The following is a 56,337-nucleotide window of genomic DNA, read 5'->3' as shown; positions in this document are numbered from 1 at the left end:
GAGTCCTTACGCCGGGGCTGAGACAAGCACAGTCGCTGTCAGCTGTCCAGGGTAAATGGTACGCGGTAAACCGCGCCCTGGACATCCGCCATCGCCCGCGCTGGTTTACGCCCTTGCGGCGAACGGCTCTCAAACGGGTGAAGGTAACAACCAGCGGGCGCGTTCAGCAGGACCCCGCAAAACGTCAAAACCGCGGCCCCGGCAACTCAACGGGTGATGGTTTTAAAAGCAAAACAACGGATTAAGGAGATTCATCATGACAGTACGCGGCATCAACAAAGTCATCATCGTGGGTAATCTGGGCCAGGACCCGGAAGTCCGTTATATGCCCAATGGCGGCGCGGTCGCTAATCTCAGCCTCGCTACCTCTGAGTCCTGGCGCGATAAACAGACCGGAGAGATGCGCGAAAACACCGAATGGCATCGCGTGGTGCTGTTTGGCAAGCTCGCGGAAGTGGCCAGCGAGTATCTGCGCAAGGGCGCTCAGGTGTACGTCGAAGGGCAGTTACGTACCCGAAACTGGCAGGACGACAGCGGCGTAACGCGCTATGTCACTGAAATCGTGGTCGGACAGAACGGTACTATGCAGATGCTGGGCGGTCGTCGTGACGGCGGTCAGCCACAGAACACGGCTCCGCAGCAACCCGCACAACCGCAGACACCAGCCACTCCGGCACAACCTGCTGGCACTCCTGAAAAATCCCCGAAAGCGAAGGGCGGCAGAAAACCCCGTCAGACTACACCGCCGTCTCAGCAAGCCCCACAGCCGTTACCGGACGATTATCCGCCGATGGATGATGATGCCCCGTTCTGACCTGCATGATGAAAACGCCCCGCAACCAGCGGGGCAGGAAAAGGAGATGTACATGACCAGCAACGTTATACCGCCCCTTCAGTCACTGCCTGATGGCACATTCACCCGCGAGCAGGCTAAAGCGGTTGCAGCGCAGTATCAGAATGTCGCGATTGAAGACGATCAGGGGACGCACTTTCGCCTGGTGGTTCGTCAGGACGGCGAAATGGTGTGGCGGGTATGGAATTTTGAACCAGGTGGTGAGTACCTGATGAACCGTTATATCCGGGACTACGGCATCCCTAAACAGCAGTAAAAAGGTGCCCTGCCGGAGCGGTAACTCCGCAGGGCCGGACAATCATCAATATCCAGTGAGGTATCAACTATGTCAGTAACCGATGTTAAAGCAAAAGCACCCAAAAAAGCGAGCAGCAAAAAAATCACGAAAGCGCAGGAAGAAGCCCTGAAAGCCGCCCTTGAGGCCGCTGTCATCGAGTATGTTCCGCTGTCCGCGCTCGTTAAATCCCCGCTGAACGTACGCACTATCCCGTATTCCGTGGACAGCGTTCGCGGTCTGGCCGACTCCATCGAGACGCTCGGACTGCTGCAGAACCTGATTGTTCACACCCTCGCGGACGGGCAGTCCGGCGTGGCCGCAGGTGGCCGCCGATTGACTGCCCTGCAACTGCTGGCGCAGGAAGGGCGTCTCGATGCTGACCATACCGTTATGGTGAAGCGTGTTTCCGACGACATTGCCGCCCTTGCCTCCGTCGCCGAGAACGAGCAGCGCGCCGCCATGCATCCCGCCGAGCAGATTGCAGGTTTCCGTACGCTGGCAGGGCAGGGCAAAACCTCCGCGCAGATTGGCGATGCACTCGGTTTCGGCTCCCGTCACGTGCAGCGCATGCTGAAGCTGGCAAACCTCGCGCCGTCCCTCATGGAGAAGCTCGCCCAGGACGAACTGACCGTTGAGCAGTGTCAGGCGCTCTGTCTCGAGGACGATCCTGCCCGTCAGGTCGAGGTATTCGAAAACGTGAAGGCCAGCTGGTCGAGCGCGCCCGCACACCTGATTAAACGCGCCATTACCGAAACCGAGATGCGCACCGACAACGCCAAATTTCGTTTTATCGGGCGCGATGCCTACGAGGCAGCAGGCGGTTACGTCCGTGAAGATCTGTTCAGCCAGGACGAGGGCGACGGTACGGCTGACAGTGTGCTGGTTGAGCGTCTGGTGCAGGAAAAGCTTGAGCGTATCGCGCAGGACATTCAGCAGCGTGAGGGCTGGGCATGGGGTCGCGGACGCGCAGCCCGCATCTGGTACCACGGCGAAGACGGTAAGGAGTTCGTGCAGCCTGTTGAACCCGATCCGGTGTACACCCCTGAGCAGCAGCAGCGTCTTGATGCGCTGCGGGAGCAGTACGATACATATGACAGTGTTTGTGACGAGTCAGATGCGATTGAAGCGGACATCCGCGCTATTCAGGAGGCGGCAGAAGCCAGCGCGTGGACTGACGATATGAAGTCAGGTGCGGGAGTGATGGTCAGCCTGTACGAAGGGCAGGTGTACGTGCAGCGCGGAGTACGCCTGAAAGCGGATATGCCGGAAGGAACCGAAACCAGCAGCGTAACGGTGCCATTCACCTCACGCCAGCCCGACGCCGCAGAGGGGATCAGCGTCCCGCTGCTCACGAAAATGACCTCCGAGCGTACGCTGGCAGTCCAGGCGGCGCTGATGCAGCAGCCCGAAAAAGCGGTGGCGCTGATGGTCTGGCGCATGTGTACCTGCGTCTTTTCCGGCTGTCTGACCACGACGCACCCGTTCCGAATCAGCCTGACTGTTTCCCACAGCAGTCTGACGGAGAACGCCCCGTCCGGTAAGGATGGCGCAGCGTTTAACATCCTGATGACCGAACAGGCAAGGCTGAAAGCCCTGCTGCCGGAAGGGTGGGAGAAGGACTTCACCACCTTCTTTGCCCTTGACGGCGGGGTGTTGATGTCGCTGATGGCCTTCTGCACGGCCTGTTCCGTTGACGGGGTACAGACCCGCGATATGGGGCACACCTCGCGCAGTACCCTCGATACGGTCGAGGCGGCAATCGGCTTCCACCTGCGCGACTGGTGGCAGCCGACGAAGGACAACTACTTCGGTAGCCTTAAACATCCGCAGATTGTGGCCTCCCTGAAAGAGGCGGGGCTGACGGGCGCGGCGGGTGACGCGGAGAAGATGAAGAAGGGCGATGCAGCAGGGCATGCGGAGCACTTTATGCAGCACACCCGCTGGGTTCCGGCATGGCTGAAAGGACCGGAGCCAGCGGGTAAGACCGATGCTGACGACGCTATTTCAGATACCGACAGTACTGGCAACGACACCACCAACACGGCACACGCCGCCTGATAACGGAGAGCCGCCCTGCGGGGCGGCAATAAGGAGATATCCATGCGCACTATTCTGACCCCCGATGTACTGAAAACGATGTCCTGTGATGAGTTTGAGGACTGGCGGGACAGCGGCGAAGACTTCCGCCGCGAACTGACCCACGCCGTCATGCGTGACCTGTCCTGCCCTGAACACTGGGATGTGAACGGCGAGTACCGCAGCGAGTTCGGCGGCTTCTTCCCCGTGCAGGTCCGCTTTACGCCCCCGCACGGCAACTACCATATTGCTGTGTGCAGTCCAGGTGCCATCAGTCCGGTGTGGATGGTGGTGTTCGTTCCCGCCAGCGGTCGCCCGTTTTCTGTTATCAGCACCCTGCCTGCATATTCGCCGGAGGCTATTTCTCATACTCTCAGTCTGACAGCGAGCCTCGATGCCGATGGCTACAGTCAGGCCAGCATTATCAGTGTCCTGGCGATGGAGGGTGCACAATGATCCCGACGAGTATGTCACTGGTACCCCTGAGTCATGAGCGTCGTGCTGCAATGCAGGCCATCGCAGAAGTGGAGAAGAAATATGAGCGTGGCGTTCATATTGCTGAGTTTGCCTACGCCCATGCCTTCTTCCGCATCCTGAACGGTAGCAAACGTGTCACCGTAAAAGATATCGGCTGGTTTTCTCCGGGGATGACAGCACAGAACCTGCGGGGGAAAAAGCAGGACTGGCTGGCAGCGATTGATCGGCTGATTGAAAGCCGTGGCGCATGTTGCTGGTTACCCCTGTCGGTGTCGGACGGCTGGCGACTGTTCCCGGAAACGAAGTTTCAGACGTCAGAGCGCCGGCGCAGGCAAAGTGAACTGAGCGCCGAAAAATACACCCGCCAGCGCCGAAAAGAGGCGTGCCAGCGCGAAACAGCGTATCAGGCGCTGGCGGGGCAGGCGGAGATCGAGCTGGCTTTTCATACCCCGGAGACGGTCAGCAGCTGGAGCGCACGCTGGTCGGGTACTGAACTGCGCCAGTACGACCTGGAGGAAATGTTCTGGCGCTGGAGTGAGCGTTTCCCGTCACTTGAGCCAATGGAGCGCTGGATGATGACGAACCAGCCTTTCTGGACCGTCATGGTTGAATCGGCGGCGCTGGCAAGTGAGAGTTCTGAAGCTGTCCGTCAACTGGAGCGCTGGATGGTACCGAACAAGCTGACAATACGGGAGCGGGTATGAAGTGGCGTTACTCGCTGCGCTGGAAGCTGGCGCATAAACCGTGCCCTGGTCCGTATGAACTGGCATGTGAGGTGGTGGAAGCGGGGGCGTCAGCGCCCGCATCCGTTATGTCCCTGTGGGTTCCGGGTGCAGGTTATGCCGTCTGCGTGGATTTTCTCTGTGACACACCGATTCGCCGCTGGAGCGATGAACGTAAGGCGGCAACCCGCAGGCGTAATCTTGAAAAACGTATTAACCGGGCTGCCCCGCTTTTTGCCGATGAACTTATTGAGCGGGAACTGACGGCGCGACCGGATTATTTTCGGGGAAAGTCGCCTCACTGAGTCTGATATTATATCCTGCCAGAATACGTTTGGCAGGGTGCTTAAAAAGGATAATTTAGACATGAGATTCTGGATACTGATCGCGCTGTTAAATGGCCTGTTTACGCTGGTTATACATTATGCGGCACCGGAGATGTTTGAAAGCACGGCGTACTATGCCGGGATGGCAATCTGTTCCCTGATTGCGCTGGTTATCACCTGGCGCGATCCGCCAGGTATGCTGGACAACGTGATCTTGTTTCTCCTTAAGTGGGGAATTGTGGCTTCAGGTCTGGGGTTTTTTATCTGGGGTATCGGATACAAGCTGGAATTCTGGGGAGATCATAACCCCGATGAAATTTTCAGCAGCTCATTGGACACCATCTTGCCGAATCTGGCGCTGCTGTGCGGTGCTATGATTCTGTTCAGTGGCTGGATGTTCTGGAGGCGAAGATAACCAAGAATAACAGTCTCTGAATTTTGACATACCTGGCGGAATTACGATGTCTATTGAAAATATGTGTGCGGAGGAACTGGAACATCAGCGTCGAAAGGGATTTATTGCTCGTCGTGCATTGTCTGAATCGGTCATCGCAGACCTGATTATACCGAATGGCTGGCATGCCGCCGCTGAATATCAGCAGGAGTTCGGCGGGCTGTATCCCGTGCAGGTCAGGTTCTGGCCTTCCCATGGGCGTTTTAGCCTGGTGCTTTGTAGCCCTGGTGCGGTGAGTTCACACTGGAAAATGTTGCTCATTTCTGGAAGTGCACAACGAGTGGAGCTACTGCGTCAGTTCCAGAAATATTGTTTCACGCAAATCAGCAATGTTCTTATCAGGACTAACCAGCTTGACCGGGACGGCTACATTTTTGACGGGATAGCCGGAAGCTTCAGGACATAAAGGTATTATTCAGTCGCTTCTCTACTGACAGAGAAGCGACTTTTCAACGATAGAAAATACTGGTCAGATAGACCCTATCGTTTATAACGGTCGTCTTAAGTTTCTTTATTATTGTTTCATTCTGAGCTAAAGATACGTGTTCATTGTTGAGAGAATAAATGTGTTTTTCTCCATTTCTGGTGCATAACATATTAGCTTCGTTGTTGGTCGTTTGTATCATGCAGGGTGAACTAACAATTTGTCCACGAATGGAAATAGTTCCGTTTATTTGTGCTGATGTGCTCAAGGGCATTGCGGCGCAAACTAAGACCCATAACCACGCTTCTTTTTTAACCTTTTTCATCATAGATTCAAACATGGGCTGAACCCCCATCTGGTAGATAGTCATTGAATTTAATCGATGTTATTCAATGTGTTGTGTGTTTCAATGAATTTATCGTACCTCCGTATCGCTATTTTTGATTTATATCATCCGCCCCGATAAATTCAGGGGCTTTTTTTCGAAACACGATTCCCTTTGATTTGAGTCAATAACAGCGTATGTATGCGGAAGCTGAACTTTGAATTTGAATGTAAGCAAGGCAAAAAATATCATGAGGAACATCGTCAGAAAAAGAGTTGTCGAGATGGCAATTAGAATGAAATTTTAGAACGGGTGACATATGTATATTCGTCTGTGCATAGACGAATAGCGATCCGGACTTTACGAATGAAATTTATCGGCATTTGCCGGATATACCTGGGCAGACAAGGTGAGGAAAGGTATAATGGCTTCGGCGCTTGAGGCTTTTTGCCTCATGATGTTCCGGTGGTTTGTACCAGTGTTGTGAGGCAGAAAGAAGAAAGCCCCGAGTAATTTTTTCAAATTAACCCGAGGCTCATCTACATGCTAGACACATCTAGATTAGCCGCTTACCCGCCGAAAGGCAAGGAGAAGAAGGCTATGAAGCTACCACGCAGTCCCCTTATCTGGTGCGTACTGATAGTGTGTTTAACACTACTGGCATTCACCTTCCTGACACGGAAATCGCTCTGCGAAATCCGGTACCGGGACGGAGACAGGGAGGTGGCGGCTTTCATGGCCTACGAATCCGGTAAGTAGCAACCTGTAAGGCGGGGGTAACCCCGCCTTTTCAGAGCTTCGTATGTTGTCGAACCATTGCCACAAGCGCTTTTAGAAGGGCTTCCCTGTTCGCAGGGAGGCCCTTTTCCCTGTCTGGCCTGGCATGAACAACCTGCTGCAGGGCGCCCAGCTGGAAGGGCGGGGGAGAGGCGCTCAGCGCCTCCAATCCTCCACTCTGAATTGCTTCTCTGAGCACCAGATTACATCCCATTTCCTTCCTGCCATTTTTCCAGTTTTCGTCATTTTCGTACCACTTTTCCGCTTAGCTATACCGCTTTCCTCCTGATTTGCGCTGTTTCAAACCAGAAAGGCGACTAACCCGGCCACCTTCGGCTCCCCGTCGCGCAAGCGCGCCAGGTCGTCAGGCCACACTCCGCCGGGCAGCTGCTCACGCACCCGCCAGGCTCCGCCGAACCCCTCCGGGTTTCGGGCTATTCGCTAGTGTCCGATGGAGAAGGTCAACCCCCCACGCTTGCTGCGGCCGTTCCGGCCACGCCGCTTTCACCGCAGTTGCGATAAACCCGCACCTGCTCATTTGACCGGACCGCGATTCGCCTGCGGCGATTCACGTTCCGGGGTGTGTGCATTCTCCCGCCCTCCGGTGAACCACCTCCCGGATGGTTCCCTGCGGAGGGCGTATTCGTAGCACCAGCGCCAGCCGCCCCAACAGGGGTGAAATGCACGTCGCCAGAAACTTTTTGCAGGCAAAAACTTTCCGTCGCCGCCCCTGTCGTTTCGTCCGTCGCCGTTGCTCCTCGGCCCTTGCCGCAACGAACTCACCGGGAGATGGAAACATCACCAGAACAGGAGAAAACCAGAATGCACACACAAAACGTCAAAACCGCCGCTGCCGAATCTTCCGGAAGATGGGGTACAGACCCAAAAGCCCGACTGGCCTGTGTTATTGCTGAGCAAAAAGCATATCTCTCGCGGTTGCGGGGCGTCTGGGAGTTGCAACTCTCAGAGGACGAAGAAGCAGAGCAGGTATTCGGCATCCTGTATGCCATGAGCGAAAACGTTCACAAAGAGGGGGTACTCAACTGGCGCTCCGTGACACCGCTTGTCTCGTTTCATGTTGTCCAGCCGTGGTTACAGGCGAAAGCCTGTGTGATCCGTGGCTACGGTGATACGGGTGTGGCTGCGTGGGAGTATGCGAGTAAGCACCTGAAAGACAGTATGAATTTTGCGGTGGCGATGCTCGATGTAGAAACCTGCTGACCAGAACAACCCACGGCGGCAGTGAATGCCGCCATTTACCCCAAAAGAAGGAGATAACCATGCACTTAAATCTGACCGAATCCAGCGCTGACCGCGGTATTTACACGACCAGTGAGGCCGAACGCGCGTACTGGCTGAGCCGCGAAAAGTCATTTCTGACCGCGCCCGTCGAAATCGACGTGCACGCTTTTCATGATGCGCTGGGCCTGATGTACCCGATGAACTGGCGCAGCAGTGAGAACGGCGAGTGTGAAACCTTCATGCTGGCGGAAATGGTCTGCGGCAATGTGACCGAAATCTACGCGCGGATCGGTATCCGTTATTACCGGATGCGTGACTACAGCAACCTTGACCACGCGGAGATTCTGGCACGCGTTAAGGAGGAAATTCAGAGCCAGAAATGAAAAAGGCAGACTTTCGTCTGCCATATCCCGCCGGATTCTCAGCGTCGAAACTACGAATCCGGCCTCAACTAAAAGGAAACATGTATGAATCATTTCAGTAGAGCGTCGATTGTTACACCTACCGCCCTGTATGTCCAGATGCTTGAGGCGGAAAACTCACCTGTTAGAAAACAGGTGCGTATTAAACGCAGTGATATCGACCGTGACGAAATCAGCGCCGAAATGCGGGCGCTGGGCCGTCACATAGCGCACTGCCTGAAGAAGGGGCGCGCCGTTCGTATTCCAGCCATGCGCGGGAGTGAATGGGGGCAGGTTTTACGCACGCTCGAACTGAAGCGGGCATTTAACTGATAACTGAGCCGCTCCTTACGGGGCGGCATTTAAGGAGGAACTATGTCTCAACTCAGTTTTGCCAGCTTCTTTGATCAGGCGAGAGAAGCCGCACCAGTAACACCCGCTAAACCCGTATTGCCCACCGTGAATGCGCAGCCGATACCGCACCGGATGATGACAATCGACCAGGCCCGGCGCCAGTTTATCAGCGTGTTCAGGGATACCGCCCGCAGCCTGCGCCGCTGGGAGGTGTTCAGCGACTTTATCACGCTGGCCGCCAGCGAGCTGGATATGGCGCGGATAAGAACGCCGGAGAATATTGAGCACAGCCGTGAAATCTGCGCGAAGTACAGCGAGAGCGATATCAGCAACCTGCATACGCTCTTCTGCCTGATGGTCTGCGCACTGGAGGCCAAATTCCACGACTTCCTCGGCGCGATCTTCATGGAGCTTGAGCTTGGCGACGACCGGAATGGACAGTATTTCACGCCGTATCACGTCCAGTCACTGCTGGCGAGGCTGCTGATGCCGGACGTCGACGAAACGATACGCCGTGAGGGATTCGTGACCGTCAGCGATCCGGCAAGCGGTGCGGCGGGAATGATTGTGGCGTATGCGGAATATCTGCTGGAGGCGGGCTATAACCCGTCTGAACATATGTTCGGAAGCTGCATCGATATTGATCCTGTTGCGGCCGATATGGCGTTTATTCAGCTTTCCCTGCTGGGTATTCCTGCCGAGGTGGTCACGGGCAATACGCTGACTATGCAGTTAAACAGGGTGCGGTATACGCCTGTGTACTACATCAACAACTTTGGTAAGCGGCTGGACGATCAGCGCCGTATCAGTGCCATGCGCGAATTTTTGCGCTGTATAAATGACACAGCATAGCTATCCAGAAGGGCAGGGGGGCCACCCTGCCTATGGCCCTAAAAGCCGCGCGCCTGTGGCGCAGAATAAGCAGGCTGCGCTGACGCGCTGGCTACTTTATTCCGGCGCGAGTGTTTCCTGTGTAATCGGTCTTTGACTGTTGTATCCTGTTGTTCCTTCCTGTCGTATCGCTTTCCTTGATAATTATGCTGTTTTCTCTGTTTCAAACCAAAAAGGCTACTAACCCGGCCACCTTCGGCTCCCCGTCGCGCAAGCGCGCCAGGTCGTCAGGCCACACTCCGCCAGGCAGCTGCTGACGCACCCGCCAGGCTCCGCCGAACCCCTACGGGTTTCGGGCTATTCGCTAGTGTCCGATGGAGAACGTCAAAGGCATGCTTGCAGCGACCGTCCCGGTCGAGCCGCATTAACCGTGCCGGCAAAGAACCGGCACTACAGAGACGCCACGTCTTACCGACGTGGCGAAGAGGTTCGCCCTCATCAACTCAGGAATGCCATCTTTCAGTGAGTACCCGTCGGTCGGGTTGGCGTAGCACCGCCGGGTCGTCTAACAAGGGGTATATGAACTGCGACAAAAACTTTTCCGGAGGAAAGCTTTTTGTCTCCGCCCCTTTGTTATCCTCCCTTCGACGGAGCTACTTTACCCTTGCCGCCAGGAACTCACCGAAAGATGGATAAACTTCCAGAGGTGGATACGTTCAGGGCGGCCCCCGAAAGATCAAGGTCAACACCGCCACCAAAAATCTTCCAAAAGATGGGAAAACTGAACAAAGATGGCTTCATATGCGGTTACGCCCTTAGTGTCGAACTGCTCATTATGTGAACTTCATCACGTTTGTGTTATTTTCCAGGTAGTCCAGAACCCTGTGGGTGTAACGTTGAGTCTGCAATATTAGCTCAGACTTTTGTGCCCCCGAAAAATATCGCTGCACCTTGTTAACACTGTCCTTTTTGGCTCACTGACGCTTTATGCAATAAAATTTAAGCTGAACGCCCTCAATTCCCATGATCAGATATGCCTATTAGCTTTAGTCATTGACCTTTTTTCCTGGCTGCTATTTATACGAAATTTGACTTAGGGAGAGTAGAGGTAGATTTCTGCAAAGAAACGCCGAAGTGAATGTCACCTGTTAGTCTGCAAAACGTCGCAAGATGATTCCGAATGTAGGTATTAACATGGATTCGTAGCCTGTGGAGGATGTCTGCAACCGGATAGTATTTTAAAAAGTTGTAGTAACTTTCCCCCTGGTGGGAGATACCCATCCTTACGTTCATCGACAATTCGATTCAAAATTGTGTGTTTGATTTGAAAGACATCTTGGAATGATTACCTGATTTGAACATGAAACGCTCTGATGAAATTTTAAATTCAGCGCCCAAATGCCAATGGGAAGTCATATGTCTTAGTAAATGTCTACATAACTCGATTTTTTCAATGTGTGCCATTTTTGTCAAAATCTCGTTTAGTCTGTCGATAAGACTTACGCCGTAATACCAGTTCAATCCATATTAGCTTTAACATTTGGATTTTAATCCAGATTGGTATGTTAGTTACGGTTGATATCCCGATAGAAACAGACTCTCTTAATGAGACTCTGTTTCTATCGGGTTGCGTTTCGCTCTCGCTTACGATTCTCTTTGATAGCTTTATACGTTGCCTCGATTTTAGTTGCATAGCTGTATCGCCTTAACGCCTGCGTATCTGACTGTTTGAATCCAGCATTATATGCTCCGACTGCCTGCCAATTTGTCCCCCACTTTTTAAACGCGATGGCAAGATAATAAGCTCCGGTGTAAATATTCATGCATGGATCTTCCAGAAGTTGCTGCGGCGTAATTCCATAACGCGCGAGTTCATTGAAATGTTGCGAATCAACCTGCATGAGTCCTGAGCCGAAACCGGATACCGGATTGTAACCCTTTACGTTTACCCGGAAGTTTGACTCATTCCAGGATATCGCACGCAACAGGTCAGGATCTATTTTGTAATCTCTTCCTGCAAGTTCAAAACAGTCAGCTGCATGCAGCGAACCTGAAAAAAAGAAAGCCATTAGAATGGCTGCTATCCGTTTCATATCTTTCTCCGAAAGTCAGTGCCGGAAATACGTTAACCCATCCCATGCCTAGACTCAACTAATATGCACTCCTCACCACCAAAAGCACCACACCCCACGCAAAATTAAAATTTTGCTGATTGGCCTTTCAAATCACTAACTTACATCTTTATAATTCCACTCAGTTCCATAATGGAATTATTTATGAGTCGTAAGTGAATCGGATAGAGTCGTTGATGAATCCATGACGAATCCGTAGAGGCTATTTTTTTAATAACATCAAGTTGCATACCCCATGAATCTATATTAGATTCGTCATTGCATGCATAACGATTTGCGAAGGGATTCGCTTAATTCCCCTTGGCGTGTCGTCAAAATTTCCAAAAAAAATAGATGTTAAATAAACATGTTTATGAGAGGATTTATTAAGGAACGTTATGGCTAAGATTCAGGTGTACATAAACGATAATGTTGCAGAGAAAATTAATGCTATTGCAGAGCAAAGACGTGCTGAAGGTGCTAAGGAAAAAGATGTCAGCTATTCCAGTATTGCATCGATGTTGCTCGAACTTGGACTGCGAGTTTATGAAGCTCAGATGGAAAGAAAGTCATCGTCTTTTAATCAGATGCATTTCAACAAAACTTTACTAGAAAACGTTTTAAAAACACAGCTAATATCTAGCAAGTTGTTGGGAATGGTTTCACTAAGCCCTCATCTGGAGGGAAATGATATATTTGTGTTTAAAGAGATGGTTGCTACTATACGAGAAGATACTGAAGAAATCATATCCCATTTCTTTCCTAAGGAAGATGATGAGGATATGGAAGAATAAATGCATGAAAGGTCATCTTTTGGCATGACAAGCAGCTTAAATATTGTTATATTTTATTCGTGCTTAAATAAAATTTGATAGTCAGTAATTTAATTACTGATTCGCTGGTACACAGGGATAAGGCCCCTGTGTACCAGCTACCCACTAAACCTACCAAGGAGGTTATATGAGTGCGCGTGATCTTATGCGTTATTCAGATTTGAGTCAATCACCACAAATCCATTCCTGTTTTGAGATCTTCTCACAAATGGAAGTTCCTGTATGTATAAGGAATTCCCATGGTGAGTTTGTTTTCTCCAACTCTCTTTTTTCTGAATACATAAAGGGAAGTGAGTACGAAGCTTCCTTCTGGTTTGGAAAGCTACCGTTTGAGCTTCAGTGTGCCATTCTTAATAAAGAGCTTGATGCACAGGCTAACCCACAAATGACCGTTATAAAGAGCGTAATCATCGATGATACTTTTCATTGGTATATACTCTTTCAGGTAATAAAATCTGAGTCTGAGTCATTCATTGTCTGGTCTTTTGTCAAAGATCTTGTTTTTAGCGGGGGAAGTCTTAGGTCTATCGAAAATACTAAGTTAAAGATAAAAGACTCACTTAATCCGGCCCTGGTTTTGGAGCCGGGTGTGTACAAAACATTTTGTCTCTATTTTTCCGGATTTAGCCATGAGTTTATAGCTAAACTTCTAGGTGTTGGGGTTGGAACTTCCAAGAATAGGATCTCAAAGTCATACTCCTTAATGGGTATCTATGGCCGGGATTCAATGATTATTTATTTGCAGTCTAATTCCTACTTACATGGTATTCAGATGTATGCTTTCGAACTGATTAATGCTCAATTTAGTAAAAGTAATAATATTCCAAATATATATAAAGCTTGATGTTGCGTTAATGTTAAAAAATGAGTGACCTTTAGAGGCTGCTCTCGGACCCCTCCTAGATTGTATTATGTCTAAACACAAATACATGAAAGGGGGGGATATGAAGAGATATAGCAGTTCCCCGGCTCTGGGAAATACAGTCCGGGTAAGACTTGATTCCGAAACAGAAGCTCTTTTAAGTGCTGCTGTTGCCAGAAGTGGGAGGAGTCGTGGCTTTGAGGTTTTTTTCAGAATTAAAGATCATCTGAATCGTTTCCCTATGTTCAGAGTGATGGATAACCCCGACTTTCAACGAGAAGTCTATGTGACAGTCAGGTTTGATGATGATACCAACCTGAAATTAATTAATGCCAAAAATCGTACCGGGTGGTGTAAGACGTATGAAGTCAGAGAAAGACTTCATGATCACTTGACCAAATTTCCCGATTTTTACAACGCAGAGATGGTGGAGGTGATACCCAATAACTTTGACTAAATGATGTTGGTTTTAATGGTATCTGACAAGACATTAAAGGATTAAAAAAATGACTGAAATTAGTGTTGTTAACTCAGTTGAACCATGTTCACTGAAGAAAAAATTCAGTAAAACGGGTTTGCTGAAAGCTGTTAAGTATGCATTACCTATTGCGGCAATTGCTGTGTTTTTCCCTGAAACGGTTCTGGCCTCGACTACGGGTAAAGATTTGATGTCCAGCGGCGATGCAACCGTTAAAGGAACATTTGGTAAAGATTCAAGCGTGGTTAAGTGGGTTATTCTTGCCGAAGTCCTGGTAGGGGCCGTGATGTATATGACGACCAAGAACCTCAAGTTCCTGGCGGGCTTTGCGATCTTGTCCGTATTCGTCACGGTAGGTATGTCTGTCGCAGGATACTAATAACCAGCGACAGCTGTTCAGAGCCACTTCCGACTATTAAATTCCGGTTTAATTCTGAATGCCCTTCACGAGCATTCACGGGAGGGCTTTGCCTGTAATCCGGCTGGCAGGTATTTCCATACTGCCAGCTGTACCGGAGACGGAACATATATGGCAGATGAATCTCTCAAAAAATATCGCTTTCCCGAAACCCTGACGAATCAGAGTCGCTGGTTTGGCCTTCCTGTGGATGAACTTATTCCGGCCATTATCTGCCTGGGGTGGGGATTCTGGACCCAGCATTATATTCCCGGAATCATCGCTGCCGTACTGGCCTATCTCGGAATTAAAAAGCTCAAGAAAGGGCGGGGCAGTTCATGGCTGCGGGATCTGGTCTACTGGTATATGCCCACCTCACTGCTGAGGGGGATTTTTCATGATGTGCCCGACTCATGCTACCGCCAGTGGATTAAATAGACAGGAATAATCAGATGGAACACGGAGCACGATTAAGTACACAGCGGGTTATTGCCATCGGCTTTATTGCCATGGGGGTGGTTATTCTGGGAAGCATCACCACCAATGTTATTCAGGCCGTCAACAACTACCGCCTTCAGAATGAGCAGAAGTCTATCGTCACACCAATGCTTTTCAACGCGCCGTTTGCCGTGTCGCAGAACCAGGCAGATGCCTCCTACCTGCAACAGATGGCCCTGTCGCTTATCGCCCTTCGCCTCAATGTCACCCCGGAGACCGTTGATGCCTCTCATGAGCAGTTGCTGACCTATGTCAAACCCGCAGCGCAGAACGAGCTGAAAATCCGGCTTGCTGAGGATGCGAAGCGCATTAAGGACAACAACGTTAACTCGTCTTTCTATATGACCAGCGTGAAGGTTTATCCGGCAAGCAGCCGCGTGGACGTGCGCGGCCAGCTGAAGACCTGGATAGGCGACTCGAAACCGTATCCCGAGCTGAAACAGTACGTTCTCAAGTTCGAGCGTGAGGACGGCATCAGCTGGCTCAGTCACTTCGGAGAAATCACCGATGAACAAAAATAGTCGCCGTGCGCTGCTGGCGTTGCTGATGCTCGCTTCCGGTCAGACGGTCGCCGCACCTGCTGCGCTTTCTGCCACGATTGTCCCGTTGACGAACGGCGGACAGGCCAGCATCGCGGTCAGCAATACCGACCCGAACCTTTTTACGGTCGCAGGTGACCGCGTGACGGCCCTGACCAGCCTCGACGGTGAGCTGACACGCCAGGAACAGACGGCAAGCGGGGGAGTGATTGTCAGCACCCTCAACAAAAAGCCCTTCACGTTCATTCTGGAAACCGAACGCGGCCTCAACTTCTCGGTACAGGCCGTGCCACGTGCGGGCGCGGGGCGAACCATCCAGCTGGTCAGCGAGCTGTCCGGCACGGGCGAAGCGGCGCGCACCTGGGAAGAGTCTTCCCCCTACGAGGCCACGCTGGTTTCCCTGAGCCAGCATCTGCTGGGCGGGCAGCTTCCGTCCGGCTGGCAGGCCATTCCCGTCACACATGAAGCCCTCACCGCTCCCGCCGGACTATCTGCAGTCCCGGAGCGCGTCTGGGTGGGCAACCACCTTAAGGTGGTGCGCTATCGCGTTACCAACAATACCGGTATGGCCCGCAACATCGCGGAAAGCGACTTCTGGCAGAGCGGCATTCGCGGCGTGCTGTTCGGTGAAGCCTCGCGTCAGCTGATGGCGGGTGGTGCCCTGCAGGTCTTCATTATCAGTAGCGGAGGTGCGGCTGATGGCCAGCATTAACTCAGTGGTGAAGCGCAAGCAGTTTATCTGGCTGGGTATTGTGCTGGCGACCGTAGGCGTGGTGGGCGGCGGCGGCTGGTATCTGGCGGATGCACGCTACGAGGGCAGCAGCGATGTGGCAGCCGCCGACGAGCCTGCGCCCGATATGACCGGCGTGGTTGACAGCACCTTTGACCAGAAGGTGCAGCAGCATGCCACGACCGAAATGCAGGCTACCGCCTCCGAGATGCAGAAGCAGTATGCCGAAATGCGACGCGAGCTTGAGCTGCTCAGCAAGGGGCAGGCAGGCTACCAGCACCAGATTGACAAGCTTAACCAGGACAACGCGGCGCTTTCCGCTCAGGTCAGCGCGCTGGGGGCGAAACCAGTCACCGCATCGGGTGAGCCGGCCCCGCAGCCGCCAACGCCTGCGCCGGGGCCTGAAGGTGAGCCGCAGCCAACCGGTTTCCCGACGCAGACGGGGGCAGTCCCGCCGCCGACCGCGTTTTATCCGGGTAACGGCGCCACGCCGCCGGCGCAAATACAGTACCAGTCCATCCCCGTACCCAACCAGCTGCGCCGGCAGTCTTTTGCCCGCAGCGACGAGAGCAAAGGTCCGTCCCTGCCGTACATCCCGTCGGGCAGCTTCGCCAAATCGATGCTGATTGAGGGGGCTGACGCCAATGCCTCCGTAACCGGTAACGAGTCCACGGTGCCGATGCAACTGCGCATCACGGGCAGGGTGGAAATGCCCAACAGCAATAGCTACGACCTCACCGGCTGCTTTATCGGGCTTGAGGCCTGGGGCGACGTGTCCAGCGAACGCGCCATCGTACGCACCCGCAACATCAGCTGCCTGAAGCACGGCGTCACCATCGACCAGCCTATAGCCGGACACGTGAGCTTCCGGGGAAAGAACGGCATCAAAGGCGAGGTGGTGATGCGAAACGGCAAAATCCTCGGCTGGGCCTGGGGGGCGGGTTTTATTGACGGCATCGGTCAGGGCGTGCAGTCCGCGTCTCAGCCTTCGGTCGGACTCGGTGCCACGGCATCACTCGGCGCGGGTGACGTGATGAAGATGGGGATTGGCGGCGGAGCCTCCAAAGCCGCTCAGACCCTCAGCGACTACTACATCAAACGCGCAGAGCAGTATCACCCCGTCATCCCGATTGGGGCGGGTAACGAAGTGACCGTTGTCTTTCAGGACGGTTTTCAGCTCAAAACCATTGAAGAGCTGGCGCACGAGAATGACAAAAGCAAAGCGGAGGACAACGACCGCAGTCCGGTTCTGCCACCGTCAGTCCCGCAGGGCGGCATGAACGGGTTCAGTACCGATCAGATGCTCAACCAGTTGGGCAAGCTTAACCAGAGCCAGTTTATGCCGAAGGCCGACTCACAATAACCCCACGTAAAGGAACCGCAAATGAACAAGACAGTGCCTGTTGCGCTCACGCTGGCCAGTCTCCTGACGCTGTCGGGATGTGCCGGTACAACGAGCGATTTTGAGTGTAACGCGACGACATCCGATACCTGCATGACCATCGAGCAGGCCAATGAGAAAGCTAAACGACTGGAGGAGGCCAGCGCGGTAAAGCCGGGTGCGACATCGCTGCCGCGCCTGGCTGAGGGTAATTTCCGGACTCGTTCCGTGCAGCCCCTTACGCTGCCGGCTGAATCGGTGCATACCGTCGCATCCAGAAATACACCCCTGACGGGCGCACCGGCACTCCCCCGCCCGCAGCCGCACTCAGCCTCACGGGCACCGCTCTCCACGGTCACGCCGGTTATTGCGCCGCCGCCAGGGCGCGAGTCCATCGTGGACCCGAGGCCGCTTCGCGTCGGTGAAAAGACGGCCGGGCTGTGGATCGCGCCCTATATCGATACGCAGGACGTTTATCACCAGCCGACGCGGGTGTTTTTTGTTGTGAAACCCTCAGCGTGGGGAACCCCGCGCGTTAACTGAATCCTGAACCGCCACCGCGTGTGGCGTCCATTTTAACAATCTGTCGTTATCACGCGTACCCTGAAACGTGAAAAGGGATGGGCGGTAGCGTGTCCGGACAGTGTGAGCAGGGAGCGTTGATGGCAGACGAACTCGATCTCCTGCAGGAGCAGGACGAATTGCTGAACCAGCTTCATATACAGGCCGCGAGGCAGCGATCCTGCCTGGAGGGCAAAAGCCGCAACCGGTGCGAATGCTGTGGCAATCGCATCCCCCTCAGGCGGCAGCAGGCTATCCCGGGCGTACGTACCTGTACGGAATGCCAGCGGGTTCTGGAAATACAACAAAAACAGTATTTGAGGTGAACGATGACGCAGTCAAAAAAATCAGGGAATTTCATGGTAGTAGGAAAGACAGGAGAAGGTAAAACGGAATCTATGGCGCAGATGGTTCGCATTTTTATGGCTCAGTCTGACGTCAGCCAGATCAAAGATCAGTATGACAATGAAGACGGTAAAAAGCGGATACAAGCCATCTTTGATAACTGCAGCACCAGGATTACGCTGAATCCCGGAGGCAACCGTGAGTAATCCACTGGATACCGTGACCCGCACGGTCAACTCGCTGCTGACGGCGCTGAAGATGCCCGATGCGTCCTCTGAGGCGAACGATGTCCTCGGGCAGATGCGCTTCCCGCAGTTCAGCCGCGTGCTGCCGTACCGCGACTACGATGCGGAAACCGGCCTCTTCATGAACGAGAAGACGATGGGCTTTATGCTTGAGGCGCAGCCCATCAACGGCGCTAACGAAACGATCGTGTCGTCGCTGGAAAACCTGATGCGCACCAAGCTGCCCCGCGAGGTGCCGGTGGCCGTTCACCTGGTGTCCAGCCATCTGGTCGGTCAGGATATCGAGTATGGCCTGCGCGAGCTTTCCTGGACGGGGGAAAAGGCCGATACGTTCAACGCCATCACCCGCGCCTACTATCTCAGGGCCGCAGAAGAAGGGTTCCCGCTACCCGATCACCTCAACCTGCCGCTGACCCTGCGTAACTACCGTGTGTACATCTCCTGCTGCGTCCCCCGTAAGCGCGGAAGTAAGGCCAGCGTGATGGAAATGGAAAACCAGGTCAAAATCATCCGCGCCTCGCTGCAGGGGGCGCAGATAGCCACCCGCAGCGTGGATGCGGATGCCTTTATCCGCATTGCGGGCGAAATGATTAACCACAACCCGGATGCGCTATATCCCACCGAACGGGAACTGGACCCGCTCAAGGATCTGAACTACCAGTGCGTGGACGATACCTTTGATCTGAAGGTGAAGGCCGACTACATGACGCTGGGGCTGCGCGGTAACGGTCGCAACAGCACCGCGCGCATCATGAACTTTCAGCTGACCAAAAATCCGGAGCTGGCCTTCCTCTGGAATACGGCCGACAACTACAGCAACCTTCTCAACCCGGAACTGTCCGTTTCGTGTCCGTTTATCCTGACGCTGGTCCTTAGCGTGGAAGACCAGGTGAAGGCGCAGAACGAGGCCAACCTGAAGTTCATGGATCTTGAGAAGAAGTCCAAGACCAGCTACGCCAAGTTCTTCCCGGGCGTGGCGCAGGAGGCAAAAGAGTGGGGCGATCTGCGCCAGCGCCTGTCGTCCGGGCAGTCCTCGCTGGTGAGCTATTTTCTGAACATGACCCTCTTCTGCCGCGATGACCAGGAAACTGCGCTGAAGGTCGAGCAGGACGTGCTGAACAGCTTCCGTAAAAATGGCTTCGAGCTGATTTCCCCACGCTTTAACCATATGCGCAATTTTCTCGTGAATCTGCCGTTTATGGCGGGCGGCGGCCTCTTTAAGCAGCTGCGCGAGTCTGGCGTGCTGCAGCGCGCCGAAAGCTTTAATGTCGCCAATCTGATGCCGGTGGTGGCGGACAGCCCGCTGGCCACTTCCGGCCTGCTGGCGCCGACCTACCGCAACCAGCTGGCGTTTATCGACCTGTTCAGCCGCGGCATGGGTAACACCAACTTTAATATGGCGGTGTGCGGCACCTCCGGCGCGGGGAAAACCGGGCTTATCCAGCCCCTGATACGCAGCGTCATCGACTCCGGCGGCTTCGCCGTGGTGTTCGACATGGGCGACGGCTATAAGTCACTTTGCGAGAACATGGGCGGTGTCTACCTCGACGGCGAGACGCTGAAGTTTAACCCGTTCGCTAACGTCACCGACGATACCATCGATGAGATGGCAGAACGCCTGCGGGACCAGCTGTCCGTGATGGCCAGCCCCAACGGCAACCTGGACGAGGTGCACGAAGGTCTGCTGCTCAAGGCGGTGAAGGCCACCTGGCTTACGAAGAAAAACCAGGCGCGAATTGACGACGTGGTGGGCTACCTGGTGATGGCCCGCGACAGCGAGGAGTACAGCGGATCGCCGACCATCCGCAGTCGCCTCGATGAGATGGTGGTGTTGCTGACTCAGTACACCCGCGACGGGGTGTACGGCAGCTACTTCAACTCCGACGAACCGTCCCTGAAGGATGAAGCCCGGATGGTGGTGCTTGAACTCGGCGGACTGGAGGACAGGCCGTCCCTTCTGGTGGCGGTAATGTTCTCGCTCATTCTCTACATTGAGAACCGCATGTACCGTACGCCGCGCAGCCTGAAGAAGCTCAACGTGATAGATGAAGGCTGGCGCCTGCTGGACTTCAAAAATAACAAGGTCGGGGCGTTTATCGAGAAGGGCTACCGTACCGCCCGCCGCCATACCGGTTCGTACATCACCATTACGCAGAACATCGTCGATTTTGACTCAGAAACGGCCTCCAGCGCCGCCCGCGCGGCATGGGGTAACTCGTCCTACAAAATTATCCTCAAGCAGTCGGCTAAAGAGTTCGCCAAGTACAACCAGCTGTACCCGGACCAGTATTCGCAGCTGCAACGCGACATGATTAAGGGGTTTGGCAGCGCGAAGGACAACTGGTTCAGCAGCTTTATGCTGTCGGTTGAACACCTGACGTCCTGGCACCGCCTGTTCGTCGATCCACTCAGTCGGGCAATGTACTCCTCGGACGGTCCGGACTTTGAGTTTCTGCAGCAGCGACGCCGGGAGGGGCTGAGTATTCACGAAGCCGTCTGGGAGCTGGCGTGGAAAAAATCCGGGCCGGAAATGGCCGCGCTGGAGCGCTGGCTTCACGAGCACGAAGGGAAGACCATCTCATGAAAAAAAACGTACTCATTAACGCCGCGCTGATTGCCGGCACGCTGGCTGCGGGCGCAGGCGTCAGCTGGCTGGTCTGCCAGCTTAACCGTCCTGTGGTTGTGGCCTTCAACATGAAATCCACAGTGGATGCCTTCTTTGACAGCGCCGGTCGCCGTTCGCTGGACGAGGCGCAGACAAAAGCTCTCTCAGACCGCTTTAACGCGTCACTGGAGGCCAGCCTCAGAGACTGGCAGGTCCGCCATCGTGCCCTCATCCTTGTCGCGCCTGCCGTGGTGCAGGGGGCGCCGGATATTACCCGGGAGATCCAGAACGACGTGGCCCGCAGGATGAAGGAGGAACCCTGAAGGCGATATTTGCCCTGGGCCTGATACTGCTGAGTCGCAGTGTGATGGCCACTGATTTGGGAACATGGGGCGATCTCTGGCCGGTTGATGAACCGGATATGCTGACAGTTATTGAAACCCGCCTGCAGGCGTTACAGCAGTCCGGCGAGATGGACAAAAAGATGGCGGAATTTAAGGAGCGTGTGGTACGCAACAGCCAGCGTCCTCCACCGGTTGACGGTATCAGGCAGGCCACCCGTTATGAGCGGCGCTGGTTTGATCCGAGTGTCAGGGTGGATAAGGATCTGGCGGACCATCAGGGGAGGATATTTGCCCGGTCGGGGCAGGTATTCAATCCATTGGAAATAGTGCCGTTTAACGAGACTCTTTACTTCATTAATGCCGACGACCCGGATCAGATTACCTGGGTACAACGACAGAAACCGGACACATTAATATCCCGCATCATCTTAGTCCGGGGCGATATTCCCGAAACATCCGACAAGCTGGACCGCCGGATTTTCTTTGACCAGAACGGTGCACTGACAACTCGTTTTGGTATCAGCGCGGTACCGGCCCGCGTTACTGCAGCGCCCAGCGGGCTACGCCTTCAGGTTGAAATCATTCCAGCGTCAATGACGCAATATGACAGTCGGGGGGCACAGTGAGACGCGCTCTTTTATTGATTTTCGGTCTATTAATGCTCGGCATGGGCCAGGCGGCACGGGCTTCCGATGTGGCCTGTGAAGGCCGTTTTGTTAACCCTGTTACGGATATCTGCTGGCGTTGTATGTTTCCGCTGTCACTGGGTAGTTCGCAGGTCACCGGCGGTGACTTGCCGGATACCGCAAATCCATCGAGTCCGGTTCAGATTTGCCCAATGCCCCCGCCGATATTTCAGCGCATCGGTCTGGCCATTGGCTATTGGGAACCGATGGCCATGACGGATGTCACTCGCTCACCTGGCTGCATGGTGAATTTGGGCGGATTCTCCATCAATCTCGGCAAGATGGGGATGGGCACCGCGAAGAAGGATGATAAGCAGGTCAACGGCGCGTTTTATCACGTCCACTGGTACAAATATCCGCTGACCTACTGGCTCAATATCATCACTTCTCTCGGCTGTCTTCAGGGAGGTGATATGGATATTGCTTACCTCTCAGAGATTGATCCCACCTGGGGTGACAGCGAGCTAACGTCAATCCTGAACCCGGAAGCGGTTATTTTTGCCAATCCAATAGCACAGGGTGCCTGCGCGGCAGATGCCATTGCCAGCGCAGCGGGTAAACCGATTGATGCATTGTTCTGGTGTGCCGGCTCTCAGGGTTCAATGTATCCCTTCAACGGCTGGGTGAGTAACGAGTCCAGTCCGCTCCAGTCTTCTGTTCTGGTCAGTGAGCGTATGGCATTCAAGCTGCATCGGCAGGGACAAATTCTGGAGAGCGTTGGGGCCGACGTGGCGGTCTGCTACGAATATCCGTCGCCTATCATGCCCAAAGAACGCTGGCGATATCAGATGGTGAATATGTTCCCGGATGTTGCCCAGTGCCATCCGCTGGGGCGAACGGTGATGCGCTGGGAGACCGGGCGAAATCCACCATCCACCCGAAAAAACTTTGGCTACGTAATGTGGCGCAAACGTAACTGCGTCTATCTCTGAGGATATACACATGCTTACCCGACTAACTGTGGCACTGCTGGCATGCACTGCCAGCGCTACGGTGCTGGCTGATGAGGATGCGGCTAATCAGGCTTTTATCCGTCAACAGGAATCGTTCAGCCATCAACTGAGACAGCAAGACAATGCCCCATTGCGTCAGATGCTTGAGCAGCAGGTTCGCCAGAACCCCCTCTCCGATGACGATACGCGTTTTATTGGCGAGCTGAAAAAAAAACAGCAGGGGGCGAACCAGGAAAAACCAGATTATGGTGCGCTCTATTTTGTTTCTTTTTCAATCCCGCCATCAGGTCTGAAACGGATGCTGGCTGAGGCCAGAACATTCAGCATTCCGGCCACGCTGCGTGGCATGGTAAAGAATGATATGGCTACAACCGCCAACGCCGTTACGGCGCTGGTTAAAGACGGCACGACAACAGGCATCTCCATTGACCCGACACGTTTTCGCGAGTTCAGCATTAGCAGCGTGCCGACCCTGGTGGTGTATTGCGCGTCAGGGCATGACGTTGTTCGCGGCAACATACATTTGAAGCAGGCACTGAAGAAAGTCGTAGAAAAAGGTGAATGCCGGGAACAGGCGCAGCAGTTGCTTCAGGCGGGAGAGTCAAAATGAGAGGGATGACACTAATATCATTCATGCTGGCTGGTATGACGGTTCTTAACAGTTTGTCTGTCCGGGCTGACGCAGATGCACAATACAAAGCAGGATCGGATTACGCGCATCAGATTAAGGGGCAGGGAGAGAGTAGCCTGAAGAATTTCAACCCGACCGCCACACTTCCTGGTTACACGGCATCGCCAACGGAGAAAAAATACTACGGTGGGGTGACCGCCAGCGGAGATGGTGCGCTGAAGGCCGATGGAACGCAGACCTGGACGACGAACGAAGCAACCAGGGCGGTCACCGATTCCTTCATTAATAACCCTAAAGAGACCATTTCTCCTGACGCACCGTTCGTACAGGCCAGTAAAGACGTGCAATCCCGCGCGGATACTATCATTGGAAAGACCGGTCAAACGCAATGCTCTGCGCAGAATATTAATCGCAGTGAGTTCACTAACTATACCTGTGAGCGCGACCTTCTGGTTGAGCAGGCCTGTACCAGGACCGCCAGTATCACCGGTGACTGGAAGGAAACCACTGAGAATAAAACCTACACCGTTACTTCATTTAATTTTAGTCGCTCCGGCAAGCAGATCGTCTTTAGCTTCACAGCCCCGCAGGAAGGGCTGATCCTCAGTGGGAGCCTGACAATAAAAGCGGGCTATGCATTTCTGAATTCAAAAATGAACCTGCTTAATACAACTTTTAACTCCAGTCTGCTGACCGGTCAGTCAAATACGGTTTCTTTGTCAGGTGCGGCTGGAATGCGATTATCAGAAGGCCAGTTCCTGTCAGGAACAAGCTGTAGCGGAAATGGCAGCTGTATCGGAACGGTTGATGATCATATCTATAACAGCTTCCTGAACGGCAGTTCCACTATGACGCTGAAGTTGTATATGCAGGTGAAAAGCCGGGTATGGATACCGAGAGTGGAATGGGGTGAATCCTGCCCGTTTAGCAAAAGCGAAGGTACGCTCAAGAAAACTGAGTGTATTGAACCGGGCAGTACTAAGACTGTCGTGGTTGAGGGCAAGTCCTACCAGGTTACCCAGGCATGCTGGAAGTACAAAGACACATATATGACCCAGTCTGCTGACAATGGCACATGCAAAACCTACATGAACAATCCGGCCTGTACGCTTGCCTCACGCACCTGCGCCTTTACTGCAGAAGACGGCAGCGGCTGCCTGCATGAATACGCGACGTACTCCTGTGAAACTCGTACTTCCGGCCAGGTGATGATATGTGGCGGTGACACTTTCTGCCTGGATGGCGATTGTGAACGCGCGCAGAACGGTAAAAATAATGACTTTGCGCCAGTAGTATCGGCACTCGCAGCTCTCGCCGCTGCCGGCAAAGATGTTGCCGAATTAAACGCGGCCAATGTGCGTGCCTTTACAGGCAGTGCGAAGTTCTGCAAGAAGTTTGCGGCCGGCTTTAGCAATTGCTGCAAGGACTCTGGCTGGGGACAGGATGTGGGGCTGGCGAGCTGCAGCACTGAAGAGAAAGCGTTGGGTAAGGCGAAAGAGAAAAAACTGACCGTCAGCGTTGGAGAGTTCTGCTCGAAAAAAGTGCTGGGTGTTTGCCTCGAGAAGAAACGCGGGTATTGCCAGTTCGACTCTAAACTGGCGCAGATAGTCCAGCAGCAGGGGCGTAACGGACAGTTGCACATAGGTTTCGGAAAGGCCAAGAGCCCTGATTGCCGTGGCATAACGCAAACAGAACTGCAGCAAATCAAGTTCGATAAACTGGATTTCACCAACTTCTATGAAGATCTACAGAATAATCAGAACATCCCGGATAACAACGCCCTGACTCAGCGTATCCGTGAGCAGATCGCTGCCCAGCTGAAGAGTCAGTAAGGAGACGGCATGAAAAGGATTATTTCTTTACTCAGCTCGTTACTGGTTCTGAGTCTGAGTGTTCAGGCAAAAGACGCGGGCTGGCAGTGGTACAACGAACCCATGAAGAAGCCGAACGATGAGCAGGTGGCTTCGCCTTCGGCCCCGGCTGTCGCACAGCCCGACATTATGGATAAGCTTGCCATGCTGCAGCAGGCTACTAAACGCGCAATGTACGAAGCCATCCTTTATCCAGGCGTGGAAAATTTCACCCGTTATTTCAGGTTGCAAAACTACTGGACGCAGCAGGCCGGGCTGTTCTCAATGAGTGCTAAAAAAGCGATGCTTGCTCACCCGGAGCTGGACTACAACCTGCAGCACAGCCACTACAACGGCACCGTTCGTAACCAACTGGCGGCGGACTTTGCCGACCAGCGCCGCGCCATTGAAACGCTGGCTCAGCACTATGGCGTGATGTTCTTCTACCGCGGACAGGACCCGATCGACGGCCAGCTGGTTCAGGTCATTAAAAACTTCCGCGAAACGTATCACCTCAGCGTCATTCCGGTCTCCGTGGACGGTATCGTGAATCCACTTCTGCCGGATACCCGAATGGACGGTGGACAGGCCAGCCGGCTGGGTATTCGTTACTTCCCGGCGCTGATGCTGGCCGACCCTAAAAGCGGGGCGGTCAAACCCGTCTCGTATGGCTTTATCAGCCAGGATGACCTGGCGAAGCAGTTCCTCAACGTTTCCACTGATTTTGCCCCCAACTTTTAATACAGGGAGAGTTCGCATGCGTAAATTCCGTTTTCGCCTGCCTGAGTTCGACGTGCCCGGATTATGGGTGCTGAGCCTCGGGATATGGTTTCACATTGTTTCCCGCCTGGTCCGGCGCGAGCCGGAGATGGCCATTCTGCTGTCGCAGATAATCGGCATATCGATGGCGCTCTGGGGGGGCTACCGCATCATCAACCGCTGGATTGATGCCGCCCGTAAGGCCGAAAAGGCCCGTGATGCCGGAGGATGCCGACATGAACCTTAGACATACCGTGTTTATCGTGGTGCTCATGACCCTCAGCCTGGCCACACAGGCTTCTACAATGGACGAGATCAAATCGTTATGGCACCCACAGGGGGCGCGAGCGTCGGGATCTCTGCCATCATCCCCGGAAGGCCCTGAAGCCAGGCCACTTCCGGAGAAGCAGCCGGTCTGGTACCGCCTCAGCAACGGCCGCCAGGTCAATCTGGCCGACTGGAAGGTCGTGCTGTTTATGCAGGGACACTGCCCGTACTGCCACCAGTTTGATCCGGTCCTGAAGTCGCTGTCGGCACGGGTGGGTTTTGGGGTGATGGCCTACACCATCGACGGTCAGGGGGATGCGTCCTTTCCCGATGCGCTGCCTGCGCCGCCGGAGGTGATGAAAACCTTTTTCCCCAACCTGCCCGTGGCCACGCCAACCACCTTTCTAGTCAACGTAAACACCCTTGAAGCCCTGCCCCTGCTGCAGGGCGCGACCGACGAACAGGGCTTTATGGCCCGCATGGATACGGTCCTTCAGATGCGCGGAGTGAAATGATGATAAACCTGTTCAGACACCGCAGGCTTCTGGGCTGCATGCTTCTCGTCTGTTCAACAACCGTTAGTGCGGACGTGAACAGTGACATGAACACCTTCTTTAATAAGCTGGGCTTTGACTCTAATACCAGCCAACCACAGGTCTGGCAGGGGCAGGCCGCTGGCTACGCCACGGGCGGATCGCTATATGCCCGTACGCAGGTGAAAACCGTCCAGCTTGTCTCCATGACGCTGCCCGACATCAACGCCGGCTGCGGCGGCATCGATGCCTATCTGGGCTCCTTCAGTTTTATTAACAGCGAGCAGCTGCAGCGTTTCGCCAAGCAGATTATGTCCAATGCGGCAGGATACTTCTTCGATCTGGCGCTGCAGACCACGGTACCGGAAATCAAGACCGCAAAAGACTTCCTGCAGAAGATGGCCAGCGACATTAACAGCATGAACCTCAGTTCCTGCCAGGCGGCGCAGGGGATTGTCGGCGGTCTGTTTCCGCGCACCCAGGTCTCCCAGCAGAAGGTCTGCCAGGACATTGCCGGCGAGAGCAACATGTTTGCGGACTGGGCTGCATCCCGCCAGGGCTGCACGGTGGGAGGAAGTATGGATAAGGTCCGTGATAAGGCCAGTGATAAGGATAAAGAGCGCATTACGAAGAATATCAATGTCATCTGGAATGCGCTCGGCAAGAACCGCATGTTTGACGGGAATAAAGAGCTTAAGGAGTTCATCATGACCCTGACCGGAACAATGGTCTTTGATGAGAAGGGTAATATAACCCCGCTTCCGGCAAGAACGACCGATCGCGACCTTATTCGGGCCATGATGGAGGGGGGGACTGCACGGGTGTATCACTGTAATGACAGCGATAAATGTCTGAAGGTGATCGCCGATGCTAATGTCACGATAAGCCAGAAAAATGCACTGAAAAATCAGATCAAAGACATTCTCTCCAGCATTCAGAACAAAGCCGTTGCCGATCTGAAGTTAACCGAGAAAGAGAAGGGATTTATCACAAGTACTACCATCCCGGTTTTCAAGTACCTGGTTGATCCACAGATGCTGGGGGTTTCTAACAGCCTCGTTTATCAGCTAACCGATTACATCGGCTACGACATTCTGCTCCAGTACATCCAGGAGCTGGTCCAGCAGGCCCGTGCAATGGTGGCAACGGGAAACTATGACCAGGCGGTTATCGACAGCATCAATAATAACCTCAACGAAGCCACGCGGCAGATAGCCTCCTTCCAGGCACAGGTGCAGGTACAGCAGGATGCGCTTCTGGTTGTTGACCGGCAGATGAGCTACATGCGCCAGCAGGTCTCGGCACGCATGCTGCAGCGCTACCAGAACAACTATCACTTCGGGGGGGCGCGCTGATGCAGGAAATCTATGTCATCGCGGGCGGCGACTGGCTGACGCAGACGTTGAATGCGATCGTCACGTTCATGTCGACGGAGAACTGGGTTGTTATTCGGCGTATTGCGACGGCTTTCTCTGTGCTGGTTGTGGCCATTTCGTGGATACGACGTCACAACATTATGGATATGCTGGGCTGGGCAGGCGTCATTGTGCTGATGTCGCTGCTGGTCAGTGTTCGCACCTCCGTACAAATAATCGATATCAGTAATCAGACAAAGGTCTATAAAGTCGATAACGTGCCCGTCGGGCTGGCACTGCCTGCATCGCTGACCACCAAAATCGGATATGCCCTTGTTCAGGGGTATGAAATGGTCTTTTCACAGCCCGACAGCATCACCTACAGCAAAACCGGCATGATATTTGGGGCGAATCTGGTTTCACGCAGTACGGACTTTTTATCACAGAACCCAGAGATAACGACGATATTCACGGACTATGTGCAGAACTGCGTGATGGGCGATATTTTCCTGAATGGAAAATATACCATGGAAGAGCTGATGAACAGCGCAGACCCGTATACGCTAATTTTCTCAAAGCCGAGTCCGCTGAGGGGGATATTCAACAACAATAATCAGTTTTTAACCTGTGAAGAAGCCGCTGCGGTAATTAAGCCAAAGCTTGCCCTGGATACTCAGACCGGAGGAAAAACCTGGAGTTACTACGTGCGTCAGCTTTTTGGCGGACGTCCGAATCCTGACATTTTGTTCAGCCAGATGATCGGGGACAGCTATAACTATTTCTATGGAGCCGGTCAGAGCGCCGCGTCGATTGTCCGTCAGAATGTGACGATGAACGCTTTGCGAAATGGCATCATGAGCTATGCAGCCCGCAACGGTGACACCTCAAGCCTGCTGAATATCGCCACTACGTCATCAATGGAGAAGCAGCGGCTGGCGCATGCGACGGTCGGTCAGGTGGCATTACGCTCACTACCTATGTCTCAGACGTTGATTGTCGGTCTGACCATCGGAATATTCCCCCTGATGGTGCTGGGCGGGATGTTTAATGCCGTTACCCTTAATGTGCTGAAGGGGTACGTGCTGGCTATCATGTGGGTGCAGAGCTGGCCGCTGCTTTACGCCATCCTCAACAGCTGCATGACCTTCTATGCGAAGGCAAACGGTTCACCAGTGGTTCTCTCGGAGTTGTCGCAGGTGCAGATAAAATACTCAGACCTCGCTACCACGGCAGGCTATCTGTCCATGCTAATCCCCCCGCTTGCATGGGGAATGCTGAAGGGGCTGGGGGCGGGGTTCTCAAATCTCTACAGCCACCTTGCCTCTTCCGCTATCAGCCCTGCAGCCACTGCAGCCTCTGGTGCTGTTGATGGTAACTACTCCTACGCCAACATGCAGACCGAGAACGTGAGCGGCAACAGCTGGAACACCAACAGTTCGACCATGTTCGGACAGATGAGTCAGCAACTGGGTAATGGTGCGACGTCCACACAGATGCGTGACGGCAGTACGGTGACAGACTCCACTCAGGCCACGAGTAAGCTGCCCGTGAGTATTAATTTTGCCCGTCAACTGGCCTCAGCGCAGCAGGAGATGGCTCGCGAGGCCCAGACGCAGTCCCAGAGCGCGATGCAGAGCTTTAGTAGCAGTATGTCAAGCACGTGGCAGACTCTCAGCCAGTTTGGTACTAACCGGGGGAGCAGCGACTCGATGACGCAGGGGGCCGACAGCACGATGAGCGCGCAGGACTCCATGATGGCCAGCAAGATGCGCACTGCGGTGGAGAGCTATGCGAAGGCGCATAACATCAGTAATGATCAGGCGACTCAGGAACTGGCTTCACGTAGTTCTCGCGCTTCCGCTGGTCTTTATGGTGATGCAAGTGCACATGGTGGTATAGGGATTAAGGCTTTCGGTACAGGTGGTGGAGTTAGTTTCAGGGCAGGTGCTAAAGCCAGCGTCGACTTTGATGATTTAGACTCTCATCAGGCAAGCAGCAGCTCGCGAGCGAGCCAGGATGCGCGTCATGATATTGATGCAAAATCCACCAAAGACTTCAAGGAGGCCAGCGATTACTTTACCAGCCGCAAGATAAATGAATCAGGCAGTCATACGGATAACAACGCCGCATCACGTGCGGACCAGTTGTCTGCATCACTGAGTTCTGCAAAACAAAGCCTTGAACAGTACTCGACCAGCCAGGCACGCAGCAAGGAATATGCTGAAATGGCATCCCGAACCGAAACCATGAGCGGGCAGATTAACGAAGATCTCAACCAGCAGTTTGCCCAATACGTTCGTAAACAGGCACCGCATGATGCCGATTCTTTGCTGACGGATACGGGTTCACCAGAGGTTGCAGCGAAACGAAGAGAACTGGCATGGTCATTTGTACAAAGTCAGGTTCAGCCTTCGGTGGATAATGCGTATTCGGATGCGAAAGACGGGCTGGGGCAAAGTATGGAAAATGTGTCAGCCGGAGGCGGGCGTCAGGAGGTGTTATCTGACCATGCGGCGCATAAGGCTTCCATTGAAAGTGCAACGTCAGACGCAGGTATTAAAGGGAATGTGAAAGGCTCGGTAGACGGCATGATGACTGAGACGCGAAATAATATCTCAGGAACACAAAGTGAAATAAAGGGAGCTTCAGCGTCCGTCGATAATCAGTATTCAGCACTGGAGCGTCATCACCAGTCAGAAGCAAATAATCAGGGAACTATGTACAATAGCGAGAAAGCATCACAAAACGCTATTCCGGGAGCTGACAGTTCTGAAGAACTTCTGGAAAAAGCAAAGAAACTGGAGAATAATCGTAAGAAATGACTAGGGAGATTATCGGATATGAAAGAGCTGATGCGAATTATGTGGGTTCTGCTTATACAGTATATCGCCTGCTCGCTTGCAGGGTGGGCAACATCCTTCACGCTCCTGATACTTGCGTTGTTAATTATGTGGGAAAGTATATTTGCATGGATAAATTATCGAGTTCGCAAGCAGAAGTCTTTGCATAGTCAGAAAGATGTTTCACCGGTAATGTACATGGTTCTTTCGGTACCCGCACTCTGTTTTCCTATGTTGGCACTACTGATATTTTTCGGGCTCTCGATCTACAGGGTCTGTGTAATAAGTGGTGTAACTGTTGGAGATGAATCTCTAAAAGATCAGTTTTATTTTGACCGTGCGTTTCAAAGTGATCCATTTCCTTATGAATCAGAACTACACGATTCTACGGGAGCTGGATTGAATCCAGCTACAGGATTGCCAATGTGCGGGCTAGTTGATACTTCTGGTAATTTTTATGGGTGTTCATCTGAATCATACAGACGCTCGGACAGTTAGATACCCTTACTTATATTAGATTATGGGCAATCGCCAAGCTATGAATGGATATAATAAACAAAGGAAATAACGTTAATGAAAAAGATGATTATGGTGACCGCTGGTCAGTTCCACGCTGGCCCTTTCAGGGTGCGATGAGCACAGCAATTAAGAAACGTAACCTTGAGGTCAAACGCAGATGAGCGAAAAGGTCTGGCTTGAACCATCAAGCGAGCGTACCGTTTTTCTGCAGATCAAAAACACGTCTGATAAAGACATGAGCGGTCTCCAGTCTAAAGCGAACAAAGTTAATCTGAAATTCTCCGAAGCCCAGCAGTGTTAGAAGAACAGTTGGCGAAATCAATATCAAATATTCTGTAATGCCAGTGTTCTTTCATACCTCTTAAAAAGCAATTGTTTTATAGAGATTACTACGGCATCTGAGCTTTAATAATGAAACCTTTAAAGGCCACTCAATTTATTTGTGAGGTCTTGAACAGTTGTCGGTGTAACCGGGTTGTTTTATTATCATTAATTATTTTGAATGATATGTTTAGTGTTAATTTTACTCCCGTAAGAAAAATTCAAGTAGTAAATTGGAGGTGCGTGCTTTTATCATAAAGTAAATTATTTCAGACAAGGTATCGTTATTCTTAATTGTTAAAGGCCCGACATCTGCGCCAACAGATGCCGGGGTGTGCAACGCCTCATTCATCGCGCCAACGATGAATGAGGTACATCAACCACAAACAAATACGTCAGGAACATAAATGAAAGTAGCCAAATCTATTCTAACCCCATTAGCCTTTGTCGCAATGATCAATACATTTACCTGTGCTGCATATGCTGCTGGTATCGCAAGTGGGAATAGTGCTACGGCCGGTGATTATGGTATTGCAACGGGTGACCACGCAACAGCAGGACAATATGGTGTGGCCAACGGGGCGTACGCTAAAGCTGATAACTACGGTATCGCAACCGGATCTGGCGCTTCAGCAGGCCTTATTGGCATTGCCACTGGCTCAAATTCTAAAGCTGGAGACTACGGTATAGCCACAGGCCTGAATGCAAATGCAGACAAATATGGCATTTCAAGTGGATATGCCGCAAATGCTGCTACTTACGGTGTTGCAAGCGGATATGCAGCATATGCCGGAGATAGCGGGGTTGCGATGGGGACACAAGCGACTGCAGGGGTTGGAGCACAGGCCGTTGGCTCCCGCGCTGTTGCTGATGATTATGGTGTTGCCAGTGGATCGAGTGCTAACGCTGGCTTACGTGGGGTAGCCATCGGCGTTTCCTCCATAGCTGGCGAGTATGGTACAGCTATTGGTTCAAATGCTAATGTCAACGGCCGGTTCAGTAGCGCACTTGGCGCCAATAGCTTAGCAAATGCTGATTACAGTACAGCAGTAGGAGGGGGCAGAGCGCAGGCCGAAAATAGTGTTGCAATCGGGAACAACGCAACCGCAGCTAAAGCCAATAGCGTTGCGATAGGTTCAGGTTCAGTAGCTGACCGTGAGAACACGGTATCAATTGGAGATATCGGTAGTGAACGTCAACTTACAAACGTCGCGGCGGGTACGGCAGACACTGATGCAGTAAATGTCGCACAGCTGAATCAAAAGGCGACAGATACACTGAATGCCGCTAACACCTATACCGATCAGAGAGCAAAGGAGACGCTGGATTCTGCAAATAACTACACTGACAAGAAGTCGCAAGACACACTGGCTTCAGCAAATGCCTATACGGATAAGCAGATTTCAAGTGCCTCTGATGTTGCCATCAAAGAGGCTAACACCTATACCGACAAGAAAGCTGGCGAGGCACTCACTTCTGCCAACCAGTTTGCCCGGAATGCTGCTGATACAGCTGAGAAGAACGCAAATCAGTTTACCCGCACGGAGATAGCCACTGCCTCCAGCGCAACGCTGGACAAAGCCAACACATACACTGAAACCCGCGCGCGTGAGACGCTTTCGTCTGCTAACAGCTATACCAATAATAAATTTTCGGCACTTTCAGACTCGGTGAACAGTCGCTTTAAGCACCTCAGCAAGCGTATGACCCGCATGGAAAACAAACTCAATGCGGGTGTTGCCGGTGTCACTGCAATCGCGAGCATTCCTTATGTTGCCGAAAACAATTTTTCTTACGGCGTTGGGCTGGGGAATTACCAGAACGGCAACGCATTAGCAGCGGGGATGCAGTACAAAACCTCCCCCAATACTAACGTTCGTCTTAATGTGTCCTGGGATTCTTCAAGCAATTCCGCACTGGGTGTTGGTTTGGCTGGAGGATGGTAGTAGGGGGCTGAAGCGGGCGTCAATACAGCTTTCTCTTTTCTACATTATGGGTATGACCATGAATAAAACTATTGAGACGTCATACGCAAACAACCTGAGTGTGCTTATTCATATCGAAAGTGAGCTGGTCAGAGCAACCAGCTGGTTGCGGGCGCTGGGTTCGCTTCCTGAGGACCATAGCCAGGACACCATCGCGTACTGGGCAGGATATCGATTCACATTCCTGAATATAGCGTTCGAGGAATACCATCCCCTCCATCTAAGGGAGGTGTGTGCATCCATTCGGACCCTGGCCGTTAGTATCAACGAATCAGACTGGCATGAAGGTTGCCGACAGGCTGAATTTGAACTTGAAACTTTCAATTGCGCCTGAAAAAACTGACGCGTCCGGGAGTCATCCCGGACTTATCCAACCTGAAAATAGCCATAAATAAATTTATCGCTTTTTTCAGGTTATCGAATAGGAACAGGCTTTAGTAATCGCCGCCACTTTCTCTGCATAACTTCCTCGCTTAATACGGGATTATCAATATGAGTTTTAATGCTAAAGATATGACTCAAGGGGGTCAGATCGCGAACATGCGCATCCGTATGTTCAGCCAGATCGCTAACATCATATTGTACTGTCTGGTTATTCTCTTCGGCATCATTGTCGCGATTACGCTGTCGGTTAAACTGACCTGGCAGACGTTCGTGAACGGCATGGTTTATTACTGGTGTCAGACGCTGGCCCCCATGCGCGAGATGTTTAAATCACAGCCTGTCTATACCATCCGTTATTACGGCCAAGAGCTGAAGTACAACGCGCAGCAAATACTGCAGGACAAATATATCCAGTGGTGCGCCGATCAGGTCTGGACGGCCTTTATTCTTGCCGCCATCATTGCGGCCGTGGTCTGCGTTATTACCTTCTTTGTCACCACCTGGATTCTGGGCCATCAGGGTAAACAGCAGAGTGAGGACGAGATAACGGGGGGGCGCCAGCTGACTGACGACCCGAAAGCGGTGGCGAAAATGCTCAGACGCGACGGTCTCGCATCCGACATCAAAATCGGTGAGCTGCCGCTTATTAAGGACTCGGAGATCCAGAACTTCTGTCTGCACGGCACAGTCGGGGCCGGTAAATCAGAAGTTATCCGCCGCCTGATGAACTATGCCCGCCAGCGTGGCGACATGGTCATCGTGTATGACCGTTCCTGTGAGTTCGTCAAAAGCTACTATGATCCGGCCACGGATAAAATCCTTAACCCGCTGGATGCGCGCTGCGCCGCATGGGACCTGTGGAGGGAGTGCCTGACACAGCCTGACTTCGACAACGTGTCCAACACACTTATTCCTATGGGCACGAAGGAAGATCCCTTCTGGCAGGGTTCGGGGCGTACCATCTTTGCCGAAGCCGCTTATCTGATGCGCAACGATAAGGACCGAAGCTACAGCAAGCTGGTCGACACCCTGCTTTCCATCAAGATTGAGAAGCTGCGCTCGTACCTGAAAAACTCCCCGGCGGCGAACCTGGTGGAAGAGAAAATAGAGAAAACGGCCATCTCCATCCGCGCCGTGCTGACCAACTACGTCAAGGCCATCCGTTACCTGCAGGGTATCGAAAATAACGGCGAGTCATTCACCATACGCGACTGGATGCGCGGCGTTCGTGAGGATGGCAAAAATGGCTGGCTGTTTATCTCCTCCAATGCTGATACCCATGCTTCCCTCAAGCCAGTTATATCCATGTGGCTGTCCATCGCCATTCGCGGGCTGCTGGCGATGGGTGAAAACCGTAACCGTCGCGTGTGGATCTTCGCCGACGAGCTGCCGACCCTGCACAAGCTGCCGGACCTGGTTGAGATCCTGCCGGAGGCACGTAAGTTTGGCGGCTGCTACGTCATTGGCATCCAGTCCTACGCCCAGCTGGAAGATATTTACGGGCAGAAACCGGCGGAAACGCTGTTCGACGTGCTGAACACCCGTGCCTTTTTCCGCTCGCCGTCGCGCAATATCGCGGAGTTCGCCGCCGGTGAAATCGGTGAGAAAGAAATCCTTAAAGCATCCGAGCAGTATTCCTATGGTGTGGACCCGGTACGCGACGGTACCTCGGTCGGCAAGGACATGGAGCGCATCACCCTGGTGAGTTACTCCGACGTCCAGACGTTACCGGATCTCTCCTGCTACGTCACGCTTCCCGGCCCCTATCCTGCCGTGAAGATGGCGCTGAAGTATCAGCAGCGTCCAAAGGTGGCACCGGAATTCATTCCGCGCACCATCGACGGGAAAGCGGAGGAACGCCTGAATGCCGCGTTGGCTGCACGTGAACATGAATCCCGCAGCATCGCCATGCTCTTTGAACCTGATGCAGACGTTATCGCGCCAGAGGGCGGTGCGGAGAATGCTGGCCAGCCACAGCAGCCACAGCAGCCACAGCAGCCACAGCAGCCACAGCAGCCACAGCAGCCACAGCAGCCACAGCAGCCACAGCAGCCACAGCAGCCACAGCAGCCACAGCAGCCAAAGCAGCCGGCACCCTGCGCCGCAGACACCGTATCTGCTTCGGCATCCGTAGCGGGTGCCGCCGGCACCGGCGGGGTGGAGCCTGAGCTGAAGACAAAGGCGGAAGAGGCTGAGCAGCTGCCGCCCGGCATCAGTGAAAGCGGTGAAGTGGTGGATATGGCGGCATGGGAAGCGTGGCAGGCGGAGCAGGATGAACTGTCTCCTCAGAAGAGGCAGCGTCGTGAAGAAGTGAATATCAATGTTCACCGGGAGCCTGAAAAGGATCTTGAGCCGGGAGGATACATCTGATGATGAGCATTGGATCGGTAAAATCCGCCGGCAGCGCGGGCAATTATTACACCGACAAGGACAACTACTACGTTATCGGCAGTATGGGCGAGCGCTGGGCGGGTGAAGGCGCTAAGGCGCTGGGGCTCAGCGGCGGGGTGGACCAGAAGGTCTTTACGAAGGTTCTGGAGGGACGCCTGCCGGACGGCAGCGACCTCAGCCGGACTCAGGACGGGGCGAACAAACACCGTCCGGGCTACGACTTCACCTTCTCTGCGCCCAAAAGTGTCTCCGTGATGGCCATGCTCGGTGGCGATAAGCGTCTGATTGAGGCCCACAACCGCGCGGTGGAGACCGCCATTAAGCAGATAGAGGCGATGGCCTCCACGCGGGTTATGACGGAGGGCAGGAGCGAGACGCAACTGACCGGCAACCTGGTGATGGCGCTGTTTAACCACGATACCAGCCGCGACCAGGAGCCGCAGCTGCATACTCACGCCGTGGTGGCTAATGCCACTCAGCATGGCGATGAGTGGCGCACGCTCAGCAGCGACAAAGTGGGTAAAACCGGGTTTATTGAGAATATCTACGCGAACCAGATTGCCTTTGGCCGCCTGTATCGTGCCGCGCTGAAGGATGACGTCGCGGCGATGGGCTATGAGACTGAGACGGTCGGCAAACACGGCATGTGGGAGCTGAAGGGCGTACCGACGGAGCCGTATTCCAGCCGCAGCAGGACCATCAGCGAGGCGGTCGGGGATGACGCGTCCCTGAAGTCCCGCGACGTGGCGGCGCTCGACACCCGCCAGTCGAAGCAGAAGGTTCACCCCGAGCAGCGCATGACCGAGTGGATGCAGACCCTGAAAGCGACGGGGTTTGACATCCAGGCCTACCGCGAGGCGGCGGACCAGCGGGTTATGCAGGGAAATATTCCCGTTACAGCGCCTGAAGCCATTGATATTAACAGCAGCGTCGGGCAGTCCATAGCGATGCTGAGCGACCGGCGTGCTCGATTCACCTATTCCGAACTGCTGGCCACCACCCTCGGGCAGCTGCCCGCGAGGCCGGGCATGGTGGAGATGGCGCGTGACGGCATCGATGCAGCGATAAAAAATGAGCAGCTCATCCCGCTGGATAAAGAGAAGGGGCTGTTTACCTCGAACATCCACGTGCTGGATGAGCTGTCGGTGTCTGCCATGACCCGCGATTTACAGCGGGCGGGGCAGGCCGACATTTTTCCGGATAAAAGCGTGCCCCGCAGCCGGTCATACAGCGATGCCGTGAGTGTCCTGGCCCAGGACCGTCCGCCGGTGGCGATCATTTCCGGTCAGGGCGGGGCGGCCGGCCAGCGTGAGCGCGTGGCGGAACTGACGATGATGGCGCGTGAACAGGGGCGTGACGTGCAGATTATCGCCGCCGACAGGCGTTCGCGCAGCGCCCTTATGCAGGATGAGCGCCTCAGTGGCGAGCATATCACCGACAGGCGTGGGCTGACGGAGGGCATGACCTTTACGCCCGGCAGCACGCTGATTGTGGACCAGGGTGAGAAGCTGACCCTGAAAGAAACGCTGACGCTGCTCGATGGCGCGCTGCGCCATAACGTCCAGCTGCTGATAGCCGACAGCGGCCAGCGCACCGGGACCGGCAGCGCCCTGACCGTCATGAAAGAAGCTGGAGTGAACACGCTCGCGTGGCAGGGCGGAGAGAAGACGCAGGTTTCGGTTATCAGCGAGCCTGACCGGCGGCAGCGGTATGACCGCCTGGCCGCTGACTTTGCCCGAAGCGTCCGCGCAGGTGAACACAGCGTGGTGCAGGTCACCGGACCGCGCGAGCAGGCCGTACTGACAGGCACTGTCCGCGAGGCGCTTAAGGCGGAAAAGGTGCTGGGCGAGCGGGAGGTCAGTATCACCACACTGGAGCCGGTCTGGCTAGACAGCCGCCATCAGCAGGTGCGCGACCACTACCGGGAGGGGATGGTCATGGAGCGCTGGAATGCCGAAGAGCGTAGCCGGGAACGCTTTGTCATTGACCGCGTGACGGGCCGCAACAACAGCCTGACGCTGCGTAATGCGCAGGGTGAGACGCGGGTGACCCGCCTGTCTGAACTCAACAGCAGCTGGTCGCTGTACCGCACCGGCACGCTTCAGGTGGCCGAAGGCGACCGCCTGGCGGTGCTGGGCCAGGCGCAGGGGACGCGGCTGAAGGGGGGGGATACGGTGACCGTTAAGGCCCTCGGTGAGGCGGGGATCGTCGTCAGCCTGCCCGGGCGTAAGACGGACGTGGTCCTGCCCGCCGGTGACAGTCCGTTTACCGCCGCGAAGGTGGGTCAGGGCTGGGTGGAGTCGCCGGGCCGCTCGGTGAGCGACAGCGCCACGGTTTTTGCCTCGCTGTCGCAGCGCGAGCTGGATAACACCACACTGAACAAACTGGCGCTAAGCGGCCGGGCGGTACGGCTTTATTCCGCGCAGACGGCGCAGAAAACGACGAAGAAGCTGTCGCGTCAGTCTGCCTGGAGCGTCGTGTCTGAACAGATTAAGAATGCGGCGGGGCATGACAGGCTCGATGATGCCCTGGCGCACCAGAAAGCCGGGCTGCACACGCCGGAGCAGCAGGCCATTCATCTGGCTATTCCGGTGCTGGAGGGGAACGGCCTGGCGTTCACGAAGCCGCAGCTGATGGCCGCCGCGAAAGAATTTGAGCAGGACAGCCTGAGCCTGCAGGCCATCGAAAAAGAGGCGGACCGGCAAATACGCAGCGGCGCCCTGCTGTCGGTGCCGGTATCGACGGGAAACGGCCTGCAGCTGCTGGTCTCACGCCAGTCGTACAATGCGGAGAAAAGTATCCTTCGCCACGTTCTGGAGGGAAAGGAGGCCGTCACCCCGCTGATGGATAAGGTTCCGGACGCGCAGCTGGCGGGGCTGACCGACGGGCAGCGGAACGCCACGCGCATGATACTGGAATCCCCCGACCGTTTTACCCTGGTGCAGGGCTACGCGGGCGTGGGTAAGACCACCCAGTTCCGGGCGGTCATGTCGGCCATCGGGACGCTGCCGGAACGGGAGCAGCCGCGGGTTATCGGCGTGGCTCCCACCCACAGGGCGGTGAGCGAGATGCGCGACGCGGGCGTATCCGAAACGCAGACGCTGGCGGCCTTTATTCACGACACGCAGCAGCAGCTGCGCGGCGGCGAACGACCGGACTTCAGCAACGTGCTGTTTCTCGTGGATGAAAGCTCGATGGTCGGTAACGCCGACATGGCGAAGGCGTACAGCCTGATTGCCGGGGGCGGGGGGCGCGCGGTCTCCAGCGGCGATACTGACCAGCTGCAGTCCATTGCCCCGGGCCAGCCCTTCCGCCTGCTGCAGAAGCGCAGTGCCATCGACGTGGCGGTGATGCAGGAGATTGTCCGCCAGACGCCGGAACTAAAACCTGCCGTCTACAGCCTGATTAACCGTGATATTGGCAGCGCCCTGACAACCATTGATAGCGTGGCGCCGGCACAGGTGCCGCGCAGGGCGGATGCCTGGCAGCCGGACAGCTCCGTCATGGAGTTCAGCCGCGAACGGGAGGAGGCCATCGCGAAAGCCGTGGCGGCTGGCGACCTGATGCCCGGCGGTCAGCCCGCGACGCTGCTGGAGGCCATCGTGAAGGACTACACGGGGCGCACGCCAGAGGCGCAGGCGCAGACCATCGTTATCACCGCCCTGAACGCCGACCGCCGCCAGGTGAACGCCATGATTCATGATGCCCGTCAGGATGCCGGCGAGGTGGGCGAAAAAGAGGTCACGCTGCCGGTCCTTACGCCAGCCAATATCCGCGACGGCGAGCTGCGGCGCATGGCAACGTGGGAGGCATCCCGCGACAGCCTGGTCCTGCTGGACAGCACGTATTACAGCATTGTGGCGCTGGACGGGGAAGCGCACCTGGTGACGCTCAAAGATACGCAGGGCAACACCCGCAGCCTGTCGCCCGCGCAGGCTGCGACAGAGGGCGTCACGCTCTACCGTCAGGACACCATCACCGTGTCGGAAGGCGACCGGATGCGCTTTTCGAAAAGCGACAACGAGCGGGGCTTCGTGGCCAACAGCGTCTGGTCGGTCAGCGAGATAAAAGGTGACAGTGTCACTCTGTCGAATGGAAAACAAACCCGTACGCTCACGCCGTCAGCGGAGCAGGCAGAGCAGCACATCGACCTGGCCTATGCCGTCACCGTTGAAGGCTCACAGGGGGCGAGCGAACCCTTCTCCATCTCCCTGCAGGGCACGGACGGCGGACGTAAGCGGATGGTGAGCTTCGAGTCAGCCTACGTAGCGCTGAGCCGCATGAAGCAGCACGCGCAGGTCTATACCGACAACCGGGATAAGTGGGTGGCCGCGATGGAAAAATCGCAGGCGAAAAGTACGGCGCATGACATTCTCGAACCTCGCGGCGACCGCGCCGTCACGAATGCCGCCCGCCTGACGGCGACGGCAAAAGCGCTGGGTGAGGTGCCTGCCGGTCGCGCTGCGCTGCGCCAGGCCGGGCTGCAGCCCGAAGGCTCAATGGCGAAATTTATCTCGCCGGGGCGTAAATACCCGCAGCCGCACGTGGCGCTACCCGCTTTTGACCGCAACGGCAGGCAGGCGGGCGTCTGGCTGAGCACTCTGACCTCCGGAGACGGGCAGCTTAAGGGACTCGGTGGCGACGGTCGTGTGATGGGCAACGGGGACGCGGCGTTTGCGGGCCTGCAGGTCAGCCGTAACGGCGAGTCGCTGCTGGCGAGGGATATGGAAGAGGGCGTGCGGCTCGCGCGGGAGAATCCGCAGAGCGGCGTGGTGGTACGGCTCGCAGGTGAGGCGAGACCGTGGAACCCCGGCGCCATTACCGGCGGTCGGGTCTGGGCCGACAGCCTGCCCGACAGCACCGGTACGCAGCCCGCAGAAACGGTGCCGCCGGAGGTGCTGGCACAGCAGGCCCGGGAGGCTGAGGTGCAGCGGGAGCTGGATAAGCGTGCTGAAGAGGCGGTCCGTGAGATGGCCCGCAGCGGCGACGGGCCGGCCGGAGGGGCTGACGTCGCCGTCCGGGATGTGGTGCGGGATATGGATCGGATAAAAGAAACGCCGGCATCTCCCCTCACGCTGCCGGATACGCCGGAAGAACGCCGCCGGGATGAGGCGGTGTCTCAGGTGGTGCGCGAGAACGTGCAGCGGGACCGCCTGCAGCAGATGGAGCGCGAGACGGTGCGCGACCTTGAGCGTGAAAAGACCCTGGGAGGCGACTGATATGCGTGCTGAAAACCATCCGCTGTTCCCTCTTGTGGTGGTGGCCGACTGCTGGCTGCAGCGGCTGGTTATCTGGACGCCCGGGCAGACCGACCTTATCAAAACCGTGGCGCTGCTCCTGATGGTGGCCGACCACATCAGCATGCTGTGCGGACTGGATAATGACTGGCTGCGTCTTGCCGGTCGGGGAGCGTTTCCGCTCTTTGGCCTGGTCTGGGCCATGAACCTCGCCCGCCATCCGCAGATTCAGCAGCGCGCACTGAACCGGCTCTGGATATGGGCGGGCGTGGCGCAGGGCGGCTGGATACTGGCCGGGCTTCGTCCGGACCTGGGCAATATCCTGTTTGCCTTTGCGGTCAGCGGACAGGCACTGGCGCTGATGCAGCGGCACGGGCCGCGCACGTGGCCGCTCTCCCTGATGCTGGTTCTGGCCTGGCTGCCGTTTTCAGAGGGAAGCTATGGACTGGCGGGGGTAGTCATGCTGATGCTGGCCTGCGGCGTCTGTATGACGGCCCGGCGCACCACGCGCACGGGACTTGCGCTGTGTCTGGCGCTGGCCATACTCGCGCTCAACGTCGCGGACAGCGCCGCCTTTGCCATTGCGGGTCTGGTAATACCCGGCGTTCCCCTGACGGTGCTGAGCCGGACCTGTTACCGTGTGCCACGGTTCTGGCCACGCGAATTTTTCCCGCTGTTCTACGCGGTGCACCTGGCCGTCATCGGACTGATGGTGATGTGATATCTGCCGTGTCAGAATAAGATCAGTCAGGGGAATACACGTGAAACAGATTTATCCGGAGGCAGGATGAAAGAGCAGGGGCGTCCCACGCTGACGCTGCGTCGTAAGACGGGGCCAGAAGGTCAGCGTGCCGTAAACAACAGTGAACCGGACGTTGCGGGACCGGTCCGGGTCACGCGTAAAAAGACCGTGGTGGTGAACACGACGCCTGCCTGGAAGGTCAGGAAGCAGGCGGAGGAAGAGAGCGCGAAAAAAGCGCAGGCGGACGAGAAGGCTGCCCGAAAAGCCGAAAAAGCGCGGCTGTGGGCAGAGCGCCAGGCGCAGGAGCGGGAGGCCATGCGGGCGGCCAGGCGCAAACCTGCACCGGAACCGGTTTACCGGAAGGTCATGCCGCTTGCGGACGCGTTCGCGCTCCTGGAGGGTTGCTGGCCGGCCCTGATGACGGACGGCCAGCCGCAACTCCTGGCGCTCAACATCCGGGAGGCAATGGTCAATGACATTCGCCGTCGCGGGCTGGAGATTTCCGTGAAGACGCTGAAACGCTGCCTTGCCGCAGTCACCCGCTCGGATGCATATCTGGGCGCCATGACGGTGGGCGCGTGGCGTAAAAACCTTGCCGGTGAACCGGTCGCAGCGGTGAGTGCTGAGGAGGCGGCGTATGCTGTGGAGCGAATGGCTCAGGAGCACGCCAAACAAATGCGCAGGGCGGTCAGAAACGTCGCCACGCGTGCACGGAACGAACTGATAACAACCGAAAAGAGAAAAACACAGGATGAACATGAATAAAACCCTTTCAGTCATGCTTGCCGCAGGTTTTCTGGTTTCCGGCATGGTGGGGGCAGCAGAGAAAACTGCCGCTGCCTTTACCCCGGAGCAGGAAGCCCGCATTGGTGAAATCGCGAAAGACTACCTGCTGGCCCATCCGGAGGTGCTGGTTGAGGTCAGCCAGAAGCTGCAGGCTCAACAGCAGGAGAAGCAGCAGCAGGCAATGACGGCCGCCGTGGTTCAGAATCAGGCGGCGTTGCTGAACGATAAAGGCACGCCGTCATATGGGCCGGCCGACGCAAAAGTCACTGTCGTCGAGTTTTTCGATTACCAGTGCATCTACTGTGCCCGCCTGGCGCCGGAGCTGGAGAAGGTAATAAAAGCAAACCCGAACGTGCGCTTTGTGTTCAAGGAATTCCCGATATTTGGCCAGCGCTGGCCGGCGTCGCTCAGTGCGGCGAAAACCGGGCTCCAGGTCTGGAAGCAGAAGGGGGCCGATGCTTACCTTAACTATCACAACGCGATTTACGCCACTGGCCACAACGAGGGCAAGCTGACCGATGCTGATATCAGCGCGGCCGCAAAAGCCGTGAAGTTCGATGCGAAGACAGCCCCTGACGTTCAGGGGACCCTGGATGACATAAACACACTCGCGCAGCAGCTGGGCTTCAGCGGTACCCCGGCCCTGGTGGTTCTCCCGTCAACCGGCGCCAGCGCTGATAATGTGACGGTGATCCCTGGATACACCAGCGCGGAGGCACTGCAGCAGGCCATCAGTCATGCTGCCGGTGATACCAAAAAATAATCAGGCGTCCGCCACCTGATACCGCTAAAAGAGACTGACGCCTTCGCCGTGCTCAGTTGTCCAACCCCGGAGAAGGGCAAAAGCAAGTTTTCCCCGTCTCCGGCGTTTCTGGTTAACACATCCGAACAGTATTTCTGAGGTTATTTAATGCGTAAGTTCACCTTTCGCCAGCTGGCCGTGTCCAGTCTGGTATGCCTTTCGCTGAGCTGTATTCAGCCCGCAGCAGCAGATCCCTCCATTCAGGTCGGCTTTTCACCTGAAGGCAGCGCGTTGCATCTGGTCCTTAAGACGATTGAGTCAGCACAGCAGGAAATTCGGCTGATGGGCTACTCATTTACGTCTCCGGAGGTGGTTAGCGCGCTTGTCAGGGCAAAACAACGGGGTGTGGACGTAAGAATAGTGCTCGATGAAAAGGGTAACCGGAGTAAATCCAGCCAGGCGGCGATGAACATCGTGGTAAACGCGGGAATTCCGCTGCGCACCAACGGTCGATACGCCATCATGCATGACAAAGTTATTATTGTTGATAATCATACAGTTGAGGCTGGTAGCTTTAACTACACTCGCTCTGCTGCATCGAGGAATAGCGAGAACGTGCTGGTTATTAATGAGGTGCCGGAAGTGGCACAAACCTACCTTCAGCACTGGCAGTCGCGCTGGGACGGAGGAACTGAGTGGCATTCCTCATACTAATCAGCATCGTCATTTGATCCGCAATCTACATCCATTCAGGTGTGCCATGCGCCAACATGGCTCACACTTACGCGTAAAGTTAAGTCGCTGATTTCAGATATCTGTAGTATCCTCTGCAAACGATCCTTGTTTGATCCTTGAGGAGGCAGAGATGTCGCAAGCTGAAAATGCAGTGACTTCCTCATCGAAACGTGCTTATAGAAAAGGTAATCCGATGACTGCTTCTGAGAAGCAGTTAGCGGCTGTAGCTCGAAAGCGGATTACACACAAAGAAGTGAAAGTCTTTATCCGTAACCCTCTTAAAGATCGCATGATTGCGCTGTGTGATCAGGAAGGGATAACTCAGGCACAGTTCATTGAAAAACTCATCGAGCGAGAACTGAATGAGCATGGACTGCTGAAGTAAAGACTTTACTTTTTGATGTTCAGTGCTAGATTACTGATCGCGTAAAGAATTTTGGCTGGCCACGCCGTAAGGTGGCAGGGAACTGGTTCTGCTGAGGTGTCTACCCGGAGCCAGAAAAGCAAAAACCCCGATAATCTCATCCATTCTTGGCGGGACGGTAAGATTAACGGGGCCTACTTAAACTGTATAGAAGCTGTTGCTCTATGCAGGGAGTATAGTTTTATGCTCAGAAAAGTTCAACACCTGTTTCTGTGCCATTTGCTCCTCCCGTGCAACATAAGTGCGGGAAGGTGTGACTGACGCTCAGACCCTGTTCTCACATTATCGTCAGGTAAAAAATCCTTTCCCTAAATTCGTAGCGCCGAAGAAAAAAGGCAGCGATGAAGAGAAAGCGACTCTGCCGTTCTGTCGTAAGCTGATGGCGAAAGCCGAAGGCTTCACGTCCCGTTTTGATTTTTCCGTCCATGTGGCGTTCGTTCGCTCGCTGGGCAAGCGTCATCGCATGCCGCCATTGTTGCGCCGTCGAGCCATCGATGCGCTACTTCAGGGGCTGTGCTTCCACTACGACCCGCTGGCCAACCGTGTACAGCGCTCTATTACCAACCTGGCTATTGAGTGCGGCCTGGCCACAGAGTCAAAAAGTGGCAATCTGTCCATCACCCGCGCCACCCGGGCACTGAAGTTTATGGCGGAGCTGGGGCTGATTACCTACCAGACCGAGTATGATCCGCAGATTGGCTGCAACATCCCGACCGATATCACCTTTACGCCGGCACTGTTCTATGCGCTCGACGTCTCTGACGTTGCTGTTGTGGCCGCACGCCGCAGCCGCGTCGAATGGGAAAATCAGCAGCGTAAGAAGCAGAACCTGAAGCCACTGGAGATGGACGAGCTGATAGCGAAGGCCTGGCGATTTGTGCGCGAACGGTTCCGCAACTACCAGTCCGAGCGTAAGCAACATGGCCTGAAACGTGCCCGCGCCCGCCGTGACGCAACCAGAACCCGTAAGGACATTGTGACCCTGGTGAAACAGCAGTTGACGCGGGAATACGCCAGCGGGCGATTCACCGGCGGACTTGATGCCATGAAGCGGGAGCTGGAGCGCCGCGTGAAAGAGCGCATGCTGATGTCGCGTGGTAACAACTACACGCGGCTGGCCACAGTCCCCATATAACCTACCTGACTGAAAAATCCGGCTGGCGCCGGAGGATTTCGCACGTCTGTAGTCCCCCGTTGACGGTTTTCTGCACGAAATGACGACAGTCCTTCCTGACATTCACCCCATTTCTCCATCTGAATGGCCAGAAATTGCATCAGAGTGGCCACATCTGGTTGCCAGATTCAGTTATCCACAAATAACTGCAAGGGAACTTTCTATAAAGCTACAACCGTTATGCTTACAGAGCGCCAGCCGACCAGATTTCAAAGTGCGTGGTTTCCTTTAAAAACCTGCTCTGTACTTCTTTTAAATATCTTTTATTTAATTCATATAAATATAGAACCTATTCGTCGCCTGACCTGTGGACAGGCTCCTGAAAATGCCCGCCCTTGCAGCGGACTACGTCCGCGCTGGTTCGGAAAGAAACAGCAGATGTACCTCCCGCCACTACGCGGCGGGCATCAGTCAGAAACAGATAGTTACAACATCCAAAATATTCACTCAAAGACGTGAACTGTGCATACCTGAGCCATAACAGCTGTCCCCACCACTGAAAAGCGAGGCCGCCCCGGCCCAAAGGGCCGGAACTACATCGCTTTTAATGATGGATGTTGTAACTAGAATTCTGAGTGGCTGTAAGTGGTGTCGCTGGAGGTTTTGAGTACACGCCCGTAAGCGGCCCTACCGGCCCGCTAACGCGGAGATACGCCCCGACTACGGCTTCGCCTTGTCGTGACCACTCCGACGGCGCACAAAAGCTTCTGTATCGCTTTCAGCGGGTTTTGGTCTTGCAGGGGGAAGGGATGGATTGGTGGAACCTGTCAACAATGTAACCGGCTCCGCCGGGCTACGGCGCCATTCACTCACAGAGCCATATTCAACACCTGCTGGCGCCTCCATGACGGGCGGGTACTTCTGAGCAGAGAACGGATAAGCTCCGATGCGTGGATGGTGCCCAGTTTCAGGGAACCGGATGCCCGCATCATTTCATCCCAGTGGTTTTCAATCCTGGTTAACTCCACGCATCCTCTTGCCAGTTCATCTAGTGCGCCGTAATGGGCGTTTTTGTCGATCCGCCAGAATACGGCTTCACCGGCATCAGCCAGCCGGGGAGAAAACTGATATCCCAGCAGCCAGAACAGGCCAAAAATGATGTCACTGGCACCGGCCGTGTCTGTCATAATTTCGACCGGATTCAGCCCTGTCTGCTGTTCCAGAAGACCTTCCAGCACAAAAATGGAGTCGCGTAATGTGCCGGGAATGACAATACCGTGGAACCCGGTGTACTGATCTGAAATGAAGTTGGGGTCGTCTCAGAAAACGGAAAATAAAGCACGCTAAGCGTGCGTGGAGGCTGGCACCCAGCGGTACAGCGTCGGAATGGACACGCCGAGGTTCTTGGCCACGTCCTTGGGCGGCACCCCGCTGGCCAGCAGCTTCTTGGCCGACTCGATCTTGCTGTCGGTCATCTTCGGCTTGCGGCCGCCTTTGCGGCCGAGCTGCTTGGCGACTTCCAGCCCGGCGCGGGTGCGCTCGACGGTCAGCTCGCGCTCCATTTCGGCAAGGCTCGCCATGACGTGGAAGAAGAACCGCCCGGATGGTGTGCCGGTGTCGATGGAGTCGGTGAGGCTCCTGAACTGGACACCGTGCTTGTGCAGATCGCCGACCAGATCGACCAGTTGCTTGACCGACCGGCCCAGCCGGTCGAGCTTCCAGACGACCAAAGTATCGCCTTCGCGCAGCATTTCGAGCGTCTTGGCCAAGCCAGGCCGGTCTGCCCGCGTGCCACTCACCTTGTCCTCGAAGACCTTTTTACATCCGGCCTTGCTCAAGGCTTCGCGTTGCAGCTCCAGGTTCTGATCCTGCGTCGAGACGCGCGCATAGCCAATCAACATGGCTTGTCTCGCGCCCGGTCGATGCGTTCCTGCATCGCCTGCATCACTTCTTCGTGGGTGTACGATCTGGCGTTGGCGTCGGTGGCTTGCCGCAGGGCTTCCTCAACCTCGCGCGTCATCCGCTCGTAATCCTCCGGCCACAGCGCTTGCTCCATGCGCAGCGACGCCTGACCCAGCAGGTGCAGCAGGCTGAACAGCCGCATGTCGTTGGTGGCGACGATGCGCTCCCGAATCTGCTCCTGAATAGCTTCGCTAGCCCGATGCGCTTGTGGTGTGGCAGTCCCCTCGTAGTCAGCGGGGAATTCCGCTTCCTCGGCAATCCTTGCCCAGGCGCTGGCCAGCGCCTCGATGGTTGACGTGCTCATTTCCGCCGCTCCTGTGCTCTTTGGCGAATCAACCGGCCAAGGGGCCTCGACGCGAAAACCAGCAGCATCACGCCTATCGGATACCAGGTCGAGAAGACCACCAAGGCATCGAAGGCTGGCCGTCCGGTGTTGGTAGGCAGTACGGCGGTCACAGCCATCAACCCGCCGACCGTCCAGATGATGCGCCACACGTAGGGCATCACGCGGGGCACGTAGCCGTCATCGAAAGCGGTCTGGTAGTAGCGGCGCAGGCCGCGCTCGGCAAGCGCCTGGCGCTGCCGCTCCGACAGCGCATCCGTCCGGCCATACCAGCGCCGGAATGGTGGACAGCGCAGCAGCAAAGGGGTGAAGAGGATCATCACCGCCACGATCGCGACACCCCACGCCATGACGGCGCCGGCATCGGGCCGCTTGGCGTTCTCGATCACGGGCGCGAAGACGCCCGGAGCACCGATCATCCAGAACAGCGCAATGTGCTGATGGAAGGAGAGCTTCATTTGCTCATCCACTTGCGCAGCAGGCGCTTTTTCAGGGAGGCGCGTTCTTGCGGGTTGCGTCCCTTGTGATTGGCGATGCGATCCGCCGTGGCGGCCTGGCGCTTGACGGGCCAGTAGGAGCGGCCATCCTTGCCCATCGACCAGACGCTGCTGGCCTGGTTTTCCAGCAGGGGCAGATGGGCGCTCAGGGCTTCGGGCGACGCGCTGGTCAGCGCCGTGCGCTCACGGGTGCGCCAGCGCTGATGCCAGAGCTTCTTGTCCTCGCGCTCGCTGCCGCAGGTCGTGTGCCCGACGATGGGTGTTTTGCGGCGGCTGCGGCTCATAACGTAGTGGTCTCCAAGAACATTCAGGACTGATCCCAGGCGTCGATGGTCAAGACCTGATCGGCAGGACAGGCGGCTACGCGGTCGGGAACTGGATGGTGTTCAGTCTCATGCCGACCCCATTCGATTGATCGCGTCGCTTGCGGCACGCTGCGACGCAAGGAGGTTTGCGACCTGGTTTAGCAGCCGTGTCCGCTGCATGTCTGTTACCTATCTCCCCGACCGCTCATTGGACCAACTCCAGAGATTGGGCTCTATCGCTCAGCCAATACGAAACCGGCATTGGCTGATGCCACAACCGAGACTAACACAAATGGCTCGGTACCTGTATTTCGCGCCCCGTGCACTTGGCCCGGTCTTGCCACGGCTATCTCACCTTCCCTGAGGGCACGAACAATCCCATTGCCCTGAAAGTAATCAGCCATTCCCGACAAAACAGTCCACGTGTCTTGGCCGTGAGGATGAATGTGAGCCGCAATTTCCTGCCCGGGATGGACATGCCAAACCACGATAATTGAGTCTCGGGTTTCAAGCACAACGGAACGAATAGGCTCGCCTTCGGACGGCTGAACATACTCGGCTACAGAAAATATTCTCGATTCAACAGTCATCGGAGATCCCTCTTTCACAGTTGTCGTTACGGTCTTCATCGTCGGCATCCTGACGCACGGCGGGCAATTGCTGGAGCAACGCCGGCAGCCATTCCTGTACCGTCTCCCACACCACATCGAGGTTGATGTCGAAATAGCCGTGAGCCATGCGATTACGCATATTGCGCATGCTGCGCCACGGCACGTCGGCATGCGCCTGGGTGAACTCGACGTAGCCATCCATCACCTTTGTGGCCGCCTCGCCGATGACGATCAGGCTCATGATGACGGCCTGCTGGGTGCGCTTGTCGGCCAAGAAGTCGTCCTTGGCCATCCCTTCCACGAAGCTGCGCGCATCGGTTGCGGCCTGCTGAATGTGGTCGAGGTAATCGGGCAGGCGGTTCTCGCTCATATCGGTTGCGCCTCCGCGAGCACCTTGGCCCGGAACTTCGGCGGCAGGTCGCCGGGAGTCAGCAGATCGACGTCAACGCCGAGCAGCGATTTCAGTTCTTCTTCCAAATCGCCCAAGTCCAACAACGTGGCACCGGGCAGCGCATCGACCAACAGGTCGAGGTCGCTGCCATCCCGGTCGGTGCCATGCAGCACCGAGCCGAAGACGCGCGGGTTCGCGGCGCGAAAGCGGCCTACCGCTTCACGCACTGCGCTTCGCTTCATGTCAAGCACAACAGACGGTCGCATGCGCATCCTTTCTTATCGAAACTCGTTGAGATGATATGCAATCAAGAATAGAATTTCAAGAACTATTTTCGAGAATCGCAATGCCTTGATTCCCGTGCCGCGCCGGTTGCCTTGGCGGGCTTGTCACAAACCTACGTTTTCAAGAAGAAGGAAACCGCATGCCCCGCCGTTCGATCCTCTCCGCCGCCGAGCGCGAAAGCCTGCTGGCGTTGCCGGACACCAAGGATGAGTTGATCCGTCACTACACGTTCAGCGAAAGCGACCTCTCCATCATCCGGCAGCGGCGCGGCCCGGCCAATCGGCTGGGCTTCGCGGTGCAGCTCTGCTACCTGCGCTTTCCCGGCGTCATCCTTGGCGCTGATGAGCCACCGTTCCCGCCATTGCTGAGACTGGTCGCCAACCAGCTCAAGGTCGGCATCGAAAGCTGGGACGAGTACGGGCAGCGTGAGCAGACCCGACGCGAGCACCTGGTCGAGCTGCAAACGGTGTTCGGCTTCCAGCCGTTCACGATTGGCCACTACCGGCAGGCTGTCCAGTTGCTGACCGAGCTGGCCATGCAAACCGACAAGGGCATCGTGCTGGCCAGAGCCTTGATCGAGCACCTGCGGCGGCAGTCGGTCATTGTGCCCGCCCTCAACGCCGTCGAGCGGGCGAGCGCCGAAGCGATTACCCGCGCCAACCGGCGTCTCTACGACGCCTTGGCTGAGCCGCTGACGGACGTGCATCGCCGTCGCCTCGACGATCTGCTCAAGCGCCGCGACAACGGCAAGACGACGTGGCTGGCCTGGCTGCGGCAATCCCCGGTCAAACCGAACTCGCGGCACATGCTGGAACACATCGAACGCCTCAAGGCGTGGCAGGCGCTCGACCTGCCCTCCGGCATCGAGCGGCTGGTTCACCAGAACCGGCTGCTCAAGATCGCCCGCGAGGGCGGCCAGATGACGCCCGCCGACCTGGCGAAGTTCGAGCCGCAGCGGCGTTACGCGACCCTGGTGGCGCTCGCCATCGAGGGCATGGCCACCGTCACCGACGAAATCATCGACCTGCATGACCGCATCCTGGGCAAGCTGTTCAATGCCGCCAAGAACAAGCATCAGCAGCAGTTCCAGGCATCCGGCAAGGCGATCAATGCCAAGGTGCGGCTGTTCGGGCGCATCGGCCAGGCGCTGATCGAGGCCAAGCAAGCGGGCCGCGATCCGTTCGCCGCCATCGAGGCCGTCATGTCCTGGGATGCTTTCGCCGAGAGCGTCACCGAAGCGCAGCGGCTCGCGCAACCCGAGGACTTCGATTTCCTGCACCGCATCGGCGAGAGCTACGCCACGCTGCGCCGCTACGCGCCGGAATTTCTCGACGTGCTCAAGTTGCGGGCCGCGCCCGCCGCCAAGGACGTACTCGACGCCATCGAGGTGCTGCGCAGCATGAACAGCGACAACGCCCGCAAGGTGCCCACCGACGCGCCGACCGAGTTCATCAAGCCGCGCTGGCAGAAGCTGGTGATGACCGACACCGGCATCGACCGGCGCTACTACGAACTGTGCGCGCTGTCGGAGCTGAAGAACGCGCTGCGCTCCGGCGACATCTGGGTGCAAGGCTCGCGCCAGTTCAAGGACTTCGAGGACTACCTGGTGCCGCCCGCGAAATTCGCCAGCCTCAAGCAGGCCAGCGAATTGCCGCTGGCCGTGGCCACCGATTGCGACCAGTACCTGCATGACCGGCTGACGCTGCTGGAAACGCAGCTCGCCACCGTCAACCGCATGGCGCTGGCCAACGAGCTGCCGGACGCCATCATCACGGAGTCGGGCCTGAAGATCACGCCGCTCGATGCGGCGGTGCCCGATACCGCACAGGCCCTGATCGACCAGACGGCGATGATCCTACCGCACGTCAAGATCACCGAATTGCTGCTGGAGGTAGACGAATGGACGGGCTTCACCCGGCACTTCGCCCACCTGAAGTCAGGCGACCTGGCCAAGGACAAAAACCTGTTGCTGACCACGATCCTCGCCGACGCGATCAACCTGGGCCTGACCAAGATGGCGGAATCGTGCCCCGGCACGACCTACGCCAAGCTGGCCTGGCTGCAAGCCTGGCACATCCGCGACGAAACCTACGGGGCGGCACTGGCCGAGCTGGTCAACGCGCAGTTCCGACATCCCTTCGCCGAGCATTGGGGCGACGGCACCACGTCATCGTCGGACGGCCAGAACTTCCGCACCGGCAGCAAGGCCGAGAGCACCGGCCACATCAATCCGAAATACGGCAGCAGCCCAGGGCGGACGTTCTACACCCATATCTCCGACCAGTACGCGCCGTTCCACACCAAGGTCGTGAACGTCGGCGTGCGCGACTCGACCTACGTGCTCGACGGCCTGCTGTATCACGAATCCGACCTGCGGATCGAGGAGCACTACACCGACACGGCAGGGTTCACGGACCACGTCTTCGCGTTGATGCACCTGCTGGGCTTCCGCTTCGCCCCGCGCATTCGTGACCTGGGCGACACCAAGCTCTACATCCCGAAGGGCGATGCCACCTACGAGGCGTTGAAACCGATGATCGGCGGCACGCTCAACATCAAGCACGTCCGCGCCCATTGGGATGAAATCCTGCGGATGGCCACCTCGATCAAGCAGGGCACGGCGACGGCCTCGCTGATGCTCAGGAAGCTTGGCAGCTACCCGCGCCAGAACGGCCTGGCCGTCGCCCTGCGTGAGCTGGGACGCATCGAGCGCACACTGTTCATCCTGGACTGGCTGCAAAGCGTCGAGCTGCGCCGCCGCGTGCATGCCGGGCTGAACAAAGGCGAGGCGCGCAACGCGCTGGCCCGCGCCGTGTTCTTCAACCGCCTGGGGGAAATCCGCGACCGCAGCTTCGAGCAGCAGCGCTACCGGGCCAGCGGCCTCAACCTGGTGACGGCGGCCATCGTGCTATGGAACACGGTCTATCTGGAGCGGGCCGCGAACGCCTTGCGTGGCCACGGTCAAGCCGTCGATGACGGCCTGTTGCAGTACCTGTCGCCGCTCGGCTGGGAGCACATCAACCTGACCGGCGATTACCTCTGGCGCAGCAGCGCCAAGATCGGCGCGGGCAAGTTCAGGCCGCTACGGCCGCTGCAACCGGCTTAGCGTGCTTTATTTTCCGTTTTCTGAGACGACCCCAAGTTGTACCAGGTGATGCCACGCCCTGAACCAAAATATTTTTTGTTCGGTCCGGCGTTGAGCGTTTTCACCGGCGTGACAAAGCGCATGCCGTCAGCTGAAGCCACCTCGCCACCGCCCCAGTGGCCGGCAAGCTCCAGCGTGGACTGAAAATCAACCAGCCGGGCATTGGCGCTGACCAGTGTTTCTGCCCGGAGGTAATTCTGTTTCACCCAGCTGAGCCGGTGGCGGGTCAGTGCCGGTATATTGTGTTTTATCAGTGGCTCATGCCCGATATTACAGGCCTCGGCCAGCAGAACGGCACACAGGCTGACGTGAAGATCCTTTGCTCTGGCTTCTGATTCACTGACGTGCGTAAACTCACGGGTAAAACCGGTTCTGGCGTCGATTTCGAGCAGCAGTTCGGTTAAATCCACGGGCGGGAGAAGCTGTTTCACCCGGCTGCTCAGCTGTGTCAGCGCAGGCGGCTCATCGAGTTTTTCCAGGCTGCTGACAGTCAGGGAAGGATACTTACCGTTATGACAGATGCTCACGGCATCATTACAGTCAAAGCGACGCGATACCGTTTTCCAGGTCTCATCCAGTTGCGCTGCCAGCTGTTGTACCGCTTTTCTGCCGTCAGTGGGGTGTCCCAGCGCACGACAGACGGCCACACGCTGAGCCTGCCATTCCCTGCCCTGAAGCAGCTTCCGGCGCGGATCGCCCCAGCGGTCGCTGTTTTCCAGCCAGATATCACGACGACGCAGTGCATCCTGAAGACGTTCCAGCAGGCACAGTGAGTAGCCGGCGCGTTGTATACGGGGTCCGCTTGGAAAACGGAAATTATCCCACGCTAAGACTGTTTTTTGTACAAAGCGGTATCGACTGTACGTAATGAGCGGTATTTTCCGGATCCCAGCTTAAGATTATTACGCCAGACGTAATCTCCACTCAGATTGATATGTTCCCAGCCCAGGGGAGAAAGATGAGAGACCAGTTGCTCATTTATCGGGATACCCTTTCGTTTTAGTGACTCAATAGCTCTTTCTATATATACCGTGTTCCACAACGTGATCGCTGCTGTCAGTAATGTCAGCCCGCTGGCGCGATAACTCTGATTCTCCAGCCCACGATCCCTTATTTCACCCAGACGGTGCAAAAAGACCGCTCGCGCAAGGGCATTACGGGCCTCACCCTTATTCAGCCCCGCCTGCACGCGTCGGCGCAGACCGGGATCACGGAACCAGTCCAGCATAAATAGTGTCCGTTCGATGCGGCCAATCTCTCTCAGCGCTTTGGCAAGTCCATTCTGTTTTGGGTAACTGGCTAACTTTTTCATCATCAGTGATGCGGTGACTGTCCCCTGCTTAATCGAGGTTGCCAGGCGCAATACCTCATCCCAGTGCGACTCAATGTCTTTGATATTCAGGCAGGTTGTTGATATGACAGACTGAAGCCCCGGATAGCGCTCGGCCTTTCCATGAATAAACAGCCGCTTGTCATGAAGATCACGGATCCTTGGCGCAAAAGCGAATCCCAGCAGGTGCATCAGGGCGAAAACATGTTCAGTGAAGCCTGCGGTATCGGTGTAATGCTCGGTAATTTCCAGATCGCTTTCATGGTACAGCAGGCCATCAAGCACGTGGGTTGAGTCGCGCACCCGGCTGATCACTTTGGCGTAGAACGGGCTGTATTGGTCTGAGATATGCGTATAAATCTGCACGCCCGGCTCCTGACCATATTTAAGATTGACCTGACCGGCATAACGTCCGTGACTGCCTACCCGAAAGTTCTGCCCGTCTGACGACGATGTTGTCCCGTCGCCCCAGAATGCGGCCAGAGGCCGCTCTTTCTGTGCGTTGACCAGCTCGGCCAGTGCCGCTGAATAAGTTTCATCCCTGATGTACCATGCCTGAATACCTTCGAGTGACGATCTTGTGGCCCCAGGGCAGGATTCCGCCATTTTTGTCAGCCCAAGGTTGATGCCGTCAGCCAGAATGGTGGTCAGCAACAGTCTTCCGTCTTTTGGTCTGACGTTATTATTTTTGAGGTGCGCGAAGTGACGCGTAAATCCCGTCCAGCTATCAACTTCTTCCAGTATCT

General features: G+C 55.7%; 56 protein-coding genes and 4 pseudogenes. 49 read left to right on the top strand and 11 right to left on the bottom strand.

Annotated elements, in window-relative coordinates:
• Nucleotides 1–256: 256 nt before the first annotated feature.
• The 14 genes and pseudogenes from ACOXYR_RS00300 (at nt 257) to ACOXYR_RS00235 (ending at nt 9,560) form a co-directional block, all read left to right on the top strand.
• Nucleotides 257–814 carry a single-stranded DNA-binding protein gene (locus tag ACOXYR_RS00300; RefSeq protein WP_350437392.1) on the top strand — a complete coding sequence of 186 codons (558 nt, stop codon included), beginning with the start codon at nt 257–259 and terminating at the stop codon, nt 812–814.
• 52 nt (nt 815–866) lie between these two features.
• Complete coding sequence (locus ACOXYR_RS00295) at nt 867–1,109, top strand: DUF905 domain-containing protein (protein WP_350437391.1); 243 nt, start codon at nt 867–869, stop codon at nt 1,107–1,109.
• A 69-nt stretch (nt 1,110–1,178) separates the two neighbouring features.
• A complete protein-coding gene (locus tag ACOXYR_RS00290; RefSeq protein ID WP_415728461.1) occupies nt 1,179–3,188 on the top strand; it encodes a ParB/RepB/Spo0J family partition protein in 2,010 nt (669 codons plus the stop codon).
• A gap of 42 nt (nt 3,189–3,230) precedes the next feature.
• Nucleotides 3,231–3,662 (top strand): conjugation system SOS inhibitor PsiB, encoded by a 432-nt coding sequence (gene psiB / locus ACOXYR_RS00285; protein ID WP_415728460.1) that lies wholly within the window; start codon nt 3,231–3,233, stop codon nt 3,660–3,662.
• Entirely contained in the window at nt 3,659–4,387 is a 729-nt protein-coding gene (locus tag ACOXYR_RS00280) for a plasmid SOS inhibition protein A (protein WP_415728459.1), read from the top strand. Before psiB (ACOXYR_RS00285) ends, ACOXYR_RS00280 begins: the two co-directional genes overlap by 4 nt.
• Entirely contained in the window at nt 4,384–4,710 is a 327-nt protein-coding gene (locus ACOXYR_RS00275; protein WP_415728458.1) for a theronine dehydrogenase, read from the top strand. The genes ACOXYR_RS00280 and ACOXYR_RS00275 overlap by 4 nt, the downstream gene beginning before the upstream one ends.
• Before the next feature lie 61 nt (nt 4,711–4,771).
• Nucleotides 4,772–5,146: a hypothetical protein gene (locus ACOXYR_RS00270; protein ID WP_415728457.1), complete on the top strand. Its 375-nt coding sequence runs from the start codon at nt 4,772–4,774 to the stop codon at nt 5,144–5,146.
• A gap of 46 nt (nt 5,147–5,192) precedes the next feature.
• A complete protein-coding gene (gene psiB, locus ACOXYR_RS00265) occupies nt 5,193–5,591 on the top strand; it encodes a conjugation system SOS inhibitor PsiB (protein ID WP_415728456.1) in 399 nt (132 codons plus the stop codon).
• Nucleotides 5,592–6,494: 903 nt separating this feature from the next.
• Nucleotides 6,495–6,626: pseudogene (locus ACOXYR_RS00260) on the top strand (DUF5431 family protein); the annotation flags it as partial.
• Complete coding sequence (locus ACOXYR_RS00255; RefSeq protein ID WP_275541184.1) at nt 6,571–6,693, top strand: type I toxin-antitoxin system Hok/Gef family toxin; 123 nt, start codon at nt 6,571–6,573, stop codon at nt 6,691–6,693. The pseudogene ACOXYR_RS00260 and the gene ACOXYR_RS00255, both read left to right, overlap by 56 nt.
• Nucleotides 6,694–7,533: 840 nt before the next feature.
• Complete coding sequence (locus ACOXYR_RS00250; protein WP_315713202.1) at nt 7,534–7,932, top strand: ammonia monooxygenase; 399 nt, start codon at nt 7,534–7,536, stop codon at nt 7,930–7,932.
• Between the two features lie 59 nt (nt 7,933–7,991).
• Nucleotides 7,992–8,336, top strand: coding sequence for a hypothetical protein (locus ACOXYR_RS00245; protein WP_315713200.1), 345 nt, complete (start codon nt 7,992–7,994; stop codon nt 8,334–8,336).
• Between the two features lie 138 nt (nt 8,337–8,474).
• A complete protein-coding gene (locus ACOXYR_RS00240; RefSeq protein ID WP_350437438.1) occupies nt 8,475–8,687 on the top strand; it encodes a hypothetical protein in 213 nt (70 codons plus the stop codon).
• Nucleotides 8,688–8,729: 42 nt separating this feature from the next.
• On the top strand, nt 8,730–9,560 hold the full coding sequence (locus tag ACOXYR_RS00235; protein ID WP_350437437.1) for an N-6 DNA methylase: 831 nt from the start codon (nt 8,730–8,732) through the stop codon (nt 9,558–9,560).
• 1,598 nt (nt 9,561–11,158) lie between these two features.
• On the opposite strand, the gene ACOXYR_RS00230 is transcribed toward ACOXYR_RS00235, so the two are convergent.
• The gene (locus tag ACOXYR_RS00230; RefSeq protein WP_415728455.1) at nt 11,159–11,632 is read right to left on the bottom strand and encodes a transglycosylase SLT domain-containing protein; all 474 of its coding nucleotides are present in this window, start codon (nt 11,630–11,632) and stop codon (nt 11,159–11,161) included.
• A gap of 416 nt (nt 11,633–12,048) precedes the next feature.
• Between ACOXYR_RS00230 and traM the strand changes: the two genes are divergently transcribed.
• The 34 genes and pseudogenes from traM to repA all read left to right on the top strand — a co-directional run bounded on the left by traM (nt 12,049) and on the right by repA (nt 46,743).
• Nucleotides 12,049–12,444 carry a conjugal transfer relaxosome DNA-binding protein TraM gene (traM, locus tag ACOXYR_RS00225; protein WP_421356537.1) on the top strand — a complete coding sequence of 132 codons (396 nt, stop codon included), beginning with the start codon at nt 12,049–12,051 and terminating at the stop codon, nt 12,442–12,444.
• A gap of 166 nt (nt 12,445–12,610) precedes the next feature.
• Nucleotides 12,611–13,327: a hypothetical protein gene (locus ACOXYR_RS00220; RefSeq protein ID WP_415728454.1), complete on the top strand. Its 717-nt coding sequence runs from the start codon at nt 12,611–12,613 to the stop codon at nt 13,325–13,327.
• A gap of 100 nt (nt 13,328–13,427) precedes the next feature.
• Nucleotides 13,428–13,802 carry a TraY domain-containing protein gene (locus tag ACOXYR_RS00215; RefSeq protein ID WP_350437405.1) on the top strand — a complete coding sequence of 125 codons (375 nt, stop codon included), beginning with the start codon at nt 13,428–13,430 and terminating at the stop codon, nt 13,800–13,802.
• A gap of 49 nt (nt 13,803–13,851) precedes the next feature.
• Nucleotides 13,852–14,202: a type IV conjugative transfer system pilin TraA gene (gene traA, locus ACOXYR_RS00210; protein WP_350437406.1), complete on the top strand. Its 351-nt coding sequence runs from the start codon at nt 13,852–13,854 to the stop codon at nt 14,200–14,202.
• 150 nt (nt 14,203–14,352) lie between these two features.
• Nucleotides 14,353–14,658 carry a type IV conjugative transfer system protein TraL gene (gene traL / locus ACOXYR_RS00205; protein ID WP_045911931.1) on the top strand — a complete coding sequence of 102 codons (306 nt, stop codon included), beginning with the start codon at nt 14,353–14,355 and terminating at the stop codon, nt 14,656–14,658.
• A gap of 14 nt (nt 14,659–14,672) precedes the next feature.
• Entirely contained in the window at nt 14,673–15,239 is a 567-nt protein-coding gene (gene traE / locus ACOXYR_RS00200; protein ID WP_415728453.1) for a type IV conjugative transfer system protein TraE, read from the top strand.
• The gene (gene traK, locus ACOXYR_RS00195) at nt 15,226–15,969 is read left to right on the top strand and encodes a type-F conjugative transfer system secretin TraK (RefSeq protein WP_415728452.1); all 744 of its coding nucleotides are present in this window, start codon (nt 15,226–15,228) and stop codon (nt 15,967–15,969) included. The genes traE and traK overlap by 14 nt, the downstream gene beginning before the upstream one ends.
• Nucleotides 15,956–17,350 (top strand): F-type conjugal transfer pilus assembly protein TraB, encoded by a 1,395-nt coding sequence (gene traB, locus ACOXYR_RS00190; protein ID WP_415728451.1) that lies wholly within the window; start codon nt 15,956–15,958, stop codon nt 17,348–17,350. Before traK ends, traB begins: the two co-directional genes overlap by 14 nt.
• A gap of 21 nt (nt 17,351–17,371) precedes the next feature.
• Nucleotides 17,372–17,911, top strand: a complete 540-nt coding sequence (gene traV / locus ACOXYR_RS00185; RefSeq protein WP_415728450.1) for a type IV conjugative transfer system lipoprotein TraV — start codon at nt 17,372–17,374, stop codon at nt 17,909–17,911.
• Between the two features lie 119 nt (nt 17,912–18,030).
• Complete coding sequence (locus ACOXYR_RS00180; protein ID WP_415728449.1) at nt 18,031–18,255, top strand: TraR/DksA C4-type zinc finger protein; 225 nt, start codon at nt 18,031–18,033, stop codon at nt 18,253–18,255.
• A gap of 3 nt (nt 18,256–18,258) precedes the next feature.
• Nucleotides 18,259–18,480, top strand: a complete 222-nt coding sequence (locus tag ACOXYR_RS00175) for a hypothetical protein (protein WP_350437485.1) — start codon at nt 18,259–18,261, stop codon at nt 18,478–18,480.
• Nucleotides 18,473–21,103, top strand: coding sequence for a type IV secretion system protein TraC (gene traC / locus ACOXYR_RS00170; protein ID WP_421356536.1), 2,631 nt, complete (start codon nt 18,473–18,475; stop codon nt 21,101–21,103). The genes ACOXYR_RS00175 and traC overlap by 8 nt, the downstream gene beginning before the upstream one ends.
• On the top strand, nt 21,100–21,447 hold the full coding sequence (gene trbI, locus ACOXYR_RS00165) for a type-F conjugative transfer system protein TrbI (protein ID WP_350437397.1): 348 nt from the start codon (nt 21,100–21,102) through the stop codon (nt 21,445–21,447). Before traC ends, trbI begins: the two co-directional genes overlap by 4 nt.
• Nucleotides 21,444–22,094 carry a type-F conjugative transfer system protein TraW gene (gene traW, locus ACOXYR_RS00160; RefSeq protein ID WP_350437399.1) on the top strand — a complete coding sequence of 217 codons (651 nt, stop codon included), beginning with the start codon at nt 21,444–21,446 and terminating at the stop codon, nt 22,092–22,094. The genes trbI and traW overlap by 4 nt, the downstream gene beginning before the upstream one ends.
• A 32-nt stretch (nt 22,095–22,126) precedes the next feature.
• Entirely contained in the window at nt 22,127–23,086 is a 960-nt protein-coding gene (gene traU, locus ACOXYR_RS00155) for a conjugal transfer pilus assembly protein TraU (protein ID WP_415728488.1), read from the top strand.
• Between the two features lie 10 nt (nt 23,087–23,096).
• Nucleotides 23,097–23,717, top strand: a complete 621-nt coding sequence (trbC, locus tag ACOXYR_RS00150) for a type-F conjugative transfer system pilin assembly protein TrbC (protein ID WP_415728447.1) — start codon at nt 23,097–23,099, stop codon at nt 23,715–23,717.
• 5 nt (nt 23,718–23,722) lie between these two features.
• A complete protein-coding gene (gene traN, locus ACOXYR_RS00145) occupies nt 23,723–25,570 on the top strand; it encodes a type-F conjugative transfer system mating-pair stabilization protein TraN (protein ID WP_421356535.1) in 1,848 nt (615 codons plus the stop codon).
• A gap of 9 nt (nt 25,571–25,579) precedes the next feature.
• On the top strand, nt 25,580–26,329 hold the full coding sequence (gene traF / locus ACOXYR_RS00140) for a type-F conjugative transfer system pilin assembly protein TraF (RefSeq protein WP_415728445.1): 750 nt from the start codon (nt 25,580–25,582) through the stop codon (nt 26,327–26,329).
• A gap of 16 nt (nt 26,330–26,345) precedes the next feature.
• Nucleotides 26,346–26,594 carry a type-F conjugative transfer system pilin chaperone TraQ gene (traQ, locus tag ACOXYR_RS00135; RefSeq protein ID WP_350437470.1) on the top strand — a complete coding sequence of 83 codons (249 nt, stop codon included), beginning with the start codon at nt 26,346–26,348 and terminating at the stop codon, nt 26,592–26,594.
• Entirely contained in the window at nt 26,536–27,129 is a 594-nt protein-coding gene (trbB, locus tag ACOXYR_RS00130) for a type-F conjugative transfer system pilin assembly thiol-disulfide isomerase TrbB (RefSeq protein ID WP_415728444.1), read from the top strand. Before traQ ends, trbB begins: the two co-directional genes overlap by 59 nt.
• On the top strand, nt 27,129–28,502 hold the full coding sequence (gene traH, locus ACOXYR_RS00125; RefSeq protein WP_415728486.1) for a conjugal transfer pilus assembly protein TraH: 1,374 nt from the start codon (nt 27,129–27,131) through the stop codon (nt 28,500–28,502). Before trbB ends, traH begins: the two co-directional genes overlap by 1 nt.
• On the top strand, nt 28,502–31,324 hold the full coding sequence (gene traG / locus ACOXYR_RS00120) for a conjugal transfer mating-pair stabilization protein TraG (RefSeq protein WP_421356534.1): 2,823 nt from the start codon (nt 28,502–28,504) through the stop codon (nt 31,322–31,324). Before traH ends, traG begins: the two co-directional genes overlap by 1 nt.
• 18 nt (nt 31,325–31,342) lie before the next feature.
• Nucleotides 31,343–31,840, top strand: a complete 498-nt coding sequence (locus ACOXYR_RS00115; protein ID WP_421356533.1) for a hypothetical protein — start codon at nt 31,343–31,345, stop codon at nt 31,838–31,840.
• A gap of 75 nt (nt 31,841–31,915) precedes the next feature.
• Nucleotides 31,916–32,114: pseudogene (gene traT, locus ACOXYR_RS00110) on the top strand (complement resistance protein TraT); the annotation flags it as partial.
• 475 nt (nt 32,115–32,589) lie between these two features.
• The gene (locus tag ACOXYR_RS00105) at nt 32,590–34,128 is read left to right on the top strand and encodes a YadA-like family protein (protein WP_421356532.1); all 1,539 of its coding nucleotides are present in this window, start codon (nt 32,590–32,592) and stop codon (nt 34,126–34,128) included.
• Between the two features lie 531 nt (nt 34,129–34,659).
• Entirely contained in the window at nt 34,660–36,921 is a 2,262-nt protein-coding gene (traD, locus tag ACOXYR_RS00100) for a type IV conjugative transfer system coupling protein TraD (protein WP_421425914.1), read from the top strand.
• A complete protein-coding gene (traI, locus tag ACOXYR_RS00095) occupies nt 36,921–42,161 on the top strand; it encodes a conjugative transfer relaxase/helicase TraI (RefSeq protein WP_421356593.1) in 5,241 nt (1,746 codons plus the stop codon). The genes traD and traI overlap by 1 nt, the downstream gene beginning before the upstream one ends.
• A gap of 1 nt (nt 42,162) precedes the next feature.
• A complete protein-coding gene (traX, locus tag ACOXYR_RS00090; RefSeq protein WP_415728498.1) occupies nt 42,163–42,900 on the top strand; it encodes a type-F conjugative transfer system pilin acetylase TraX in 738 nt (245 codons plus the stop codon).
• A 66-nt stretch (nt 42,901–42,966) separates the two neighbouring features.
• Nucleotides 42,967–43,686: a fertility inhibition protein FinO gene (gene finO, locus ACOXYR_RS00085; protein ID WP_415728497.1), complete on the top strand. Its 720-nt coding sequence runs from the start codon at nt 42,967–42,969 to the stop codon at nt 43,684–43,686.
• Nucleotides 43,679–44,470 (top strand): DsbA family protein, encoded by a 792-nt coding sequence (locus ACOXYR_RS00080; protein ID WP_415728496.1) that lies wholly within the window; start codon nt 43,679–43,681, stop codon nt 44,468–44,470. Before finO ends, ACOXYR_RS00080 begins: the two co-directional genes overlap by 8 nt.
• Before the next feature lie 147 nt (nt 44,471–44,617).
• A complete protein-coding gene (locus ACOXYR_RS00075; protein WP_415728495.1) occupies nt 44,618–45,163 on the top strand; it encodes a phospholipase D family nuclease in 546 nt (181 codons plus the stop codon).
• A 151-nt stretch (nt 45,164–45,314) separates the two neighbouring features.
• A complete protein-coding gene (locus tag ACOXYR_RS00070; RefSeq protein WP_350437500.1) occupies nt 45,315–45,569 on the top strand; it encodes a replication regulatory protein RepA in 255 nt (84 codons plus the stop codon).
• A gap of 222 nt (nt 45,570–45,791) precedes the next feature.
• Complete coding sequence (gene tap / locus ACOXYR_RS00065) at nt 45,792–45,869, top strand: RepA leader peptide Tap (RefSeq protein ID WP_350437499.1); 78 nt, start codon at nt 45,792–45,794, stop codon at nt 45,867–45,869.
• Nucleotides 45,850–46,743 carry an incFII family plasmid replication initiator RepA gene (gene repA, locus ACOXYR_RS00060; protein WP_421356592.1) on the top strand — a complete coding sequence of 298 codons (894 nt, stop codon included), beginning with the start codon at nt 45,850–45,852 and terminating at the stop codon, nt 46,741–46,743. Before tap ends, repA begins: the two co-directional genes overlap by 20 nt.
• 857 nt (nt 46,744–47,600) lie before the next feature.
• On the opposite strand, the pseudogene ACOXYR_RS00055 reads toward repA, so the two are convergent.
• From ACOXYR_RS00055 to ACOXYR_RS00020, 8 genes and pseudogenes are all read right to left on the bottom strand, one after another.
• Nucleotides 47,601–48,032 (bottom strand): annotated as a pseudogene (locus tag ACOXYR_RS00055) (Tn3 family transposase); the annotation flags it as partial.
• Between the two features lie 33 nt (nt 48,033–48,065).
• A complete protein-coding gene (locus ACOXYR_RS00050) occupies nt 48,066–48,623 on the bottom strand; it encodes a recombinase family protein (protein WP_003100847.1) in 558 nt (185 codons plus the stop codon).
• Entirely contained in the window at nt 48,617–48,988 is a 372-nt protein-coding gene (locus tag ACOXYR_RS00045; protein ID WP_003100853.1) for a hypothetical protein, read from the bottom strand. The genes ACOXYR_RS00050 and ACOXYR_RS00045 overlap by 7 nt, the downstream gene beginning before the upstream one ends.
• Nucleotides 48,985–49,485, bottom strand: a complete 501-nt coding sequence (locus ACOXYR_RS00040) for a hypothetical protein (protein ID WP_003100856.1) — start codon at nt 49,483–49,485, stop codon at nt 48,985–48,987. Before ACOXYR_RS00040 ends, ACOXYR_RS00045 begins: the two co-directional genes overlap by 4 nt.
• Nucleotides 49,482–49,808, bottom strand: coding sequence for a hypothetical protein (locus tag ACOXYR_RS00035; RefSeq protein WP_003100858.1), 327 nt, complete (start codon nt 49,806–49,808; stop codon nt 49,482–49,484). The genes ACOXYR_RS00040 and ACOXYR_RS00035 overlap by 4 nt, the downstream gene beginning before the upstream one ends.
• A 254-nt stretch (nt 49,809–50,062) precedes the next feature.
• The gene (locus ACOXYR_RS00030; RefSeq protein ID WP_000215515.1) at nt 50,063–50,419 is read right to left on the bottom strand and encodes a cupin domain-containing protein; all 357 of its coding nucleotides are present in this window, start codon (nt 50,417–50,419) and stop codon (nt 50,063–50,065) included.
• Nucleotides 50,409–50,810, bottom strand: a complete 402-nt coding sequence (locus ACOXYR_RS00025; RefSeq protein WP_001293886.1) for a HepT-like ribonuclease domain-containing protein — start codon at nt 50,808–50,810, stop codon at nt 50,409–50,411. Before ACOXYR_RS00025 ends, ACOXYR_RS00030 begins: the two co-directional genes overlap by 11 nt.
• A complete protein-coding gene (locus tag ACOXYR_RS00020; RefSeq protein WP_001247892.1) occupies nt 50,807–51,097 on the bottom strand; it encodes a nucleotidyltransferase family protein in 291 nt (96 codons plus the stop codon). The genes ACOXYR_RS00025 and ACOXYR_RS00020 overlap by 4 nt, the downstream gene beginning before the upstream one ends.
• A 158-nt stretch (nt 51,098–51,255) precedes the next feature.
• On the opposite strand from ACOXYR_RS00020, the gene ACOXYR_RS00015 reads away from it, so the two are divergent.
• Complete coding sequence (locus ACOXYR_RS00015; RefSeq protein WP_003100881.1) at nt 51,256–54,222, top strand: Tn3-like element ISPa38 family transposase; 2,967 nt, start codon at nt 51,256–51,258, stop codon at nt 54,220–54,222.
• 20 nt (nt 54,223–54,242) lie between these two features.
• Here ACOXYR_RS00015 and ACOXYR_RS00010 read toward each other — a convergent pair.
• Nucleotides 54,243–55,058, bottom strand: a pseudogene (locus tag ACOXYR_RS00010) (Tn3 family transposase); the annotation flags it as partial.
• Nucleotides 55,059–55,087: 29 nt separating this feature from the next.
• Nucleotides 55,088–56,337, bottom strand: a 1,250-nt coding sequence (locus ACOXYR_RS00005; protein ID WP_421501782.1) for a Tn3 family transposase, incomplete at its 5' end; no start/stop codon positions are given.

Source organism: Pseudocitrobacter faecalis (assembly GCF_965231525.1).
Classification (GTDB): Bacteria; Pseudomonadota; Gammaproteobacteria; order Enterobacterales; family Enterobacteriaceae; genus Pseudocitrobacter; species Pseudocitrobacter faecalis.
The sequence above is the reverse complement of the archived record's forward strand: the minus strand, read 5'-3'. Positions and strand labels throughout refer to the sequence as shown.

Excerpts from the sequence above, each read along its gene's own strand:
- ACOXYR_RS00230 (WP_415728455.1), bottom strand. The coding sequence starts at position 11,632 with ATGAAACGGATAGCAGCCATTCTAATGGCTTTCTTTTTTTCAGGTTCG.
- ACOXYR_RS00050 (WP_003100847.1), bottom strand. The coding sequence starts at position 48,623 with ATGTTGATTGGCTATGCGCGCGTCTCGACGCAGGATCAGAACCTGGAG.
- traG (WP_421356534.1), top strand. The coding sequence starts at position 28,502 with ATGCAGGAAATCTATGTCATCGCGGGCGGCGACTGGCTGACGCAGACG.
- traL (WP_045911931.1), top strand. The coding sequence starts at position 14,353 with ATGGCAGATGAATCTCTCAAAAAATATCGCTTTCCCGAAACCCTGACG.
- psiB (WP_415728460.1), top strand. The coding sequence starts at position 3,231 with ATGCGCACTATTCTGACCCCCGATGTACTGAAAACGATGTCCTGTGAT.
- traF (WP_415728445.1), top strand. The coding sequence starts at position 25,580 with ATGAAAAGGATTATTTCTTTACTCAGCTCGTTACTGGTTCTGAGTCTG.
- ACOXYR_RS00245 (WP_315713200.1), top strand. The coding sequence starts at position 7,992 with ATGCACTTAAATCTGACCGAATCCAGCGCTGACCGCGGTATTTACACG.
- traH (WP_415728486.1), top strand. The coding sequence starts at position 27,129 with ATGATAAACCTGTTCAGACACCGCAGGCTTCTGGGCTGCATGCTTCTC.
- ACOXYR_RS00180 (WP_415728449.1), top strand. The coding sequence starts at position 18,031 with ATGGCAGACGAACTCGATCTCCTGCAGGAGCAGGACGAATTGCTGAAC.
- ACOXYR_RS00105 (WP_421356532.1), top strand. The coding sequence starts at position 32,590 with ATGAAAGTAGCCAAATCTATTCTAACCCCATTAGCCTTTGTCGCAATG.
- ACOXYR_RS00025 (WP_001293886.1), bottom strand. The coding sequence starts at position 50,810 with ATGAGCGAGAACCGCCTGCCCGATTACCTCGACCACATTCAGCAGGCC.
- ACOXYR_RS00035 (WP_003100858.1), bottom strand. The coding sequence starts at position 49,808 with ATGAGCCGCAGCCGCCGCAAAACACCCATCGTCGGGCACACGACCTGC.
- traK (WP_415728452.1), top strand. The coding sequence starts at position 15,226 with ATGAACAAAAATAGTCGCCGTGCGCTGCTGGCGTTGCTGATGCTCGCT.
- ACOXYR_RS00280 (WP_415728459.1), top strand. The coding sequence starts at position 3,659 with ATGATCCCGACGAGTATGTCACTGGTACCCCTGAGTCATGAGCGTCGT.
- trbC (WP_415728447.1), top strand. The coding sequence starts at position 23,097 with ATGCTTACCCGACTAACTGTGGCACTGCTGGCATGCACTGCCAGCGCT.
- traB (WP_415728451.1), top strand. The coding sequence starts at position 15,956 with ATGGCCAGCATTAACTCAGTGGTGAAGCGCAAGCAGTTTATCTGGCTG.
- ACOXYR_RS00040 (WP_003100856.1), bottom strand. The coding sequence starts at position 49,485 with ATGAAGCTCTCCTTCCATCAGCACATTGCGCTGTTCTGGATGATCGGT.
- ACOXYR_RS00275 (WP_415728458.1), top strand. The coding sequence starts at position 4,384 with ATGAAGTGGCGTTACTCGCTGCGCTGGAAGCTGGCGCATAAACCGTGC.
- traM (WP_421356537.1), top strand. The coding sequence starts at position 12,049 with ATGGCTAAGATTCAGGTGTACATAAACGATAATGTTGCAGAGAAAATT.
- ACOXYR_RS00080 (WP_415728496.1), top strand. The coding sequence starts at position 43,679 with ATGAATAAAACCCTTTCAGTCATGCTTGCCGCAGGTTTTCTGGTTTCC.
- ACOXYR_RS00295 (WP_350437391.1), top strand. The coding sequence starts at position 867 with ATGACCAGCAACGTTATACCGCCCCTTCAGTCACTGCCTGATGGCACA.
- traQ (WP_350437470.1), top strand. The coding sequence starts at position 26,346 with ATGCGTAAATTCCGTTTTCGCCTGCCTGAGTTCGACGTGCCCGGATTA.
- ACOXYR_RS00290 (WP_415728461.1), top strand. The coding sequence starts at position 1,179 with ATGTCAGTAACCGATGTTAAAGCAAAAGCACCCAAAAAAGCGAGCAGC.
- trbB (WP_415728444.1), top strand. The coding sequence starts at position 26,536 with ATGCCGCCCGTAAGGCCGAAAAGGCCCGTGATGCCGGAGGATGCCGAC.
- ACOXYR_RS00045 (WP_003100853.1), bottom strand. The coding sequence starts at position 48,988 with ATGAGCACGTCAACCATCGAGGCGCTGGCCAGCGCCTGGGCAAGGATT.
- traX (WP_415728498.1), top strand. The coding sequence starts at position 42,163 with ATGCGTGCTGAAAACCATCCGCTGTTCCCTCTTGTGGTGGTGGCCGAC.
- ACOXYR_RS00250 (WP_315713202.1), top strand. The coding sequence starts at position 7,534 with ATGCACACACAAAACGTCAAAACCGCCGCTGCCGAATCTTCCGGAAGA.
- ACOXYR_RS00075 (WP_415728495.1), top strand. The coding sequence starts at position 44,618 with ATGCGTAAGTTCACCTTTCGCCAGCTGGCCGTGTCCAGTCTGGTATGC.
- traE (WP_415728453.1), top strand. The coding sequence starts at position 14,673 with ATGGAACACGGAGCACGATTAAGTACACAGCGGGTTATTGCCATCGGC.
- trbI (WP_350437397.1), top strand. The coding sequence starts at position 21,100 with ATGAAAAAAAACGTACTCATTAACGCCGCGCTGATTGCCGGCACGCTG.
- finO (WP_415728497.1), top strand. The coding sequence starts at position 42,967 with ATGAAAGAGCAGGGGCGTCCCACGCTGACGCTGCGTCGTAAGACGGGG.
- traD (WP_421425914.1), top strand. The coding sequence starts at position 34,660 with ATGAGTTTTAATGCTAAAGATATGACTCAAGGGGGTCAGATCGCGAAC.
- psiB (WP_415728456.1), top strand. The coding sequence starts at position 5,193 with ATGTCTATTGAAAATATGTGTGCGGAGGAACTGGAACATCAGCGTCGA.
- ACOXYR_RS00030 (WP_000215515.1), bottom strand. The coding sequence starts at position 50,419 with ATGACTGTTGAATCGAGAATATTTTCTGTAGCCGAGTATGTTCAGCCG.
- ACOXYR_RS00070 (WP_350437500.1), top strand. The coding sequence starts at position 45,315 with ATGTCGCAAGCTGAAAATGCAGTGACTTCCTCATCGAAACGTGCTTAT.
- tap (WP_350437499.1), top strand. The coding sequence starts at position 45,792 with ATGCTCAGAAAAGTTCAACACCTGTTTCTGTGCCATTTGCTCCTCCCG.
- ACOXYR_RS00220 (WP_415728454.1), top strand. The coding sequence starts at position 12,611 with ATGAGTGCGCGTGATCTTATGCGTTATTCAGATTTGAGTCAATCACCA.
- ACOXYR_RS00270 (WP_415728457.1), top strand. The coding sequence starts at position 4,772 with ATGAGATTCTGGATACTGATCGCGCTGTTAAATGGCCTGTTTACGCTG.
- ACOXYR_RS00020 (WP_001247892.1), bottom strand. The coding sequence starts at position 51,097 with ATGCGACCGTCTGTTGTGCTTGACATGAAGCGAAGCGCAGTGCGTGAA.
- ACOXYR_RS00115 (WP_421356533.1), top strand. The coding sequence starts at position 31,343 with ATGAAAGAGCTGATGCGAATTATGTGGGTTCTGCTTATACAGTATATC.
- traU (WP_415728488.1), top strand. The coding sequence starts at position 22,127 with ATGCTCGGCATGGGCCAGGCGGCACGGGCTTCCGATGTGGCCTGTGAA.
- ACOXYR_RS00015 (WP_003100881.1), top strand. The coding sequence starts at position 51,256 with ATGCCCCGCCGTTCGATCCTCTCCGCCGCCGAGCGCGAAAGCCTGCTG.
- traN (WP_421356535.1), top strand. The coding sequence starts at position 23,723 with ATGACACTAATATCATTCATGCTGGCTGGTATGACGGTTCTTAACAGT.
- traA (WP_350437406.1), top strand. The coding sequence starts at position 13,852 with ATGACTGAAATTAGTGTTGTTAACTCAGTTGAACCATGTTCACTGAAG.
- ACOXYR_RS00300 (WP_350437392.1), top strand. The coding sequence starts at position 257 with ATGACAGTACGCGGCATCAACAAAGTCATCATCGTGGGTAATCTGGGC.
- ACOXYR_RS00235 (WP_350437437.1), top strand. The coding sequence starts at position 8,730 with ATGTCTCAACTCAGTTTTGCCAGCTTCTTTGATCAGGCGAGAGAAGCC.
- ACOXYR_RS00240 (WP_350437438.1), top strand. The coding sequence starts at position 8,475 with ATGCTTGAGGCGGAAAACTCACCTGTTAGAAAACAGGTGCGTATTAAA.
- ACOXYR_RS00215 (WP_350437405.1), top strand. The coding sequence starts at position 13,428 with ATGAAGAGATATAGCAGTTCCCCGGCTCTGGGAAATACAGTCCGGGTA.
- ACOXYR_RS00175 (WP_350437485.1), top strand. The coding sequence starts at position 18,259 with ATGACGCAGTCAAAAAAATCAGGGAATTTCATGGTAGTAGGAAAGACA.
- traI (WP_421356593.1), top strand. The coding sequence starts at position 36,921 with ATGATGAGCATTGGATCGGTAAAATCCGCCGGCAGCGCGGGCAATTAT.
- traV (WP_415728450.1), top strand. The coding sequence starts at position 17,372 with ATGAACAAGACAGTGCCTGTTGCGCTCACGCTGGCCAGTCTCCTGACG.